This is a genomic window from Geminocystis herdmanii PCC 6308 (assembly GCF_000332235.1).
GTDB classification, from domain to species: domain Bacteria; phylum Cyanobacteriota; class Cyanobacteriia; order Cyanobacteriales; family Cyanobacteriaceae; genus Geminocystis; species Geminocystis herdmanii.
This window is the reverse complement of sequence record NZ_CM001775.1, coordinates 117658-174097: the sequence shown is the minus strand read 5'-3', so window position 1 is coordinate 174097 and position 56440 is coordinate 117658. Positions and strand designations below refer to the sequence as shown.

At 34.8% G+C, this 56440-nt stretch carries 68 protein-coding genes (2 of these 68 running past the window's edge); 48 read left to right on the top strand and 20 right to left on the bottom strand.

All coding sequences use genetic code 11. The features are described 5' to 3' along the window. Together SYN6308_RS00990 and rsmH are read right to left on the bottom strand one after the other, a co-directional pair. Positions 1–1117 carry the 5' portion of a 5-(carboxyamino)imidazole ribonucleotide synthase gene (locus SYN6308_RS00990; RefSeq protein WP_017292560.1) on the bottom strand. 17 nt of this gene lie to the left of the window's left edge, so 1117 of the gene's 1134 nt are visible here — the first part of the coding sequence; the start codon lies at positions 1115–1117; the stop codon falls past the left edge of the window. 308 nt (positions 1118–1425) lie between these two features. Next, positions 1426–2301, bottom strand: coding sequence for a 16S rRNA (cytosine(1402)-N(4))-methyltransferase RsmH (gene rsmH / locus SYN6308_RS00985; protein WP_017292559.1), 876 nt, complete (start codon positions 2299–2301; stop codon positions 1426–1428). Between the two features lie 434 nt (positions 2302–2735). Between rsmH and SYN6308_RS00975 the strand changes: the two genes are divergently transcribed. Both SYN6308_RS00975 and SYN6308_RS00970 read left to right on the top strand, forming a co-directional pair. After that, positions 2736–4193: a DASH family cryptochrome gene (locus SYN6308_RS00975; RefSeq protein WP_017292557.1), complete on the top strand. Its 1458-nt coding sequence runs from the start codon at positions 2736–2738 to the stop codon at positions 4191–4193. Next, positions 4190–4588 (top strand): response regulator, encoded by a 399-nt coding sequence (locus SYN6308_RS00970; RefSeq protein ID WP_017292556.1) that lies wholly within the window; start codon positions 4190–4192, stop codon positions 4586–4588. The genes SYN6308_RS00975 and SYN6308_RS00970 overlap by 4 nt, the downstream gene beginning before the upstream one ends. Here SYN6308_RS00970 and SYN6308_RS24365 read toward each other — a convergent pair. Then, on the bottom strand, positions 4563–4712 hold the full coding sequence (locus SYN6308_RS24365; RefSeq protein ID WP_237741241.1) for a hypothetical protein: 150 nt from the start codon (positions 4710–4712) through the stop codon (positions 4563–4565). The genes SYN6308_RS00970 and SYN6308_RS24365 overlap by 26 nt on opposite strands. 6 nt (positions 4713–4718) lie before the next feature. Between SYN6308_RS24365 and SYN6308_RS00965 the strand changes: the two genes are divergently transcribed. The 4 genes from SYN6308_RS00965 (at position 4719) to SYN6308_RS00950 (ending at position 7099) form a co-directional block, all read left to right on the top strand. Then, a complete protein-coding gene (locus SYN6308_RS00965) occupies positions 4719–5519 on the top strand; it encodes a YdcF family protein (RefSeq protein WP_026101844.1) in 801 nt (266 codons plus the stop codon). 307 nt (positions 5520–5826) lie between these two features. Then, entirely contained in the window at positions 5827–5994 is a 168-nt protein-coding gene (locus tag SYN6308_RS25070) for a hypothetical protein (RefSeq protein WP_017292554.1), read from the top strand. Positions 5995–6078: 84 nt separating this feature from the next. Then, positions 6079–6666, top strand: a complete 588-nt coding sequence (locus tag SYN6308_RS00955) for a CPBP family intramembrane glutamic endopeptidase (RefSeq protein WP_017292553.1) — start codon at positions 6079–6081, stop codon at positions 6664–6666. A 262-nt stretch (positions 6667–6928) separates the two neighbouring features. After that, positions 6929–7099, top strand: coding sequence for a hypothetical protein (locus SYN6308_RS00950; RefSeq protein WP_237741240.1), 171 nt, complete (start codon positions 6929–6931; stop codon positions 7097–7099). Between the two features lie 71 nt (positions 7100–7170). On the opposite strand, the gene SYN6308_RS00945 is transcribed toward SYN6308_RS00950, so the two are convergent. Beyond that, the gene (locus SYN6308_RS00945) at positions 7171–8262 is read right to left on the bottom strand and encodes an RNA polymerase sigma factor, RpoD/SigA family (protein ID WP_017292551.1); all 1092 of its coding nucleotides are present in this window, start codon (positions 8260–8262) and stop codon (positions 7171–7173) included. Between the two features lie 491 nt (positions 8263–8753). Between SYN6308_RS00945 and SYN6308_RS00940 the strand changes: the two genes are divergently transcribed. Further along, the gene (locus SYN6308_RS00940; RefSeq protein WP_040466923.1) at positions 8754–9125 is read left to right on the top strand and encodes a four helix bundle protein; all 372 of its coding nucleotides are present in this window, start codon (positions 8754–8756) and stop codon (positions 9123–9125) included. A gap of 148 nt (positions 9126–9273) precedes the next feature. On the opposite strand, the gene SYN6308_RS00935 is transcribed toward SYN6308_RS00940, so the two are convergent. Further along, entirely contained in the window at positions 9274–10467 is a 1194-nt protein-coding gene (locus SYN6308_RS00935) for an HhoA/HhoB/HtrA family serine endopeptidase (RefSeq protein WP_017292549.1), read from the bottom strand. Between the two features lie 137 nt (positions 10468–10604). On the opposite strand from SYN6308_RS00935, the gene panB reads away from it, so the two are divergent. The 26 genes from panB to SYN6308_RS00810 all read left to right on the top strand — a co-directional run bounded on the left by panB (position 10605) and on the right by SYN6308_RS00810 (position 32148). After that, on the top strand, positions 10605–11387 hold the full coding sequence (panB, locus tag SYN6308_RS00930) for a 3-methyl-2-oxobutanoate hydroxymethyltransferase (RefSeq protein ID WP_017292548.1): 783 nt from the start codon (positions 10605–10607) through the stop codon (positions 11385–11387). Positions 11388–11518: 131 nt separating this feature from the next. Then, complete coding sequence (locus tag SYN6308_RS00925) at positions 11519–12091, top strand: Uma2 family endonuclease (protein ID WP_017292547.1); 573 nt, start codon at positions 11519–11521, stop codon at positions 12089–12091. 109 nt (positions 12092–12200) lie between these two features. After that, positions 12201–12848 carry a Uma2 family endonuclease gene (locus tag SYN6308_RS00920; RefSeq protein WP_017292546.1) on the top strand — a complete coding sequence of 216 codons (648 nt, stop codon included), beginning with the start codon at positions 12201–12203 and terminating at the stop codon, positions 12846–12848. Positions 12849–13492: 644 nt separating this feature from the next. Further along, positions 13493–14323 carry an ABC transporter permease gene (locus tag SYN6308_RS00915; RefSeq protein WP_017292545.1) on the top strand — a complete coding sequence of 277 codons (831 nt, stop codon included), beginning with the start codon at positions 13493–13495 and terminating at the stop codon, positions 14321–14323. A gap of 281 nt (positions 14324–14604) precedes the next feature. Then, a complete protein-coding gene (locus SYN6308_RS00910) occupies positions 14605–15519 on the top strand; it encodes a DUF2887 domain-containing protein (protein ID WP_017292544.1) in 915 nt (304 codons plus the stop codon). A 156-nt stretch (positions 15520–15675) separates the two neighbouring features. Next, complete coding sequence (locus tag SYN6308_RS00905) at positions 15676–16020, top strand: type II toxin-antitoxin system RelE/ParE family toxin (protein ID WP_017292543.1); 345 nt, start codon at positions 15676–15678, stop codon at positions 16018–16020. Then, positions 15992–16312, top strand: a complete 321-nt coding sequence (locus tag SYN6308_RS00900) for a hypothetical protein (protein WP_017292542.1) — start codon at positions 15992–15994, stop codon at positions 16310–16312. Before SYN6308_RS00905 ends, SYN6308_RS00900 begins: the two co-directional genes overlap by 29 nt. 133 nt (positions 16313–16445) lie before the next feature. Further along, the gene (locus tag SYN6308_RS25370) at positions 16446–17699 is read left to right on the top strand and encodes an ABC transporter ATP-binding protein (protein ID WP_017292541.1); all 1254 of its coding nucleotides are present in this window, start codon (positions 16446–16448) and stop codon (positions 17697–17699) included. Continuing rightward, entirely contained in the window at positions 17696–18538 is an 843-nt protein-coding gene (locus tag SYN6308_RS00890) for an FkbM family methyltransferase (RefSeq protein WP_017292540.1), read from the top strand. The genes SYN6308_RS25370 and SYN6308_RS00890 overlap by 4 nt, the downstream gene beginning before the upstream one ends. A 67-nt stretch (positions 18539–18605) precedes the next feature. Further along, a complete protein-coding gene (locus SYN6308_RS25245) occupies positions 18606–18890 on the top strand; it encodes an AlbA family DNA-binding domain-containing protein (RefSeq protein ID WP_202803873.1) in 285 nt (94 codons plus the stop codon). Beyond that, complete coding sequence (locus SYN6308_RS25240; RefSeq protein ID WP_390091406.1) at positions 18871–19158, top strand: AlbA family DNA-binding domain-containing protein; 288 nt, start codon at positions 18871–18873, stop codon at positions 19156–19158. Before SYN6308_RS25245 ends, SYN6308_RS25240 begins: the two co-directional genes overlap by 20 nt. A 304-nt stretch (positions 19159–19462) precedes the next feature. Next, positions 19463–19711, top strand: coding sequence for a type II toxin-antitoxin system HicB family antitoxin (locus SYN6308_RS00875; RefSeq protein WP_202803872.1), 249 nt, complete (start codon positions 19463–19465; stop codon positions 19709–19711). Positions 19712–19713: 2 nt separating this feature from the next. Next, the gene (locus tag SYN6308_RS00870; protein ID WP_017292536.1) at positions 19714–20130 is read left to right on the top strand and encodes a type II toxin-antitoxin system VapC family toxin; all 417 of its coding nucleotides are present in this window, start codon (positions 19714–19716) and stop codon (positions 20128–20130) included. Positions 20131–20316: 186 nt separating this feature from the next. Beyond that, complete coding sequence (locus SYN6308_RS00865) at positions 20317–20523, top strand: hypothetical protein (protein WP_017292535.1); 207 nt, start codon at positions 20317–20319, stop codon at positions 20521–20523. Between the two features lie 31 nt (positions 20524–20554). Further along, positions 20555–21169, top strand: a complete 615-nt coding sequence (locus tag SYN6308_RS00860; RefSeq protein WP_017292534.1) for a Uma2 family endonuclease — start codon at positions 20555–20557, stop codon at positions 21167–21169. Positions 21170–21672: 503 nt separating this feature from the next. Next, on the top strand, positions 21673–22725 hold the full coding sequence (locus tag SYN6308_RS00855; RefSeq protein WP_017292533.1) for an NAD-dependent epimerase/dehydratase family protein: 1053 nt from the start codon (positions 21673–21675) through the stop codon (positions 22723–22725). A gap of 32 nt (positions 22726–22757) precedes the next feature. After that, positions 22758–23957, top strand: a complete 1200-nt coding sequence (locus SYN6308_RS00850) for a glycosyltransferase (protein ID WP_017292532.1) — start codon at positions 22758–22760, stop codon at positions 23955–23957. A gap of 760 nt (positions 23958–24717) precedes the next feature. Beyond that, positions 24718–25137 carry a reverse transcriptase N-terminal domain-containing protein gene (locus SYN6308_RS25945; RefSeq protein ID WP_017292531.1) on the top strand — a complete coding sequence of 140 codons (420 nt, stop codon included), beginning with the start codon at positions 24718–24720 and terminating at the stop codon, positions 25135–25137. 78 nt (positions 25138–25215) lie between these two features. Next, positions 25216–26142: a glycosyltransferase family 2 protein gene (locus tag SYN6308_RS00840; protein ID WP_017292530.1), complete on the top strand. Its 927-nt coding sequence runs from the start codon at positions 25216–25218 to the stop codon at positions 26140–26142. 28 nt (positions 26143–26170) lie between these two features. Continuing rightward, positions 26171–27052 carry a glycosyltransferase family 2 protein gene (locus SYN6308_RS00835; protein WP_017292529.1) on the top strand — a complete coding sequence of 294 codons (882 nt, stop codon included), beginning with the start codon at positions 26171–26173 and terminating at the stop codon, positions 27050–27052. Positions 27053–27084: 32 nt separating this feature from the next. Then, positions 27085–27972: a glycosyltransferase family 2 protein gene (locus tag SYN6308_RS00830; protein ID WP_071590969.1), complete on the top strand. Its 888-nt coding sequence runs from the start codon at positions 27085–27087 to the stop codon at positions 27970–27972. Next, on the top strand, positions 27953–29227 hold the full coding sequence (locus SYN6308_RS00825) for a glycosyltransferase family 4 protein (protein ID WP_017292527.1): 1275 nt from the start codon (positions 27953–27955) through the stop codon (positions 29225–29227). The genes SYN6308_RS00830 and SYN6308_RS00825 overlap by 20 nt, the downstream gene beginning before the upstream one ends. A gap of 39 nt (positions 29228–29266) precedes the next feature. Continuing rightward, positions 29267–29395 carry a hypothetical protein gene (locus SYN6308_RS25710; RefSeq protein WP_272943049.1) on the top strand — a complete coding sequence of 43 codons (129 nt, stop codon included), beginning with the start codon at positions 29267–29269 and terminating at the stop codon, positions 29393–29395. Positions 29396–29411: 16 nt separating this feature from the next. Continuing rightward, positions 29412–29639, top strand: a complete 228-nt coding sequence (locus SYN6308_RS25065; RefSeq protein WP_017292526.1) for a hypothetical protein — start codon at positions 29412–29414, stop codon at positions 29637–29639. Between the two features lie 74 nt (positions 29640–29713). After that, entirely contained in the window at positions 29714–30991 is a 1278-nt protein-coding gene (locus SYN6308_RS21335; RefSeq protein WP_052312579.1) for a hypothetical protein, read from the top strand. Continuing rightward, positions 30988–32148, top strand: a complete 1161-nt coding sequence (locus SYN6308_RS00810) for a glycosyltransferase family 4 protein (RefSeq protein WP_017292524.1) — start codon at positions 30988–30990, stop codon at positions 32146–32148. Before SYN6308_RS21335 ends, SYN6308_RS00810 begins: the two co-directional genes overlap by 4 nt. A 30-nt stretch (positions 32149–32178) precedes the next feature. Here SYN6308_RS00810 and SYN6308_RS00805 read toward each other — a convergent pair whose 3' ends face one another. Further along, positions 32179–32511: a XisI protein gene (locus SYN6308_RS00805; protein WP_017292523.1), complete on the bottom strand. Its 333-nt coding sequence runs from the start codon at positions 32509–32511 to the stop codon at positions 32179–32181. After that, on the bottom strand, positions 32499–32915 hold the full coding sequence (locus SYN6308_RS00800) for an element excision factor XisH family protein (protein WP_017292522.1): 417 nt from the start codon (positions 32913–32915) through the stop codon (positions 32499–32501). Before SYN6308_RS00800 ends, SYN6308_RS00805 begins: the two co-directional genes overlap by 13 nt. A 239-nt stretch (positions 32916–33154) precedes the next feature. Between SYN6308_RS00800 and SYN6308_RS00795 the strand changes: the two genes are divergently transcribed. From SYN6308_RS00795 to SYN6308_RS00785, 3 genes are all read left to right on the top strand, one after another. Then, positions 33155–33808: a PD-(D/E)XK nuclease family protein gene (locus SYN6308_RS00795; protein ID WP_017292521.1), complete on the top strand. Its 654-nt coding sequence runs from the start codon at positions 33155–33157 to the stop codon at positions 33806–33808. A gap of 149 nt (positions 33809–33957) precedes the next feature. After that, entirely contained in the window at positions 33958–34716 is a 759-nt protein-coding gene (locus tag SYN6308_RS00790; protein WP_017292520.1) for a PD-(D/E)XK nuclease family protein, read from the top strand. 42 nt (positions 34717–34758) lie between these two features. Next, complete coding sequence (locus SYN6308_RS00785; protein ID WP_017292519.1) at positions 34759–35925, top strand: glycosyltransferase; 1167 nt, start codon at positions 34759–34761, stop codon at positions 35923–35925. 34 nt (positions 35926–35959) lie between these two features. On the opposite strand, the gene SYN6308_RS21330 is transcribed toward SYN6308_RS00785, so the two are convergent. Further along, positions 35960–36517, bottom strand: coding sequence for a PadR family transcriptional regulator (locus SYN6308_RS21330; RefSeq protein WP_017292518.1), 558 nt, complete (start codon positions 36515–36517; stop codon positions 35960–35962). 258 nt (positions 36518–36775) lie between these two features. Here SYN6308_RS21330 and SYN6308_RS00775 point away from each other — a divergent pair, with 258 nt between their 5' ends. The 4 genes from SYN6308_RS00775 to SYN6308_RS00760 all read left to right on the top strand — a co-directional run bounded on the left by SYN6308_RS00775 (position 36776) and on the right by SYN6308_RS00760 (position 42092). Then, positions 36776–38314 (top strand): efflux RND transporter periplasmic adaptor subunit, encoded by a 1539-nt coding sequence (locus tag SYN6308_RS00775; RefSeq protein WP_017292517.1) that lies wholly within the window; start codon positions 36776–36778, stop codon positions 38312–38314. Between the two features lie 70 nt (positions 38315–38384). Continuing rightward, the gene (locus SYN6308_RS21325) at positions 38385–38603 is read left to right on the top strand and encodes a hypothetical protein (RefSeq protein ID WP_017292516.1); all 219 of its coding nucleotides are present in this window, start codon (positions 38385–38387) and stop codon (positions 38601–38603) included. A 48-nt stretch (positions 38604–38651) separates the two neighbouring features. Next, on the top strand, positions 38652–38864 hold the full coding sequence (locus SYN6308_RS00765) for a hypothetical protein (RefSeq protein WP_017292515.1): 213 nt from the start codon (positions 38652–38654) through the stop codon (positions 38862–38864). A gap of 108 nt (positions 38865–38972) precedes the next feature. Then, complete coding sequence (locus SYN6308_RS00760; protein ID WP_017292514.1) at positions 38973–42092, top strand: efflux RND transporter permease subunit; 3120 nt, start codon at positions 38973–38975, stop codon at positions 42090–42092. 155 nt (positions 42093–42247) lie between these two features. Here the strand turns inward: SYN6308_RS00760 and SYN6308_RS00755 are convergent, their stop codons facing one another. The 9 genes from SYN6308_RS00755 to SYN6308_RS00720 form a co-directional block, all read right to left on the bottom strand. Continuing rightward, the gene (locus tag SYN6308_RS00755) at positions 42248–42427 is read right to left on the bottom strand and encodes a hypothetical protein (protein WP_017292513.1); all 180 of its coding nucleotides are present in this window, start codon (positions 42425–42427) and stop codon (positions 42248–42250) included. Between the two features lie 6 nt (positions 42428–42433). Further along, the gene (locus tag SYN6308_RS00750) at positions 42434–42628 is read right to left on the bottom strand and encodes a DUF6887 family protein (protein WP_192816144.1); all 195 of its coding nucleotides are present in this window, start codon (positions 42626–42628) and stop codon (positions 42434–42436) included. A gap of 42 nt (positions 42629–42670) precedes the next feature. Continuing rightward, a complete protein-coding gene (locus SYN6308_RS00745) occupies positions 42671–43948 on the bottom strand; it encodes a vWA domain-containing protein (RefSeq protein ID WP_017292511.1) in 1278 nt (425 codons plus the stop codon). Positions 43949–44107: 159 nt separating this feature from the next. After that, positions 44108–44239, bottom strand: a complete 132-nt coding sequence (locus SYN6308_RS25705; protein ID WP_272943048.1) for a hypothetical protein — start codon at positions 44237–44239, stop codon at positions 44108–44110. A 39-nt stretch (positions 44240–44278) separates the two neighbouring features. Beyond that, positions 44279–44605, bottom strand: a complete 327-nt coding sequence (locus tag SYN6308_RS00740; RefSeq protein WP_017292510.1) for a helix-turn-helix domain-containing transcriptional regulator — start codon at positions 44603–44605, stop codon at positions 44279–44281. Further along, positions 44577–44909: a type II toxin-antitoxin system RelE/ParE family toxin gene (locus SYN6308_RS00735; RefSeq protein ID WP_017292509.1), complete on the bottom strand. Its 333-nt coding sequence runs from the start codon at positions 44907–44909 to the stop codon at positions 44577–44579. The genes SYN6308_RS00740 and SYN6308_RS00735 overlap by 29 nt, the downstream gene beginning before the upstream one ends. Before the next feature lie 57 nt (positions 44910–44966). After that, the gene (acs, locus tag SYN6308_RS00730; protein ID WP_017292508.1) at positions 44967–46940 is read right to left on the bottom strand and encodes an acetate--CoA ligase; all 1974 of its coding nucleotides are present in this window, start codon (positions 46938–46940) and stop codon (positions 44967–44969) included. Between the two features lie 154 nt (positions 46941–47094). Beyond that, the gene (locus SYN6308_RS00725; RefSeq protein WP_017292507.1) at positions 47095–47595 is read right to left on the bottom strand and encodes an REP-associated tyrosine transposase; all 501 of its coding nucleotides are present in this window, start codon (positions 47593–47595) and stop codon (positions 47095–47097) included. Between the two features lie 92 nt (positions 47596–47687). Then, on the bottom strand, positions 47688–47990 hold the full coding sequence (locus tag SYN6308_RS00720) for a hypothetical protein (protein ID WP_017292506.1): 303 nt from the start codon (positions 47988–47990) through the stop codon (positions 47688–47690). A 146-nt stretch (positions 47991–48136) separates the two neighbouring features. Here SYN6308_RS00720 and ileS point away from each other — a divergent pair, with 146 nt between their 5' ends. The 7 genes from ileS to SYN6308_RS00685 all read left to right on the top strand — a co-directional run bounded on the left by ileS (position 48137) and on the right by SYN6308_RS00685 (position 53473). Next, on the top strand, positions 48137–51061 hold the full coding sequence (ileS, locus tag SYN6308_RS00715) for an isoleucine--tRNA ligase (RefSeq protein ID WP_017292505.1): 2925 nt from the start codon (positions 48137–48139) through the stop codon (positions 51059–51061). Positions 51062–51107: 46 nt separating this feature from the next. Beyond that, positions 51108–51467: a DUF6972 family protein gene (locus tag SYN6308_RS00710; protein WP_017292504.1), complete on the top strand. Its 360-nt coding sequence runs from the start codon at positions 51108–51110 to the stop codon at positions 51465–51467. Next, complete coding sequence (locus SYN6308_RS00705; protein ID WP_017292503.1) at positions 51430–51687, top strand: hypothetical protein; 258 nt, start codon at positions 51430–51432, stop codon at positions 51685–51687. Before SYN6308_RS00710 ends, SYN6308_RS00705 begins: the two co-directional genes overlap by 38 nt. A gap of 6 nt (positions 51688–51693) precedes the next feature. Next, entirely contained in the window at positions 51694–51972 is a 279-nt protein-coding gene (locus SYN6308_RS00700; RefSeq protein WP_017292502.1) for a tetratricopeptide repeat protein, read from the top strand. A 29-nt stretch (positions 51973–52001) separates the two neighbouring features. Beyond that, a complete protein-coding gene (locus tag SYN6308_RS00695) occupies positions 52002–52220 on the top strand; it encodes a DUF2283 domain-containing protein (protein ID WP_017292501.1) in 219 nt (72 codons plus the stop codon). A 17-nt stretch (positions 52221–52237) separates the two neighbouring features. Then, complete coding sequence (locus SYN6308_RS00690; protein ID WP_017292500.1) at positions 52238–52468, top strand: type II toxin-antitoxin system MqsA family antitoxin; 231 nt, start codon at positions 52238–52240, stop codon at positions 52466–52468. A 231-nt stretch (positions 52469–52699) separates the two neighbouring features. Continuing rightward, on the top strand, positions 52700–53473 hold the full coding sequence (locus SYN6308_RS00685; protein ID WP_017292499.1) for a hypothetical protein: 774 nt from the start codon (positions 52700–52702) through the stop codon (positions 53471–53473). Here SYN6308_RS00685 and SYN6308_RS00680 read toward each other — a convergent pair. Beyond that, positions 53470–54753: a DNA cytosine methyltransferase gene (locus SYN6308_RS00680; RefSeq protein ID WP_017292498.1), complete on the bottom strand. Its 1284-nt coding sequence runs from the start codon at positions 54751–54753 to the stop codon at positions 53470–53472. The genes SYN6308_RS00685 and SYN6308_RS00680 overlap by 4 nt on opposite strands. Before the next feature lie 69 nt (positions 54754–54822). Between SYN6308_RS00680 and SYN6308_RS00675 the strand changes: the two genes are divergently transcribed. Next, positions 54823–55023, top strand: coding sequence for a helix-turn-helix transcriptional regulator (locus tag SYN6308_RS00675; protein WP_017292497.1), 201 nt, complete (start codon positions 54823–54825; stop codon positions 55021–55023). A 183-nt stretch (positions 55024–55206) separates the two neighbouring features. On the opposite strand, the gene SYN6308_RS00670 is transcribed toward SYN6308_RS00675, so the two are convergent. Continuing rightward, positions 55207–56154, bottom strand: coding sequence for a UPF0104 family protein (locus SYN6308_RS00670; RefSeq protein WP_017292496.1), 948 nt, complete (start codon positions 56152–56154; stop codon positions 55207–55209). A gap of 188 nt (positions 56155–56342) precedes the next feature. Continuing rightward, positions 56343–56440 carry the end of a class II fumarate hydratase gene (gene fumC, locus SYN6308_RS00665; RefSeq protein ID WP_017292495.1) on the bottom strand. 1309 nt of this gene lie beyond the right edge of the window, so 98 of the gene's 1407 nt are visible here — the last part of the coding sequence; its start codon lies beyond the right edge, outside the window — the gene reads right to left on this strand; the stop codon is at positions 56343–56345.

Sequence of the window (56440 nt, the reverse complement as noted above, 5' to 3'; positions counted from 1 at the left end):
ACTCTATTTGTTGAGCGATTAATTTACCTTTTTCCTGATTTTTTTCGGGGGTATCTTCATCTAATAACATGGTAACATGACCTAGTTTTCTTCCTAACCGAGATTCATTTTTGCCGTACCAGTGAACAAATGTACCAAGTCTCATTATTTCCTCTCGTTTTTCTTCATAGTCACTATCAGCATTCTCGAAGCCTAATAAGTTTACCATTACAGCACCAGATGACTTTAAGTCAACACTACCTAACTTTTTCCCCGTCACTGCTTGTAACTGCATAGCAAATTGAGAGGTAACACAAGCATCTAAAGTGTAATGTCCTGAATTATGGGTGCGAGGTGCGGTTTCATTGACTAAGATGTCACCCTTTTTAGTTAAAAATAGTTCTATCCCTAATACTCCTACATAGTCTAAACTAATTAATAGCGTTTGTACGATGGAGTTTATGGTTTCCTGTTGAGAAGTTGTTAACATAGTGGGGGCAATTACCCAACGACATACCTGATTTTTTTGATAGGTTGTCACTACGGGATATATCTTAATTTCGCCCAATGGGTTACGCACTCCAATAACGGCTAATTCTCGATCGAAAGGCACAAATTCCTCGATTAACAAGGGAATATTGTCAAATTTTGGCAAAATACTGGTTAATTCTGATGGTGACTTAATGATAATCGTTCCTTGTCCATCGTAACCATGACGACGAGTTTTTAACACCAAAGGAAAAGAAAAATTGTCAAAATCCGAAGAAGATTCATAAGCCTTAAAATGAGGAGTCGGCAAACCTTGTTGTTGCAAAAAACATCTTTGCTCATACTTATCCAGTAACGGTGATAAGCTAGAAAGACGAGGATAAAAAGTTACTCCCTTATCCGCTAGTGTTTGCAACTCCTCCAAATTGACAAATTCATTCTCAAAAGTGATAACATCACAAAATTCTGCTAACTCTGCTGTAATCTTAGCATCATCGATCGAACCAAAAATAGTTTTACTAGCCAAAGACACCGCCGAATCAGTCGGGGAAGGAGTTTGTATCACTAAATTGATATTTTCTTGGGAGGCAACTTGTGCCATCATCCATGCTAATTGCCCTCCTCCTATAACCCCAACTGTCTTTTTCATCTTTCACTTTAATACTTTTCTCATCTATTTTACCAAATTACGGGCTTCAATCCTGAAGAATTTTTAGTTGTATTTTAAAAAATAAGGTTAAAAGTGTTGAATTTTTGAATAAAAATCCTTAAAACTGCACACTTTTTGGTTAATGTATTATGCCTAAACTGTTGATTTTAATAGCTTTCTGATTTATTCAGCAAACCCTAAGTAGGCAAAATTAATTGTATGTTTAGTTTATGAAAGGCAAAAGGCAAAAGAAAACATAAATTTATTAACTCCTTACTTCTTACTTCTTACTCCTTACTTTTTACTCATTACTCTTTTACTCGATAGGCAACCCTTAATTTAGCCGATCGAGACCTTGCATTTGTCCTTTGTTCCTCTATACTAGGTATGATGGGTTTTTTCGTGATAATTTTTAAAAGCTCATGATCTCGAAACTGATTTTTTACGATACGATCCTCTAAACTATGGAAACTAATAACCGCCATTCTTCCCTCTGGTTTTAGCCAACTTGGCGCGACTTGCAAAAACTTCTCTAAAGAAGCTAACTCTTCATTTACCTTAATCCTCAAAGCCTGAAAAGTACGAGTCGCAGGGTGTATTTTACCATGACGATACTTACTTGGCACACAAGAAGCGATGACATTTGCTAACTCCACCGTTGTCGAAAAAGGGCGCTTTTCTACGATAGCCTTCGCAATACGGCGAGATAGCCTTTCTTCACCATAAACATAAATCAAATCCGCTAACTGCTTTTCCTGCCAACGGTTAACAATATCCTTTGCCATCAGGTGTTGACTGTTATCCATGCGCATATCCAAATCCCCGTCATGACGAAAACTGAAACCCCTTTCCCCTTGATCTAATTGCGGTGAACTTACCCCCAGATCGGCTATAATACCATCAAACTTAATATTTATCGGTAAATAATCGGCAAAATTGCCCCGCCAAAAACTGATTCTTTCTCCATAGTCTTTTAACTTTTCTTGGGCAAAATTTAAGGCTTGAATATCTCGATCGATCGCTGTCACTTTTACGGTATCATTATAAGATAAGATCAGATTAGTATGCCCTCCTCCTCCTAAAGTCGCATCTAAATAATGACCATTTTTTACAATGTTTAAATATTCGATAATTTCTTGGGGTAAAACTGATTCATGAACAAAATTTGTTGCTTTTTCTGACATAATTATCTGTTTCTTTTTTTTCACGCAAAGGCGCAAAGACGCAAAGGAATAAAGTAAAAAAAATAAAGTGGGATTAAGGTACAAAGGTACAAATACTTTATTTTTATGACTATAGCAATCCTCAATAATTTATCAATAATCTTCCTTGTCTTCTCCCTTTTCAGAAGAAAAGTTAGGGGGTGATAAAATTTTACAAATCCTTGAGGATACTCTCCCAAGATTATACCATTCTCTCGACATTATTTCTTTTTTTGAAAACTTATTTTATCTCATCCCTTATCATTAAACATCTGATAAAAAAGATATTCTATTATTTCGTAGGGGTTGAATAATATTCAATCCTGATAGAGTTTAAATCTTTCTTTTCTCAATGATAGTTGATCTTTATTTATGATATGCTAAATAACATCTTCCTTTCAGTTTTTTAGTAAGCAATGACAACAATTTTACTCTGGTTTCGTAATGATTTAAGGATTCATGATCAAGCAATTTTAACCGAAGCTCTTGCCCATCATCCTGATATAATTATACCTGTTTATTGTTTTGACGATCGACATTTTCAAACCACCAGCTTCGGCTTTCCTAAAACGGGCAAATTTCGAGCCAAATTCTTAATCGAATCTGTCACAGATTTACGCAACTCTTTACAAAAAATTGGTAATAATTTAATTATTAGACAAGGCATCCCCGAAAATATTATTTCTGATATTGCTATTCAATATAAAGTTGACTTAGTTTGTTTTTCTCAAGAAGCTACCGCCGAAGAAATTAACGTAGAAAAACAATTAACAAAAAAATTAACCCAAGCCAATATAAAAGTAAAATCTATCTGGCAATCAACCTTATATCATCCCTCAGAGTTGCCCTATAAAATAACAGAAATACCTGATTTATTTACTAACTTTCGCAAACAAATTGAACAAAAAAGTATTGTTTCTAATTGTCTAAAAACTATAAAAAAATTACCACCAATTCTTGATATAAAAATAGGAGAAATTCCCCGTTTACAAGAATTAGGTTTAGAAGACTATAAACCTTCATCAAAATCTGTCTTAAATCTTCAAGGAGGCGAAACCGAAGGTATTAAAAGACTAACAGATTATTTTTGGCAAAAAGACTGTTTAAAAGATTATAAAAAAACCCGTAACGGAATGTTAGGCAGTGACTATTCTTCTAAATTTTCTCCTTGGTTAGCCTTGGGTTGTCTTTCCCCTCGTTATATCTATGAAGAAGTCAAAAAATATGAAGCAGAAAGAGTTAAAAATGACTCAACTTACTGGCTAATTTTTGAATTACTCTGGCGGGATTTTTTCCGTTTTACTGCGGTTAAATATGGCAACAAAATTTTTCATATCTCAGGGTTACAAAATCTCTCCCTCCCTTGGCAAGAAAATTGGTCAATATTTGAAACATGGTGCGAGGGACAAACAGGCTACCCTTTAATTGATGCCAACATGAGAGAATTAAAGTCAACGGGTTTTATGTCTAATCGAGGAAGGCAAAATGTAGCCAGTTTTTTAACTAAAAATTTGGGCATAAATTGGCAAATGGGCGCCCAATGGTTCGAGTCTCTTTTAATCGATTATGATGTTTGTAGCAACTGGGGAAATTGGAATTATACCGCTGGAATTGGTAATGATGCTAGAGGTTTTCGCTACTTTAATATCCCCAAGCAATCGAAAGATTATGACTATCACGGGGATTATTTGCGTCACTGGTTGCCTGAAATTTCCGCTATTCGAGGAGAAAAAATCCATGAACCTTGGAAATTATCCTCACAGGAACAAAAAGAGCTTAATATATCATTAGGGGTTACTTATCCTCGCCCTATAGTCGATTTTTTTAAGTCTATTAAACACCAAGAAAAAGTTTATCTTACTCATATTTCATGAATACTGTCTTAATTGTAGAAGATGATCCGATCAATATGAAAGTTTTTTCCAAAATCCTGACTAAAAGAGGAGGATTTGAGGTGAAAGGTACAGAAAATGTCGATGAAGTTATTTCGATCGCCCAGTCTGGATATGCTAAAGTAATCTTAATGGATGTATCTTTAGGTAATAGTTACTATGAGGGAAAACCTGTCGATGGTATCAAAATCACTCAACTTTTAAAAGCTGACGACAAAACTAAACATATTCCGATTATTCTTGTCACTGCCCATGCTATGGAAGGGGATAAAGAAAATTTTTTAGCAGAAAGTGGTGCAAATGGTTACATTTCAAAACCAGTAGTTGATCATCAAAATTTTGTTGACACCGTTAAGGGAATAATGAGTAATAAGTAATAAGTAATAGGTAATAGATAATAGGTAATAGGTAATAGGTAATAGGTAAGGATGGCAACATTCTCCATTCTCCATTCTCCATTCTCCATTCTCCATTCTCCATTCTCCATTCTCCATTCTCCATTATTCTATGGATTTTTTATTTTTCTCAAAATTATTGCCCCTTTTTTTCTATCCTTTAGGATTAATTTTTTTATTGTTAATTATTAGCTTGATTTTGTGGTGGAAATATCCCCGTTGGCTTCCTATTCCAGTAATTATTGCTTGTTTTATCTTATTTATCGCTGGAAATACTTGGATAAGTAATTTATTGGTTAAATCCTTAGAATGGCAATATATCTCAACGGCGGAGGAGTTACCCCAAGTGGAGGCTATGGTGGTTTTAGGAGGTGGCATTAAACCTCATATTTTTCCTCGCCCAACTATTGAAGTAGCCGAGGGGGGCGATCGAGTCATTTATTCTGCTAAACTCTATAATATGGGTAAATCTCCTTTAGTTATTCCCACAGGAGGAAGAATCCCTTGGCGTGGTGGAGAAAATTTGCCATCGGAAGCTGATGATATGGCAGAATTACTTCTACTGCTTGGTGTCCCTGAATCTGCTATTATCAAAGAGGGTAATTCTTTTAATACCTATGATAATGCTGTCAATACTCGCAAAATCTTAGCTGAATTAAAGATCGATCGAATCCTGTTAGTTACTTCTGCGTTACATATGCCTCGATCGATCAAAATTTTTGAGAAACAAAACCTAACAGTAATTCCAGCACCCACAGATTATATCGTTACAGAAAAAGATTTTTCAGAAGATGCTAACTGGCAAAACTTTTTAATTAACCTTTTCCCTGACTCTGGTGCGTTAAATAATACCACTTTAGCCCTCAAAGAATATATTGGCATGATAGTTTATCGCTTGAAAGGATGGATATAACCCACATTTCGCACTTCATTTTTACCTCAGTTCGATACAAGAATGTCTGATTTAGGTAGGTTGCAGGTTGCAGGTTTCAGGTTTCAGGTGTAGTTTTCAGAAGATGATATAATTCTATCAAAAAATTGAACATAAACAAATCAATTAAGATATTTTTTTGTCAATTCTTTAACTTAATACCTAAAACCTAACACCTAATACCTAACACCTATCCTCAACTTGAGATTTTTCGACGATCGTAGGATAAAATTTAGTTATTACTTTTTTCAATCAATTATTATATAACCAGATAAGATATTTTTTTACCATGACTACTGCTATTATCGATCGAATTAATTCTATAGCCCAAAAAAGACAACTATTAGTAAAACTTTTAGAAAAACCAGATTTAGGAGGTTTACGTTTAGACGTAAATCAAGCTATTGAGGAATTAGACGAATTAATTGAAGAATTAAACAAAACTTTTTCTAATTAAAAAATCAAGTTTTTTTGTCGGATTTCCCCTAACACTGTTTGTTGAGGGGGAATTTTTTTATTGAAGAATATATCTTATTTGATCATGACTAATAGCAATCAACCACCATTAGAATCATTTACCCGCATTCAAATTTTAGTATTTATGGGAGTTACCGCCCTCATATTGTTGATGATTTCTCAATTATGGCGTTATTTTGGTGCTATTAAAATTATCCCTGTTATATTTACTTTTCAAGCTGTAGGGCTAGGTATTCTCATCGGAGCTGGTATTATTAGCGTGAGTTTAATCATTACTCAATTATGGGAAAAATATCGTATCAGTGCCGAGCAATATTTAGATTTAATTATTACTCCTTTAGTCTTTCCTGATTTAATTTGGGTAGGATTATTACCCGGATTAAGTGAAGAATTGTTATTTAGAGGTGTGATGATCCCCGCTTTTGGTTATGATTTATTAGCTATAGTTATTTCTAGTGTGATTTTTGGTATTTTACACTTGAGTGATCGACAAAACTGGCCCTATGCAGTATGGGCTAGTATTATCGGTTTTATCCTAGGTTATAGTGTTTATCTCACAGGAAATTTATTAATTCCTATTGTCGCTCACACCTTGACGAATACTTTATCTGGTTTCATCTGGAAAATAAAAAAAATACCACAAAAAAAATAAATTGATCGATAATGTTTTTATAACTACTCTATTCGATCGAAAATATTTATCTATATAAAAATTTGACTAACTCCTAATATTCCCCTTCTCAAAAAACTTTTTAATTATTATTTATTATGTTTAAAGATTGGAACTTTGACGACTGGATGAATCATCTATTATTCGTTTTTACCATATTATTACTACTGTATTCATTTATTTTTGTTTAATAGGTGGAGGAAATTTTATTATGAATGTTAAATCCGCAATTTTTTCAGGAATTATGACATCACTAATTGTGGCAATGATTGCCTTAGCCGTAAATCATATTTCTGAAAGACATCACAGAAGAAAAATTGTCGTGACAGGGGGTGCTATTCTCGGATTTGTTATTGGTGTTGCTTTTCAAGGAATAAAGGATCAAAAAGATACCCGTTATGAGGATGAATCATAATCAAACCACTATTAAAAACTATTCCCTATTCCCTATTCCCTACTCTCATCCAAAGATTTTGTAAGCACCTTTTAATTTAACCAGCCTTTTAAACGTCTTGCGACTTGTGGTCTTCTGAGTTTACGCATGGCTTTAGTTTGAATTTGTCGCACTCTTTCTCTGGATAATTCAAAAATTTTCCCTACTTCTTCAAGGGTATGAGCTTTTGAACTAGCTAAACCGTAGCGCAACACAATTACTTCTTTTTCCCGTTCACTCAAGACATCACTTAACACCGAGACAATTTCTTGGTGCATCATTGTCTCATTCATTTTTTCTTCGGGTAGAAGTAAGCTACTGTCTTCTAGTAATTCCATTAATTCAGTGTCTTCTCCTTTACCCACACGATGATTAAGGGAAAGAGATTGACGTTTTAATTGTAAGAGTTGGCTTAAGGCTTGATGGGTAATGCCCATTTCGTCGGCTAACTCCATTTCTGTCGGTTGTCTTTGTAAATCCTGTTTTAAAATCCGTTGGGCTTTTTTCAGTTTATTCAGTTTTTCGACAATATGAATGGGAAGGCGAATGGTGCGAGAATCATTGGCAATGGTGCGAGTAATTGCCTGTCGAATCCACCAATAGGCGTAAGTAGAAAATTTATAGCCTTTATCGGGATCAAATTTTTCGGCGGCACGATTTAAGCCAATAGCGCCTTCTTGAATTAAATCTAAAAATGGCACTCCACGATTCAGGTAACGTTTGGCGATCGATACTACTAACCGTAAGTTCGATCGAATCATTTTTCTTTTAGCGACTCTGCCTTTATAAAGACGATTATCTAATTGTCGCTCATTTTCTAATCCCATAGCCTTAGCTAATTCGATTTTACTAGGAGTTCGTTCTAAGGTACGGTGTAGCTCTTGTTGTTTCTCGTCACAAATACTTACAAATTTAACCGCATAGGCTAAATCCATCTCTTCTTCGGGAGTAAGTAAAGGATACCGTGCCATTTCTTTAAAAAAAGCACCGACAGAATCATCTACTTTAGACTTATTACCTCTGGATTTTTTCCCCTTGTCTTCTTCGCTGACAGAAAATTGTGCCACGACTTGATTTAATTCTTCGTCAATGTCTGCCTCCATTAAGCCATGACTATAATCGAGTTGACTGTTTAACTGATTCATTTGATAACTCCTCTTTTTTCCACATTTTCAACTTGTTATAAGTATGGTGTTTAATAAATCACTTTTTCTTTAGATGTTTTGTGATATTGAATACCAAAATATCTTTAAAGTAACTATAACAAATCTCTAATTTATAATGTAGCTAATAATAAGGCTTTTTGACGATAGATTCGGGGTGATTTATATATTTTCTTAATGTTTGACTCCAAATAAATCTGATTTAATGGGGATCAGTGAGCTTTTCTTTAACTAATATCCTGTGAGAAAAAAACTAAAAAATCTCTGATTTCTTAACAACAATTAATGATTTTTCAGAGATTATTAAAAGCTAAAAAAACGGGGATCACACTGCTATAATGGGATTGACATGATCCCCTGATAAAAAGACAGGAAGACAGGAAGACAGGAAGACAGGAAGACAGGAAGATAAGTGATGTGGTTGAACAAAAGGAGAAATTAAAGTGGACAAGGAGTTTAAAAGTCAAAAATTGATGAGTCATGAAGATTTAATTGTTTATCAGAAAGCTTTTGAAACTGCAATGACTATTTTTTATCTTTCAAAAAAATTTCCCGTGGAAGAAAAATATTCTCTTACTGATCAAATTAGACGATCGTCTCGCTCTGTGTGTGCCAATTTAGCAGAAGCATGGAGAAAAAGACGATACAAAGCCGCATTTATTGCAAAATTAAATGATTGTGAAGGGGAAGCGGCTGAAACTCAAGTCTGGCTTAATTTTTGCCTTAAGTGTAGTTATATAACAGAATCTCAAAGAAATGAACTTTATGATAATTACAATAAAATACTTAGTGGTATAGTCAAAATGATTAATAACCCTGAACATTGGCTTATCAACAAAACGTGAAATACTTTGTCCACCTGTCCACCTGTCCACTTGTCCACCTGTCCACCTGTCCACTTGTCCACCTGTCCACTTGTCTCCCTGTCCACCTGTCCACCTGTCCACCTGTCCACTTGTCTCCCTGTCCACCTGTCCACCTGTCGATCGAACTTTAGGGATTTTTGGGAAATTCTTGGGGGCGTACTTTGATGATTAGGGGTTTTCCTTGTCGATCGATCTCTACCTCTAAAATTTCATCAATATTACTTAAATCAACTTGTTCTTGAACATCTAAAGAAGTTAACACGGGTTGCCCTCCCACTTTGAGAATGACATCTCCAGCCATAAAATTAGCTTCTTCGGCGGGAGAATTAGCCACGACTTTCACCACTAAGACTCCCTGAGATTGAGTAATGGGAAAGCCTAAATTTTGGGGAATATTGCCGTTTTTGATCACATCTTCATTAAGAGTAATCATTTGAATCCCTAGATAGGGATGACTTGCTTTTCCCGTTTTTTGTAATTGTTCTGCAATTCTTGAAGCGGTTTCGATGGGGATAGCAAAACCTAAACCTTGAGCATTGGCACGAATTGCGGTATTGATGCCGATAACTTCTCCTTGGGCATTCAAAAGTGGGCCTCCTGAGTTACCCGGATTGATAGCCGCATCGGTTTGAATAAATTTGACTCGTTTATCTCCTACCCCTACTTCCGCACTCGATCGACCCAAAGCACTGATAATGCCTAAGGTAACGGTGTTATCTAACCCTAAAGGATTGCCAATGGCGATCGCCCATTGTCCGGGGGTTAAATCAGTGGTTTTACCGAGAGGAATGGTGGGTAAATTTTGCCCTGTAATTTTTACTACTGCCACATCTGTCATGGTATCGATGCCTAACACTTCACCTTCAACGGATTGACCATTTTTCATCACCACCGACACCAGTTTTGCCCCTTCTACGACATGGGCATTGGTCATAATTACACCATCAGGAGATACAATAAAACCCGAACCTGTACCCTCTTCAATACGATCGGACGGTATTTGATCAGCGAAAAAATGACGAAAAACAGGATGATCTAAATTGGGAGGAAGATTTAATGTCACTTCTCGACTAGCATCTATCCTGACTACTGCTACCCCTACTTTTTCCACTGCTGAGGCGACAAAATTAATATTTTTTTCTGTGGGAATAGTCTTTTTAAGGGCAAAATTATCGGTAATAGGGACGATCGTGGTATTATCAGAAGAAGATTTTAGGGAAGATTGAGAAGCCGTAAATTCTCGACTGCCCCAAATGCCAAGGGCAATACCAATGATAAAAAAGCCTGTGGAGAAAATAATTTTTGGTACTAATTTATTCATTTAATTTATTTCGTTAACTCAACAGCGTTTCATTTAGAATCAAGGTGTTTAGGATCACAATCTACCTTTTTAATCTAACATAACTAAGGGGTTGGGATGTTCACAAGGGCAAAATAATTCACTATAAATTATAAATTATGCGGGTTTCGATCGAAAAATTACAACAATGGAAACAAGAAAAACGTGCCATCGTCAGTTTAACAGCGTGGGATTATGCCATCGCCCAAATTTTAGATCAAGCAGGAATTGACATAATTTTAGTGGGTGACTCTTTAGCAATGGTAGCATTAGGACATCCTAACACTTTACCCGTGACTCTCGATGAAATGATCCATCACACAAAAGCCGTTTGTCGAGGAGTGCATCGAGGTTTAGTTGTCTGTGACTTACCCTTTTTAACTTATCAAAGTAATATCATTCAAGCCATTGAATCCGCAGGAAGAATCATCAAAGAAACAGGGGCAGGAGCAGTAAAATTAGAAGGTGGTTATCCCACAATGATTGAAACCGTGAGCCGTTTAACGGAAATTGGTATCCCTGTCATGGCACATATCGGATTAACCCCTCAATCGGTGAAGATGTTGGGTTATAAAAAACAAGGCATTACTTTAGAAGCTCAAGAGAAAATATTTAATGAAGCCGTAGCCTTAGAAAAAGCAGGAGCATTCTCGATCGTGCTAGAACATATTACCGAAGAATTAGCCACTCGTATCACCAAAACCTTATCAATTCCCACCATTGGCATCGGTGCTGGAAATCATTGTGATGGACAAGTATTAGTTACCGCCGACTTGTTAGGATTATCCGCCAAATTACCACCCTTTGCTCGATCGTACACTAATTTAAGAGAGATTATTTTCGACTCTGTCACCCATTTTGCAGAAGATGTAAAATCCGAAAATTTTCCTGATAAAAATTAGGTCGAATTTCCCCTCTCCTGTGGGCAAGGGGCTAGGGGAGAGGGTTTAGAATATTGTAAATTTCACGATCGTTATTTCGATAAAAACTAAATTACTTATAAAATAGAAAATATTTGCTCAGGAGGCTCAATATGGTAACACTAACCCCAGTAAAACCCCAAATTACCCTAGAAGAATTTTTAAAACAACCAGAAACAAAACCCTATACAGAATACATTGACGGAAAAATAGAGCAAAAACCCATGTCTCAAGGACAACATAGTCTATTGCAAGTATGTTTAGGGACAACCATTAATGAATTTGTGTTACCTAAAAAGTTAGCTCATGCTTTCACTGAATTAAGATGTAACTTCCTCGATCGATCCATCGTGCCAGATATTAGTATTTTTCTCTGGAATCGTATTCCCAAAGATGAAAAAGGAAGAATTGCTAATCGTTTTAATCTTCATCCTGATTGGGTAATTGAAATCTTGTCTCCCGAACAATCTGCCAATAAAATCATCAAAAAAATTATGTTTTGTGTGAATCAGGGTACACAATTAGCATGGTTAATCGATCCTGAAGATGAATCAGTAATGATTTTTAAACCGAATCAGTTTCCCGAAATTAAATCTGACGATGAAATTTTACCCGTTTTAGACGAGCTTAAAGAAATGCAATTATCCGTTAAAGAAATGTTTAGTTGGTTAAACCTATCTGATTAGACATGGATCACATTTTAGGTAGAGACGTAAAATTTTACATCTTTACAATAGTTTTAACAAAAATGTAAGCTAAAATAATTGATTAAACAGATTGAAGGAAGTAGCAAGTATGTTTGTCCAAGAAAAAATCGACGATGATTTGAGACAAAAACAAAAGTTGGTAACTTTAGAAGAATTTTGGAATTGGTACCCCGATGGTTATGAAGGTCGATTTGAATTACATAATGGAGTTATTGTCAAAATCCAACCTACTGGTACTCATGAACAAGTGGCTGGTTTCCTCGCTATGGAAATAGGTTTTGAAATTAAGCGTTTCAATTTACCCTTATTTATCCCTCGTCAAGGATTAATTAAAGCCATAGATACAGATAAATCAGCTTATATTCCTGATGTGATGGTATTAGACAATAATTCTATCAAAAATAATGAACCAATGTGGAAAAAACGATCGACTATTACTCAGGGAAAAACAGTTAAATTAGCCATCGAAGTAGTGAGTACCAATTGGCAAGATGACTATTTGATGAAATTAGGAGATTACGAAAAATTAGGTATAGAAGAATACTGGATTATTGATTATTTGGGGTTAGGGGGAAGACGATATATTGGTACACCAAAACAACCAACTATATCTATTTATCATTTAGTGGAAGGAGAATATACCCTAGATTTATTTCAATCTCAAGATGTTCTGAAATCTTCCTTATTTCCCGAACTTAGTTTAACCGCAGAACAAATTTTTCAAGTAGGGCAGTAATGGGAAGGTTTAAAAGTAAAAATGTGATCGCCCTTCGTCGTGAACCCTTTAGGATAAAAATCATTAAAATATATTAGAATCAAAAAATTTTAAAAAGTTGTTAGGAAGGTGCGATCAAATATACTCAGGAAATGATTAAATTTTTATAGTGAACTAAGTACTTATGCAAAATAGATTGTGAATTTTAAAATTAATTAAAATAACTTATATCTTTGTTGCCTCTTGCCTTTTGCCTTTTGCCTTTCATAAAGTAAATATACAATTAATTTTGCCTACTCACTTACCATACACCAAATCAAAGATGATGGTACCTGAGTTCGACATAAAATTTTAGATTAGGGTAGGAGATAGGAGATAGGATACAGGAGATAGTAGTAAGAATTGATTTAAACTTATGTAAAATTAATTTTTGGCAATTACTTACCTTTATTCAATTATTTTCTTTGACTAAAGTTTCAACAGTTATTACTCAATAACCCTTATTTTAAAAGGTTTTTAATCTCGAACTCAGGTGATGGTGTAGGCTTCCTACCCAGAAACTAAAAATCTTGATCGAAAAACTTAAAATATAACAAAATAGCCCCTCAATATTCATCATCTGTTAACATTTTAGAAGCTCATAAATAACATAATTAACAACAACCATGACAGAAGTTACCCAAGAAATCATCATCGAATCAGGTAGGACAGAAAAACAATATTGGAAAGATATATGGAAATATCGTGAATTGTTTTATTTCTTGGCATGGAGAGATATTCTGGTTCGCTATAAACAAACTGCCATCGGTATTGCTTGGGCTTTAATCCGTCCTTTTCTAACAATGCTAGTATTTACCGTGATTTTTGGTAAGTTAGCCAAACTACCTTCCGAAGGTGTACCCTACCCCATCTTAGTATTTGCAGGAATGCTTCCTTGGCAATTTTTCGCCAACTCTTTATCGGAATGTAGTAATAGTTTAATTGGTAACGCCAATCTCATTTCTAAAGTTTATTTTCCCCGTTTAATTGTACCCACCAGTGCAGTGGTAGTAAGTTTTGTGGACTTTATGATTTCAGGAATGATTTTACTCGGTTTGATGGCTTGGTATAACTTTGTACCCACTTGGAGAATTATTACCCTACCTATTTTTATTCTCATTGCCTTTGCTCTTTCCATGGGTGCTGGTTTATGGTTTGCTTCCTTGAATGTTCAATACCGAGATTTTCGTTTCATTGTGCCGTTTGTGGTGCAATTTGGTCTTTATGCTTCTCCTGTCGGTTTTAGTAGTTCCATTGTCCCTGAAAAATGGCGTTTACTTTATTCTTTAAATCCTATGGTGGGAGTTATCGATGGTTTTCGGTGGGCAATTCTAGGGGGAGAATATAAATTACATTTATTAGGCTTTACTGTTTCATTAATTTTGGTTGGTTTATTTTTAGTATCAGGAATTTGGTTTTTTCGTAAAATGGAGAGAACTTTCGCAGATGTAATTTAGTTTCATGATATAAAATCGACAAAAAAACATCAAGTAATACCTGAGTGAACTATAAAAATAGATGATGAATGACTTGGAAGACAGGAAGATTGTACTTTGCATAAATCAATAAAATTATTTTAAAGGGCATTGAAATATTAAGAATTTTTCTACCTGTCCACTTGTCCACTTGTCCACCTGTCTCGTTTTCACCACTTTTCTTATATCGAACTGAGGTAAGTAATAGTCTTCTGATTCCCATGAGCAAACCCTAATTAAAAACTACAATCTAAATAACTGCCATGAAAACCGATAAACTATTCTACACAATATTTCTCTCCCAACCCTCCCTGATTCATGAACTAATCCCCAGTATTCCTCCAGATAGTGAATATAATTACGATGCTCCCGTCATTAAAGACACAGAATTTCGTCTTGATGGTTTATTAACTCCTGTGAGAGAAGATTTGCCTTTAATCTTTTTAGAGGCACAAATGCAAAAAGACTCAGACTTTTATGGTAGATATTTTACTGAAATATCTTTGTATCTCTATCAATATAAGGTAAAAAGATCATGGTATGGATTGCTAATTCTGAAAAATCGTAACTATGATTTAGGTTCCGAAAAATCCTATGAATTATTGCTCAACCATCAAGTCAAAAGACTATACTTAGAAGATTTACTACCATTAAAGGATTTACCACCGAATTTATCCTTATTAAAACTAATCGTCACCCCAGAAACAGAAGCAGTTGATTTGGCTAAAAAGATTTTAGATGAATCAGACAATGAGAGGGAATTTCAACGACGATTAAATATAATCGAAGCTATACTAAATAGTAAATTCAATCAATTAAATAATGAGGAAATATTAGCTATGTTAGACCTAAAAACAGCGAAAATGCCCAGTGAACCTGTGTTATATAAACAAGTAGTTAGTTACTGGAAACAACTGGCAAGAGAAGAAGGTTTACAAGAAGGACGACAAGAAGGTTTACAAGAAGGACGACAAGAAGGTTTACAAGAAGGTAAGCAGGATGGTGAAGCAGAGTTATTAGTTCGTCAATTAACTCGCCGTTGTGGTGCTTTATCCGATGAATTACAAAGTAAAATTAAAACTCTTTCTATTCCTGAGTTAGAGTCGTTGGGAGAAGCGTTATTAGATTTTCAAGGCATGGATGATTTAGATAATTGGTTCACAGAAAATCAAGATTAATTCTTCGCAAATTCTATTATCATTAAATTTGTTGGTAATATTTACCTAAACTAAGTTACAATTCGGAAAATTGTGATCATTGACCTAAAATATGTCGGATACCATTATCCCCGTTGAAAATCTGGGTAATTGAATTGTTAGTCTTTAAAAAATTTTATGGAAGTTCAGCCAAAAGAACTAAAGATTTATTTAACATCAGAGGGGAAAAGTCCTTTTGAAGAATGGTTAAATTCCATTAAGGATCAAAAAACTCAGGCGATTATTGATAATCGTTTAAGACGAATTAGATTAGGCAATTTAGGAGATTGTAAATCTTTAGGGTATGGAATTTTTGAATTAATAATTGATTATGGTAGTGGTTATCGAATTTATTTTGGACAAATAAAAAATACTGTTATCTTATTATTATGTGGTGGTGATAAAAGCACTCAAAAAAAAGACATTATTAAAGCACAGGAGTATTGGCAAGATTATGCAAATCGTGAAAACACCAACCAGTAAAAATTATCAAGATTATTTATTATCAGCTTTAAATGATCCTGAACGAATTGCCAAAACCATCGAAGTAGTTTTACAGGAATCTGAAGATTTATCTGCATTGTTAAGATTAACTTTAATGGATATTATGGAGGCAAAAATTCACAATAATACTCTCAGTAATGAAACCAAATTAGCGTTTGATCAATTAGATCAAATATTAGTCAAAAGCAATGGAACAGAAATTTATGCTTTAGTTGCTTTATTGTCAACTTTGGATTTACAAATAAAAATTGACTCCGTTTTCAAAGCTTAATCTCAAGAGTCATTTAGATAATTGCTTCACGGAAAATCAAGATTAATTCTTCGCAAATTCGATTATTATCAAGATTGTTGGTAATATTTACTTAACTAAGATAAGATTCTTAAATTGTCATCATTGACCTAATATGTCAGATACCATTATCACCGTTGAAAATCTAGGTAAAAAATATGTCATCGCCCACGAAAAACCTGAACGTTATACAGCCCTACGGGATGTCATCGCCAATGGTGCTAAATCCTTTGGGCAAAAACTGTTCAAAGGTCAAAAAACCCTCGATACTTCCGAAAAAGAGGAATTTTGGGCATTAAAAGACGTTTCCTTTGAGATAAAAAGGGGAGACAGAGTCGGCATCATTGGACGAAATGGAGCAGGAAAATCCACCCTCTTAAAAATCCTCAGTCGCATCACCGAACCCACTACCGGTAAAATATCCATTAAAGGGCGAGTAGCCAGTTTATTGGAAGTAGGTACTGGTTTTCACCCTGAATTGACAGGGCGGGAAAATATCTTTCTCAATGGAGCAATTTTGGGCATGAGTCGGGTGGAAATTAAGAAAAAGTTTGATGAGATTGTCGCTTTTGCGGAGGTAGAAAAGTTTTTGGATACTCCCGTCAAGCGTTACTCATCAGGGATGTATGTGCGGTTGGCTTTTGCTGTAGCAGCCCATTTAGAGCCAGAGATTTTGATTGTGGACGAGGTTTTGGCTGTGGGGGATGCCCAGTTTCAAAAGAAGTGTTTAGGGAAGATGGAGGATGTAGCCAATAATGAAGGAAGGACTGTCTTATTTGTGAGTCACAATATGAGTGCAATACAAAGTTTATGCAATCAGATTATTTATATGAAATTTGGGCAGATAGAAAGTCTAGGTGATGTAAATGAGACTATAAATCTTTATCTTTCCGATTCAAGAGATAATCCTAATTATTTATCATCTGTGTTTCCTTTAAAAATAAGTAAATCTCTGAAAATCAATCTATTTTCAATATCTCCAAATCCTATCGAGACTGGTCAATCACTAGATTTTTGTGTAGAATTTTCTTCGGAAAACAAAATTAAGATAGCTGAGGTTGCGATACTCGTTTATTCTATCTTAGGTACTAGAGTCTCGATTATCGATCTAAGAAATCATCACTTGCTGAGTAAAGTAGAATCTGAAAACAGCTTGAAGATATCTGGATCAATCAAAGAGTTGCCTTTAGTGGAAGGGGAGTACAACATTGGGTTATATATAGTGTCCCATGATGTCTCGGAAAATTTTTTGGATTTATTGACTTTAATTATTAATAGCAAACCAAAAACAGATAACATAATTCCTTATTCCCCCTTACACAGGGGATTTGTTGAACTTAAATTACTTAAAACTTCTTGCAAATCATGATACACGAAAACATCAAACGTCAAATAAAAAAAATTCTTTATGGAAAAATTCCGCCATTCGCAGGTTCATTTCCCTACTACGGAACAAAAGTCTTTTTTCCTAAAGATTCTTTGATTTTTCAAATGGCTTGTGAACAGGGTATATATGAATATGAAAATATTAAAGTTGTATCTAGCTTAATAGATTCCAATAGTTTTTATTTTGATATAGGGACTAATATTGGCTTAATGTCTATCCCTATTTTATCTGAACATTCATCTTGCCAAGTGGTCTCTTTCGAGCCTTCTCCTAATGCACTACCATTTTTAGAACGTACCATAAAAGAAAGTAAATATAAAGAGCGTTGGCATCTTGTAGATAAGGCAACAAGTAATATAGTTGGAAATTCTGATTTTTACATTGCAAAACCTAGTTTTGGAGCGTTAGATTCTTTTTCTGACACAAAAAGAACCGATTTTATTGATAAAGTATCTATTCCTACAACAACCATTGATACGGTTTGGGAAAATTTAGGTTGTCCGAAAGTCTCATTGATAAAAATAGATGTTGAAGGAGGAGAATATCAGACAATACAAGGCGGATTGCGTTGTATTGCTCAAGAAAATCCATATTTTCTGATTGAGTGGAATAAGTTTAATATTAAACCCTATGGCTACAGCTTTGATGCTTTAATAGATTTGGCAAACCAAATAGGCTACTCTATATTTAGTGTACCCGGTTTAATGGCAATTAATAATTCAGCAATACTGAAATTAAAAATGATTGAAACTGAAAGTTTTTTGTTGATAAGTAATAAAAGAATTCGACAATCCAAAACATTAAATCTCTCTTCTAGTTAAGCAAATGTAATAAAGGTTCGATGCCATTATTATTAACTGAAAAAGTGCGATCGAGCAACTCCACTCTGTGATCATAACTTTTCTTATTTTGTCAAACTTGGTAAGTTCGATCGATTTTGAGGAAGTGGGAAGTTCGATCGAACCAATTTTAGATTTAATTAAATCAGGAGAAAATTCACGGGTTGAGTTTAAATCAGCAGAATTTCGTAATGAAAGTTTAGCCAAAGAAATCGTTGCTTTTGCCAATATGAAAGGTGGCACAATTTTAATCGGCGTAGAAGATAACAGAGAAATCTCAAGAGTTCAAAATGTTGCGTTATTGATGGAAAAAAATTATTTCCATTTGTCGTAATAATATTCAATCATCTCCCATTCCTGAATTAATCTCTATTTCCTATGAAGATAAATTTATTCTTAAGATTGAAGTGGAAAAGGGCATTTCCAAGCCTTATAAAGTCAAATCCCTTAATCGTTACTATATCAGAGTAGGTAGTGTATCGATCGAATCGACTCAAGAAGAATTAATTAGACTCTTGCAGGAAGGAGGGCAATATCACTTTGAAGTATCTTCTAGGGCTCGATCGGGAATAATGGACTTAGCCCCTTTAAAATTAAACTAAGTACTTATGCAAAATAGATTGTGAATTTTAAAATTAATTAAAATAACTTACATCTTTGTTGTCTCTTGCCTTGTGCCTTTTGCCTTTCATAAAGTAAACATACAATTAATTTTGCCTACTCACTTAAACAAACCTTTTATTATCCCCTTAATTTATCTTTACAAAAAGGAGCAAAAGCATCATCAAGAGATAAACTAATGATTGATTATTCCCAAAAAACAGAAACTTATTTATCTAAATAACAACCTTGAATAACTATATGCAATATCAAATTTTTATTCACAGTAAATCAGAACAAAGCTTTATGGCTGAAGTCGTTGGTATGTCTAATTTAGTATCCGAGGGTGCAACAGAAGAAGAAGCTTTACAAAAAATCAAAGCAACCTTAGAAAAAACTCTCTCTAGTGGTAAATTTATTAACATAGAAATTCAGGAAAAAGAGAAAATTCCTCAAATGAAATATGCAGGAATATTTGCTGATGATCAAACCTTTGACGATTTTATGGAAAAATTAAAGTTAATTCGTCAAGAAGCAAATGAAGCAACTGATTAATTATGAATCTGTATATTTTAGATACTGATTATCTCAGTTTGTATGGGCGAAACCATCCTCCATTAATAACTCGTTTATTGAAATCTCAAGTTCAACTAACCACAACAGCTATTAATGTAGAAGAACAATTAAGAGGACGTTTAGCACAAGTCACTCAAGCAAAAGAGGGATTAACTTATTCTGTTGCTTATCAGCGACTAATCGAAACAGTTATGCTTTTATCAGAATCTACAATTTTACCCTATGAGACAAAATCAGATGAAATTTACCAAAACCTCAAATCACAGCGTATTCGAGTTGGTACTCAGGATTTAAGAATAGCATCAATAGCGATCGCTCACAATGCTATTTTATTAACGAGAAATCTACAAGATTTTGAGAAAATTCCGGGGTTAGTTACTGAAAAACTGGGTTTATAATCGTTCTAATATTACCGTTGTTAGTCCTAGTCAGTGGTTAACGGATCAGGCAACTAAAAGTATGCTTAACCAGTTTACCATTAAAACTATTCCGCATGGTATTGATACGATACTAACGCCTACTTACCTTTAGATCAAGAAAAATGTCGTTATCTGTTGGGCATTGAGAGTCAGAAAAAAGTGTTGATGTTTGGTGCTGAAAGTTTAAAAGTCACAAGAAAGGGAGGGGATTTATTATTATCGGCTTTACAAAAATTACCCTCCAGCCTGAAACAAGAAATCACCCTTTTAACTATCGGTACTCGATCGATTTTAAAGAAATGGGAAGTTCGATCGCAGAGCTCCACCTTTGGTGATCGAACTTTAATTCTGAATAAATTACACTATCATTAAAATAGTTTATTCTATCCGGCAAAGGGAAATTATGACAGCGACAATCCTTCAAAACCCTAGTGAAAATTTAACTCCAAAAAGCTACTATACTCCTGAAGAATATCTGGCTTTTGAGGAAAATTCTAAATTTAAACATGAATATAGGAATGGAGAAATAGTACCCATGACAGGAGAGACTACTAATCATAACGAAATTGCAGGGAATTTTTACGCTAATTTAAAAACTGCTCTCAAAGGACAAAATTATCGAGTTTTTTTTGCTGATGTGCGTCTTTGGATACCTCGTTATCGTCAATATACCTATCCTGATGTTATTGTAATTCAAGGGAAACCTGTCTATGACGGAAAAGGAAAAACAACGGTAACAAATCCCTTCTTAATTATGGAAGTTCTTTCAAAATCCACTCAAGATTATGATAAGGGAACTAAGTTTGACTATTATCGATCGATTTCTGAGTTACAAGAATATATTTTAATTGATCAATATCATATTCAAAAATTTACTAAAAATACTGATAATAATTGGGTTTTACGGGACATTGAGAACCCAGAAAATATAGTAAATTTAGAGTCATTAAAATTGCAAATTTCCTTAAAAGATTTATACGATAATGTTGATTTTAATGATTCAGAAGATAAAGATTAAAATTAGTTCTACCGAGAGTGTTATGAACTTGTCTCAAATAATACCTCGAAGTATTATCCAATTATTGGAAGATGATAATTTAAGGGAAACTATGGCGAAAAATTGTCGATACATAGCTTTGACTGAATAACCTTTAGAGTTACAAGTTAAAATATATATCACACTATATCAGGAGATTTTAAAGAATGCTTAGGTTCGATCGAATCCACTAAAAAAAATTATTAAATTTTTATCATTAAAGTTAAACTTAATAAAGAACTTTCGTTGGTCTTAATTAATGTCTATATTTACCACAGAAAAACTCGATCGAACCTTGCTCGATCATTGGCTAATACTAGAACCACAGAGATCAAAGAATGTAGTACCAGAAAATTTGCTTTAAGTTATGTTCCTGTCTATTTCCAATTCATAAATTATGCTTTAATCTAAATATCATTCCTGAAAATTTCACAATAGGATTGATTGAATTATGAATAAAATAAATTATAAAGACATAAAATAATATGAAAAAACTTTTAGTGACTGGCTCTTCCGGATTAATTGGTTCGGAAGTGGTTGAATATTTTTGCCATCAACATTGGCAAGTTTTCGGTATTGACAATAACATGAGAGAGGACTTTTTTGGTTCTGCGGGTAACACTATTTGGAATCAAAAACGTCTTTGTGAAACTTACAGTAACTTTACTCATTATGATTTGGATATTCGAGATCGTGCAAATGTACTTAAATGTTTAGAATCTCTCAAGCCTGATCTCATAGTCCATACTGCCGCTCAACCAAGTCATGATTTGGCAGCATCTCGCCCATTCGATGATTTTGATGTGAACGCAGTGGGAACTCTTAACCTGTTAGAGGCAACCCGTAAATATGCCAGTGATAGTGTATTTATCCACATGAGTACCAATAAAGTTTATGGAGACAAACCCAACTCTATCGCCTTAAAAGAATTAGAAACTCGTTGGGATTATAATGATCCTATCTATGAAAATGGTATTAATGAGAATTTCTCGATCGATCAAAGTAAGCACAGTCTTTTTGGTGCTTCAAAAGTAGCCGCCGATATTATGGTACAGGAATATGGACGTTACTTTAATTTAAAAACCTGTTGTTTGAGAGGGGGATGTTTAACGGGTCCGAATCATAGCGGAGTTGAATTACATGGTTTTTTGAGTTATCTAATTAAGTGCAATCTTGAGGGCAAACTTTATAAAATTTTTGGGTATAAAGGAAAACAAGTTAGAGATAACATTCATTCCTTAGATGTCACTAGATTTATCGAAGCCTTTTGGGTAAATCCTCGTTGTGCAGAGGTTTATAACCTAGGAGGGGGGAGAAATAATAGCTGTTCCATCTTAGAAGCATTTGATCTAATTTCTAATATTAGTGGTAAAACGATGGAATATGAATACGTCGATAAAAATAGAGAAGGGGATCACATCTGTTATATTAGTGACTTGACAAAAATGAAAACAGACTATCCCAACTGGAATATTACAAAATCCCTAGATAATATTTTTGAAGAAATATACCTTAGTTGGCAAAAGCGAATAGGATAAATTTAAAGTCATGATCTAGGAATATATGAACAATGATATTTAATCCAGAAACATTACCCCGTTTACTATATATAGCCGATGTTCCAGTGGAATCTTCTTATCATGGTTCTGCGTTGGTTTATCGGTTGTTAGAAGAATATCCCCCCAACAAACTACTGATTATAGAGACAAACTTACTTGTTTCTCAAGGACAACGGCGTTTATCCAATGTTGAATATAAACAATTAAGGATAGGAAATCAACGTTGGCTTAATACTAGATTCCAAAAATATCTGCGTTCATTTTATTTGTTAACAGTAAAAAATAAAATTTCTCAAATACCCACATTATTGGGCGATTTTCAACCCGAAGCGGTTTTAACCGTCACTCACGGTTATTCTTGGCTGATAGCGGCTCAATGGGCAGAACAAAATAATTTGCCATTACACCTAATTCTCCATGATGATTGGATTCCCATTGCTCCTATTTTAGAACCAGTCAGGAAATGGCTCGATCGACAATTCAAAAACATCTATCATCAAGCTAAATCACGTTTTTGTGTTTCTCCGTTTATGGTAGAAGAATATCAACGTCGTTATGGTATATCGGGGACTGTTCTTTATCCTTCCCGTGCTAAAAATGTTGTCTCGGCAACAGAACCAGTAATCAAAATTAACGATAAAAATAAACCATTTACTGTTGCTTATGGGGGAACTATTAATAGTCGTGGTTATGTTCGTGCTTTGCAAAATTTAGCGGAAGCCCTAGAAAAAGTCAACGGTCAATTAATTATCTATGGAACTTTAACTAAAGAAACAGCTAACGCCCAAGGGCTCGATCGTCAAAATATCGTTATAGGAGGTTTAATACCAGCCCATCAGTTTATCGAACGAATACGCCAAGAAGCCGATGTTTTATTTTTGCCCATGTCTTTTGAAGAAAAAGATAAAGTAAATATGCAAGTTAGTTTCCCTAGTAAATTAACTGATTATACAGCAACGGGTTTACCACTCTTAATATATGGACCATCCTACTGTTCGTCGGTTCGTTGGGCAACGGAAAATCAGGGGGTTGCTGAAGTGGTGGAAACAGAAAAACAAGATTTACTAACACAAGCTATAAACAAAATGATTAACAACTCAGAATATTGTTCCTCTCTAGCTATAAAATCGTTGAAAAAAGGAAGTGAATATTTTGACTATGCCAACACAACCAAAAATTTTCATCAAGTTTTATTAAACAAATTTAATTAGTGCCAAATCGTCAAATATGAGTACAACCCTTCGTCAAGCAACCTTAAAGTTATGGGAAAATACCTTGTCATTAGCACAAAGAATGTTAGGTATTTAAATAAAAATTAGATAGATACTACTTACTACTCTCTATTACTAATTTAGATTAATCAGTGCGACTCGTTCTAGCCAAAGTCTAGGGTAACACCGAAACGTAAGCTAGGCAAGGTTAACAGAAATGTACCTTGACAACTCTATATCCTTGTAGGTGAGAACCCTACCCATGATTGTCCATGTGAAAGCATAACCCTTACTGACTCGGCTTTGGTAAACCATTCGGTAAAGCAGGGTTAAAAAGTGGTAACTGGAAGCCTAATCTGGAATCCCACTGAGCAATTTAACTAAGACTAAGCAATGAATCCCCGACAGAATCATCGTTACTAAAAACTGGCTAAATAAGGCTGATAAGCCAGAACCAAAAGGTAAAGTTCTAATGTACCAGTAGATTTTGTTGTCTGAACTGGAGACAAATACAAAGAATCGGTGAATAGAGGAAGTCTAAGGTTGAGTAATACCGCAATCAATAAGATTGACGGAAGGATATAGGGAACGAGATAACCTCCCATAATCTCTCAAAGAGGTCGAATACTTTGAGCAGTAACCAGCGTAAGGTTATGGGAGACAGGATTGTGTAAGAAGCCAACGCTTTTATGTAATGTAAAAAGATATGCCGACGTACACACTTTGATAAACAATGTAAAGTCAATGAAGTAATAAAATTATGACAATGGCAAAACCGATTGATAAAGCAAATAACTGGAACACATGGCAATCCGTTAATTGGAAAGTTGTGGAAAAACAGGTATTTCGATTACAGAAGCGAATTTACAGAGCGAGTCAAAATGGTAATGTCAAGTTGGTTCACAGCTTACAACGATTACTCATAAAATCCTATTGTGGACTCAACTTTAATAGCGAGGACTTGTTAGAAATCGACCACATTATCCCGAAATCGAAAGGTGGAAAGGATATATATAATAATTTACAGGTTTTACATAGACATTGCCACGATGATAAAACTGCCAAAGATGATAGTTTGAATCGTACCCATGACAAGGGGTTTATCAGAGAGGAGCGGAATGAAGCGAAAGTTTCACGTTCCGTTCTGAAGACGAGTCAAGTTCGTGAGGACTTGGCTTAGTTTAACACTACTTTCCTAAATAATGTTCTCAATTTATTCAATGGAAGTCTCATATCTAAAATTTAAGTCAAAAAATATATGGTCTTTTTTTCCGTTATTATTCCAACCTATAACCGAGCTAATCTAATTGAGAAAACAGTAGATTCTGTTTTGAATCAAGATTACAGAGATCGAGAGATTATTATTGTTGATGATGGTTCTAAGGATAATACTCTGGATGTGTTAAAAAAATATAAAAATCAAGTCCGAGTACTGAGGCAAAACAATCAAGGAGCAGGGGCGGCTCGTAACTTAGGTTTGAAATTTGCCAATGGTCAATATATAACTTTTTTAGATAGTGATGATTTGTGGTTTCCTTGGACATTAAATACATACAAAAAAGTCATTTTAGATACTAATTTCCCAGCATTTGTTGCGGGAAAAGAGTTGAATTTTTTTAATGAACAGGAAATTTTATCAGTCAGTCAGTCACAGTTAGAGGTGACATTATATAATGATTACTATGCTTCCGCTTATGAGGATATTTGGATAGGAACTTGCTCAACGGCGATCAAAAAAGATACTTTAGATCAAGTAGGAGGTTATTGTAATCAAAATATCAATGCAGAAGATTCTGATCTTTGGTTAAGGTTAGGTAATGCAAAGGGCTTTGTTTATATCAATTCTCCTTATTTATTTGCTTATCGTCGTCATGAACAAAGTGAGGTGTCTAATTTAGATAAATCCTATCAAGGCAAGTTGTATATTATTAATAAAGAAAAAACTCAACAATATTCTGGAGGAAAGGAGAGAAAAAGAGAAAGACTATACATTATTACACGTCACACTAGATCTATGAGTTTTGCCTGTCTTAAACAGGGAGAAATTCAAAAAGGGTGGCGAATATATCAAAATACTTTTTTTTGGAATCTGAGACTCATTCGTGTACGTTATTTATTGGGTTTTCTTCTTATCACAACCAAAAAAATATTAGAATTACTAATAAAGAAAATATCATTAAAATAAAATCAATAATAAAAAAAGGAGGTTGGTTATGAGATTTCACGCAATTTTATTTGTTCGAGATGAAGGAGATATTATCGAGGAATCTCTCAAACACATTTTATCTTGGTGTGATGCACTTTATATCTATGATACTGGCAGTACAGACGAAACATGGCAAATAATCCAAAAATATTCTCAACAAGATTCAAGAATTATCCTTTTTAAAAAACAGCCAACTGTTTTTCATGATGGATTAAGAGCTTATGTATTCGATCATTATCGTAAGAACATGGAAGATGGCGATTGGGTTTTGAGGGTAGATGCTGATGAGTTTTATCATATTAGCCCTCCAGAGTTTGTTAAAACTAAACTCGAAAAGTTTGAAACTTGTGTTTATAACCAAAGTTATGATTTTCGCTTGACACAACAAGAGGTTTTATCCTATGGCAAAGGGGAAGATAATCGTAAGTTAACTATTTCTGAACGAAGACGATACTATTTTCCCTTGTCTCAGTCTGAACCAAGAATGTTTCGATACAGAAGCACTATTAAGTGGCCACTCCGTTGTTCTTTTCCCTATAATGCAGGTTTTTTAGCAAAGGAACGTATTCCCATTCGTCATTATCCCCATCGTGATCCAGAACAGTTACAACGTAGATGTAATTTGCGATCAATGATGACTTCTCTTTCCAATGATTTAGGAAGACATTGGACAGTTGATGACTGGAAAGATTTAATAGTTGAAAATGATGCAGAAAACTTATGTTATTGGCAACCAAACACCCCTTTGCCTGAATATCATTTTTATAACCATCTTGCTAAATTTCCTAAGCGTTTCCTTCAGCGCATTGTTCATAGCTCGATGTTACTCATTATCGATCGTTTAAGACCAGAGTTTCCTAAAGATTATCAACCAGATTTTATCAATTAATTATTTTTTTTGTAAAAGATTTCAAAAACTTAATGAACAGCAATAATAACTTATATAAAGTATCCATAGTTTGTGTAACATACAAAAGGTGTGACTTGGTACTAAAATGTTTACAATCCTGCCTAGAACAAGATTATCCTCAATTGGAAATAGTTGTGATTGTTAACCCTAGTAATGATGGAACCGAAGAAGCTATTCAACAAAAATATCCTACAGTACGGCTAATTAAAACACACTCTAATTTAGGTTTTTTCCCCGCTTTAAATTTAGCCATAGCTAATACAACAGGAGAATATATTATGACTGTAGATGATGATTCCTATTTCTTAACAGAAAATGCCATTGCACAAATGATTCAGGCTTTTTGTTCTGAATCTGAATTAGCTGTTGTAACCGCTAGTATTATTGGACCAAAAGAATCTCCACTTAATAACACTGATCGTTATATTCACGTTTTTAAAACAGGATTCACCATGATCAGAAAAGAAGTTTTTTTTGATTGGATAGGCTTTTATCCTGATCTATTTTTTCGATCAGCAGGGGAAACTTATCTTAGTACTAAACTTTGGGACTTAAATAAACGTATAAAATGTCTTTGTAATGTTACAATGTATCATGAACAATCTATACAAGGACGTTCTGATAGAGACTGGAAATTTTATGGTTTAAGAAGTCAAGTTTTGTGTTCTATAATGCGAGAACCTTATTTTTATTTAGTATTTTCTTTAATATCTAAAGGTGTTAAAAGTTTATTTTTGTTTATAAAATGGGGACATTTGACTACTTGGATAGAAGTATGGGTGAGTGTAATGATCAATATATCTTATGCCTTTAAATTGAGAAACCCAATTAGTTGGAAAACCCGTAAATTATTATGGAAGTTAGAAAAAGAAGTTATTGATGATTATAATAATTTATGAAACATTTTTTACAACCTTAACTATTCAGAAAATGATGAAATATGTGTGTTGCCAAATTGGGGCTAGAGAACATTATGCTATCCCCAGAGCTTTAAACAATATGAATCAGTTAAACTGTCTAATTACAGACAGTTGGGTTTCAAATCGATCGATTCTCAATAAACTACCAGAGAATGTCTTGAGAAATCTCAGGGAAAGATTCCACCCTGATTTGAGTCAAGCTCAGGTATTTAGTTTTACCGAATCTATCATTGCTTTTGAACTACAACAAAAATGGCTAAAAACGAAGGGATGGGAAAAAATCATTGCTAGAAATGATTGGTTTCAAAGAAAAACCGTTGATTTACTCAAAAAACAATCTTTTGTTGTAGATAAGGAGTCGCCAATCTGTGTTTTCGCTTATAGTTACGCCGCTTTAGAGATATTTCGTTATGCTAAATCGCAAGGTTGGAAAACCATTTTAGGTCAAATCGACCCAGGTATTGCTCATGAAAAGAGAGTTTTACAAGAATATAGTAAATATTCCGAATATGAATCTTCTACAAAAAAATCACCATCTTGTTATTGGGATAAATGGTATCAAGAATGTGCTTCAGCAGATCAGATCATCGTTAATTCTAAATGGTCAAGTGTAGCTTTACAGGAAGCGGGAATTGATCAAAATAAAGTTAAAATAGTTCCCCTTGCCTATGAAAAATCAAACAAATCAATATTATCCCAAAGACAATATCCCCCTAGTTTTTCTGATCATCGTCCTTTGAAAGTTCTCTTCTTGGGAAATGTAGTGTTAAATAAGGGTATTCTTTATTTACTTCAAGCAGTAAAATTATTAACAAATCTGCCCATAGAAGTTACTATCGTCGGTTCTTTAGGCATTAATAAGCCATCCCTTCAAGAATATCCTAATGTAAAATGGATTGGAGCAGTGTCTCGTAGTATGACTGCCCATTATTACCAAGAAGCTGATGTATTTATTTTTCCTACCTTATCGGATGGTTTTGGTTTAACCCAACTAGAAGCCCAATCATGGCAACTACCAGTAATCACATCTTTATTGTGTGGAGATGTAGTGCAAGATAGGGTTAATGGTTTAATTTTGTCGGAGGTGACAGGGGAAACTATTGCTCAAGCATTAAAATTTTGCCTTGAAAATCCCCCAGAATTACAAAAATTTTCTGACAACGCACAGAATCACCTTGAGAATTTTAGTATCTTAAATTTACAACAAGAATTATCAAAAATAACTTTAAAATAAGACTACTTGTTAACATTAAACTGAGTAAAAAAGTAATCAATGGCTGATCTTTATCTTTTTCTTTTTATCACTATCTGCATTGCCATCGTCGGTTGGTCGATCGTACGCCTAGAAAGGATTTATCAATTTCCTTTTTTCATGGCTTCAGTATTTTTTTCCTTATCGTAGAAACTTAACAAAATTAATGAGTTTTTCTAGCCACTCAGCAGTAATTTCTGCTTTCGGAAAAGAATTTGCAAAAAAAGGAATTGTTCCTTTAGAGTTTCATCGTTATTTAATTGATGCTCAAGATAAAAGAACTCAAGGAGATTATAGTATAGAGGATCAAAGGCAATTAAGTTATGATGATGTAAATATTTTAATCAAACAAAGTAAATTATTTATTCAATGGGCGGAAAATACTATTCTATAACTTGACTTTGAACAAAATAAAATTAGTATTTATTTATGGGATAAGACCACATTAATCTGATAATTAAATAAAATATGGCTGATCTTTATCTTTTTCTTTTTATTACTATCTGTATAGCGATCGTCGGTTGGTCAATCATTCGCCTAGAAAGGATTTACCAATTTCCTTTCTTCATGGCTTCCGTGTTTTTATCGTTTATCTTGCCCCAGGCGATCGCCATTGTGGATAACCCGGGGATAGCAGTTACGAACACCGCATTAGAGAGAATGTTAATTTATAGCTGTTTATGTGTCGCCATGTGTTGGCTTGGTTATCAATTTTCCCCTAATGAAAACAGGTTAAATAGCTTAAATATTGAGATTGATGAACATAAATTATTTAAAGCAGGTCTTGTTTTATTAACAATTGGTCTGGGCTGTAGCTTTGCTTTATCTCGCATTGAGATACAAATAGCAGCAAACAACCAATGGACTGGTATTGCAACTATATTATCTTTTTTTCAGGGAACTCTTAATATTGCCTTACCGTTGTTTCTGTTGCGAGCCCTTAAAAATCCGTCTGTCCTGAATATAGCTTTAACGGCGATTACGGCATTCCCCACTCTTCAAGCAATTATTTTAGCAGGTCGTCGTCAGCCTACTGTCGCTTTTTTAATCACGATTGGTTTATGTATATTTATTGGAAAACGTTATATTCCCCCACGATTTGCATTGGTAGTTCTTATTCCGATCGCCACTTACGTTATTCCTCTCCTCGGAAGATTAAGGGGGAAATTTTGGGAGTTAGTGTTTACCGCAAATTGGGAAGCTATTCAATCTAATTCTCAAGAAGGATTAGAAGCAGTAATCGAAGGAGAAATACTAGAACTACGCAATGCAACTCTGGTTATGGATTATGCTGTTCAACTCGATCAATATGGTTATGGAAGAGAGTTATGGAATAATTTTATCTTTGGTTATGTACCGGGTCAATTAGTTGGCTGGCAGTTCAAGGAATCCCTTCAATTTAATAATAACTATGACTTAGCTGGTTTTTATGGCTATCAGCCTCATTCTGGGACAACCTTAACGGGTATGGGAGATTCTTTTATGGATTTTGGCTTTTTTGGATGTCTATTTTTTGCTTTAATGGCTTATGTTTATAAAACCCTATGGGTGTCCACTATTAAAGGAAAAAGTATGATCAGTACTTTGCTTTACATTAGTTTGATTGATTCAGCTATGGTTAGTGTAACCCATGGTATCGGTAGATTTCTGAATGAATTTATTTTTAAAGTGGGTATTCTATTTTTAATCGCTTATTATGGTAAGGCTTCCAAAAGTAAAGAAACAAAGCTATATCCTATTCCATGAATAAACCTGTTTTTCTTAATTTAAAATCAAAAAAGATCATCGCTATTTTATTTACTAATTATGGACCTTATCATTTAGCTAGAGTAAAAGCATTTCAATCATTTATTGCGAACGAATGGAATGTAATCGGCTTAGAAATATCCAGAGATGGAATTGATTATCAATGGAAAACTAATCTTGAAAATAGCGAATTAGAAATATATACCATCTTAGATCATTTAAAACCTACGGAAGTTGACACAAAGACTAATATCAAAAAAACCTTTGATAGCATATCAAAAATTAATCCTGATATTGTCGTCATCGCAGGTTATGCTCGTTTATCTATGCTATCGGCTTTATGCTGGAGTCTTTGGCATCGTAAACCAGCTATTGTTTTATCTGAATCCAAAGAGGATGATGAACCTCGTATTTGGTGGAAAGAAATAATTAAAAGTTGGTTAGTGAAAAAATATTCTAGTGCTTTAGTGGGGGGACATCCTCACAAAAGATATTTAGTTAAACTAGGATTTCCTGAAAATGGTATTTTTAACGGCTATGATGTAGTTGATAACAGTGTTTTTCATCCTGATCAGATAACACCTTTAAACTCACCGTTAAATCAACCTTTCTTTTTAGCGATTAATCGCTTTGTGGAGAAAAAGAATTTACCTTTACTCATCTCGGCTTATGCTTCCTATCAGCAACAACTGGGTGAAAACGCTTGGCATTTGGTTTTATGTGGAGATGGTGAACTTCGATCGAGCTTAGAGAGTTTAATTGATGAATATAATTTATCAGATTTTGTTCACTTACCCGGCTTTTTACAGCAGGATGAATTATTACCTTATTTTGCCCATGGTAAGTGTTTTATTCATGCTAGTACCACCGAACAATGGGGATTAGTAGTTAATGAAGCTATGGCGGCAGGTTTACCTGTGATTGTCTCGAATCGTTGTGGTTGTTTTGAAGATTTAGTCATGGAGGGAGTTAATGGTTTTGGCTTTAATCCAGAAAATCAAACCGAATTAACTAATTTAATGATCAAAATGTCTTCAGGAGAAGTGGATTTAGAGTTTATGGGGAAGGCATCTTTAAAACATATTGAGAAATATTCCCCCGATTATTTTGCTCAAGGGTTAAAAAGTGCGATCGAGTTTGCGACTAGAAAAAAGTAAGCTCAAAGACTGTACAGAGTTTTTGTAGTTTCAACCCATAGCAAAACCGTCATATTGACGCATTAAAGGGGGATGAAAACCCAAAACAATATCTTCTTTTGGTACATCTAATTCCATTAACTGATTAGCGACACCTGTTTGCGTACCATCATGTTGAATCCAAATTTTATCATCAATTAAATCAATGTGAATTAAAGGACCAAAAACACGGCGATAGTTAATCCATCCTCGATGAAATACTTGATAATGATTATTTTCTTGATCGAAAAAAGTCTCTACTTCAATATCTCCCAGAGGTTTAACTTGGGCATATTTTTCTAAAATCCTGATCACCAATTCTCGGTAATAAGTTAATTTGTCCATTGTATTATTACCTCCTCAAAGGGATGATAAACAATTAGGTTAATTTGAGCGGATTTGATGGTTTGTTGGGCAAAAGGACGAGAAAAAAACTCTTGATATACGAAAATAGGTACAGCTAAATAAAGTTTTCGATCGGGTTCTTGTTCTTGTAAAGCTATATGATAACTAAAACATTGTCCTACAGCTAGATGAAATTCATATATAGTCGAATTACCTAGAAAACTTTTGACTTCAACGGCAATTTTGCGAGAATATTTCTCGGCGGCAATTAAAGACTCTGCTCCTAAATCTATTTGAAGACGGGCATTATCAAAGTCAATAAATAAAGGATCATGGGTAATATTCCATTCTTCTTTGATTAAAGCATTTTTAACGGCTTGGTGAAACTTATCTTTTGCCGACATATAACAATTATCTTTTCAATCCTTCTTACTAATGGTATCACAATCAGAGATAAACTTATTCTGTCCGTTTAAATATTTGTTGTATTTTGAGGAAATTTTGAATTATAATAGGTGATCGCACTTCAAAATTTAACAAACAGGGGGAATTGCCTTTAAAACTACCTCTGTGAACATCAAAATAGACTTTTTTAGCACAGTCTATATAATGAGAATAGACTGGAAAAATTAAGCCTAAAATTATGAACTCGACAGAAATAAAAGCCATTATCAAAGAACAATTACCAACTATTATCGCTGAAGATTCTTCTATTAGAGATTTTGTCTTGCACACAGTTTCAGAATACTATCACCCCAAAACAGAAGTTGATAGTAAGTTCGATCGAATCTTAGCAGAATTACAGCGCGATCGAGAAGAACAAGCTCATAAGTGGGAAGAACAACATCGATATAACCGAGATATTTTAGATGAAATCAAAAAGCTAAACAAACGTTATGATAGCACCATTGGAGCTTTAGGTTCTCGTTGGGGTTTATATTCAGAAGCTAGTTTCCGTAATGCCCTTAAGGGTATCTTAGAAAATTCTTTTGGGGTACAAGTATTAAATCTCAATGATTTTGATGACGAGGGAGACGTTTTTGGCAGACCTGATCAAGTAGAAATTGATGTGATAATTAAAAATGGAGAAGTGATAGTCTGTGAAATTAAATCTTCTATCAGTAAAGCTGAAATGTATATTTTCGATCGCAAAGTGCAATTCTATCAAAAACGGCATCAACGTCTTGTTACCAGAAAATTAGTCATTTCTCCTATGGTGGATAATCGAGCCTTACCTGTAGCGGAAAATTTAGGCATTGAAGTTTATAGTTATGGTGAAGATATCTCTGGTTTATAATTTTAGACTGTTAACACGATAACAATACATTATTAAAAACTCAATAAGTAATCTGCTATTTAAGTATTTCCCCAAAAATTGGGGGTTAGGGGGCAACAATTCTCACAAATTATTTAGGATTGCTATAGGTAAAAAATCATCTAAAAATTATGAACTCGACAGAAATAAAAGCCATTATCAAAGAACAATTACCGACTATTATTGCAGAAGATTCGTCTATTAGAGATTTTGTCTTGCACACAGTTTCAGAATACTATCACCCCAAAACAGAAGTTGATAGTAAGTTCGATCGAATCTTAGCAGAATTACAGCGCGATCGAGAAGAAGAAACCCGTAAATGGGAAGAAAATAAACGGCAATGGGAAGAAAATAATCGTAGATGGGAAGAAAATAATCGTAGATGGGAAGAAAATAATCGTAGATGGGAAGAAAATACTCAAAGACTAGATCGTCATCAAGATCAAATTGATCAAACTTTAGATGAAATTAAAAAGCTAAACAAACGTTATGATAGCACCATTGGAGCTTTAGGTTCTCGTTGGGGTTTATATTCAGAAGCTAGTTTCCGTAATGCCCTTAAAGGTATCTTAGAAAATTCTTTTAATGTACAGGTATTAAATCTCAATGATTTTGATGATGAGGGAGACGTTTTTGGCAGACCTGATCAAGTAGAAATTGATGTGATAATTAAAAATGGGGAGGTGATAGTCTGTGAAATTAAATCTTCTATCAGTAAAGCTGAAATGTACATATTCGATCGTAAAGTGCAATTCTATCAAAAACGTCATCAGCGACAAGTAACAAGAAAATTAGTTATTTCTCCGATGGTAGATAATCGAGCTTTACCCGTAGCGGAAAATTTAGGCATTGAAGTTTATAGTTATGGTGAAGATGTCTCTGGTTTATAATTAATGATATTTTAATTTTATCCTCACTCAACATATTCCCCTATGAAAATTTTAATTGTTATCCCCGCTATTGGTTCTGTATATGGTGGCACATCTAAAATTGTAATTGAATTGGCAAAAAGTATTGCGAAACAGAGAGTTAATGTTGATTTAGTGACTACTACAGCCAATGGTGATAAGGAGTTAGATGTACCCAAATTTACTTGGCTTGAAGAAGATAGTTTACGAATTCAATATTTTCCTTATGTTAGTTGGGGCGACTATAAATTTAGTTTTACTCTCACTCAATGGTTATTTGATCATATAAAAGACTATGATTTAGTTCATACAAACGCTGTTTTTTCCTTACCAAATCTTCCTGCTTATTGGGCTTGTCAACGAGAAAAAGTACCTTATATCATAACTCCTCATGGAATGCTTGAACCTTGGGTTTTAGCTTATAAAGCATTCAAGAAAAAGATATTTTATAATTTATTAGAAAAACCTGCTATAAATCAAGCTAGTGGTATTCAAGTAACAGGTACTTCTGAAAAAGATAATATTAAAACCCTTAATCTCAATACCCCATTATTTTTGATTCCTAACGGTATTTTTGCCAAAGACTTTGAATCATTACCTTCAGCTTCTCTATTTTTAGATAAATTTCCCGAAACAAAAGATCGCCAATTAATTTTATTCTTAGGTAGAATCGATCCCAAAAAAGGCTTAGATTTACTTGCCCCCGCTTTTGCAAAAATTCATCAACAATTCCCCAATAGTCATTTAATTATCGCAGGTCCTGACAATGTGGGTTATTTACCCACCGTCAAAAGTTATTTTGAAGACTTAGGATGTTTAAATGCCGTCACATTTACTGGAATGTTAACAGGAGAGATGAAATATTCCGCTTTATCAGCGGCGAGTATTTATGTTGCCCCTTCCTATTCTGAGGGTTTTAGTATGTCAATACTTGAGGGTATGGCTTCTGGATTGCCTTGTATTTTTACCACCACTTGTAATTTTCCAGAAGCAAAAGAGGCTCAAGTTGCCAAAGTTGTGGAGGTAAATCGAGAAGAAATTATGGAGGCTTTATTATGGTGTTTATCTAACTCAGAAGAAGCAAAGGAAATGGGCGATCGAGCTAAAAAATTTATCTTAGAAAATTATACATGGGATCGTATTGCTAAACAATTAATTGAAGTTTATCAACAGATAATTGACCATGAATAGATAAAAAATTAAAATATCTGAAAGCTCACTCAATCTACGATAGAGTTGGTCGATCGATTTCTATGGCTGAGTTATAATCTTTAGCTATTAACAGTTGGTGATTTAACCATTGTATTTCATCTTCGATCGTCCATTTATATCTTTCCCATGCTTCTACTTGAAACGCATCATCATCATTAAGCATAGATTCTTGATCTTTTTCTTTACTTTCTAATTGTATTGTACAGGTCATTAAACGATGTTCTAATAATTTTACTCTTTCCGAAGGCTCTAAATAACGAAAGAAGAAATATTTAATCATAAAACGAGAACGAGAATTAATCCAACTCTCGTGAGGATGTTCTAACATTTTTTCTTTCCATTTTTTTCTTCCCTCTGGGGTTATACTGTACATTTTACGAGGATTATTCGTTTCTTCTTCTTGGGTAAATACTGTTATTAATCCTTTTTCTTCCAAGCGTTTTAAGAGAGGATAAATTGCACCATAGTTAACGCTTATACATCCACTCATGAATAATTCCATTTGCTGTTTGAGACGATAACCATGTAATGCTTCTTTTTGTAATAATCCTAGCGTTGCTAATTCTAACATCAGATTTTTTATCAAAAACTATATCAATTTGATATATTATTCTGATATAATAAATCATTAACATATCTTAATCAATATTAAAATTAAAATTTTACAGTTAGGCACAAAAATAATACGAGGAATAAAGATTAAATAAAATCCAAAACTGTTAGAGATTGCTTCGTGCCTCGCAATGGCTATCTATCTATTTAAGTAGGTTATTTAATTCCCATTCCTGAAGAAAAAATTATTCTTATATCTTTTTAATGGTAGACTATTATGACTAATCCTAACTCCTCTCCTCCCCGTGAGCAATCAAATACGATCGAAGAATTACCAGTAGTTTCTGTTGATTCTGAAAATAATAAAAAATCTTCTTCCCCTTGGAAATTAATTACAGGTATCGTTATGGTGATTTTAGTAGCTGGTGGAGGAGGTATATTCTGGTTTACCAACAATAAAGAAAATAATACTCCAGCTACTGCTATGGCAGGAAAACCCCAAGCCTTGCCTGTGAAGTTAGAAACATTGAATCTTCAATCTTTAACTAATACTAGCACTGTCATTGGTACTTTGGATGCTCCAAAAGCGATTACGGTTAAGTCGGAAGTAGAGGGGAGAATAAGTCAAATTTTAGTAACAGAAGGGGCTACAGTTCAACGGGGGGAGGTGATTTTTGTCATTGAAAGTGATGAACTTCAAAGCGAATTATCTCAAGCTCAAGCTCAATTACAAAATGCTCTAGCTCGTTTAGCACAGTTGAAAGCTGGAAGTCGATCGGAAGATATAGCGGAAGCTAAAGCTCAGTTAAATCAGGCGATCGCACGGTTAGAAAATGCCAAAGTAGGCGCACTTCCCGAAGAAATTGATCAGGCAAAGGCACAAATAGAGTCGGCGGAAGCGGAGTTAGATTTGGCACGGGATAGGGTAAAACGATATAAGAAATTAGAGGAAGAAGGCGCTATTTCTGAAGATCAATTTGCCTCTTTATTAAAAACTGAGCGTCAGGCGATGGCATCTTTAACGGAAGCTCAAAAACGTCTATCCGCTTTAACTAAGGGAAGAACTGCGGATGTAAGCGATTTACAAGCACAAGTAGAACAGGCAAGACAAAACTTGAGACGCTTAGAAAATGGGGCGAGAGTTGAAGAAATTGCTCAAGCAGAAGCAACTGTCGCTCAAATGAAAGGAAACATAGGTTCGATCGAGGTTAAAATCAGGAAAACGGAAGTATTAGCACCTTTTACGGGAGTTATTGGGGATATTCCCATCAAAATGGGGGATTATGTGGATTCAGGGGAAGAATTAACCACTCTCACGGAAAATAATGTGTTAGAAGTGAATCTTTCTGTACCTGTAGAACAGGCTAAAGACTTACGTTTAGGTTTACCTGTAATGATTTTAAATGCCCAAGGGGAGACGGTGACATCAGCAAAAATCAGTTTTATCTCTCCTAACGTCACAACTAATAGTCAATTAGTGTTAGCTAAAGCTACCCTCGATCGAGCAGTAGAAAACCTTTTAAATCGTGGTTCAGTACAAGCTCAAATCATTTGGAGTGAGAAACAAGGGCTTTTAGTACCTGCTACGGCGGTATCTCGTTTAGGCAATAAAACCTTTGTGTTTGTAGCTCAATCCGCCGAAAATGCTCAACCTGATAAGCCTTCATTGATAGCAAAACAAAAGTTAATCGAGTTAGGCAGTCTGCAAGGCAATGATTATCAAGTATTGGAAGGGTTAGAAGCTGGACAACAAATTGTCACCGCAGGGATTATGAATTTAAGGGATGATACCCCGATAATGCCTCTCCCTCAATAGTTTGTAGTGATGACTTTAGTCATTAACCAAAAACCTATAATAAAACTAAATTAGATAATGGGGAAAAATTATGACGATCGCAAAAGACTTAAAAGAAAAATCAATCCCTGATAATATTCCAGAGTGTGAAAAATGGTTATGGGAAAATCCAGAGGCTTTAAATTTAGTTTTGACAGGATTAAAAGAGGCTAAACAAGAAAAGGGAGAATATCTTGGGGATTTTAGTCAATATGCGGAGATAGAAATTTTGGAAACCATTAATTACAAAAAGTATAGTTGTTCTGCGTAAGCTCTAATATTTTATTTACTCAATCATCAGCAATTTATCATCAAAACCATGTTTAATGATCCTAATATCGAACAACGTTTAACTCACCTAGAAAAGCAAGTTTCCGAATTACAAACTAAACTTGAACAAAAATCAAATTGCCCTAATTGGTTAGAACAAATGATCGGCTCAATTTCCGATGAGGAGTTTTTTCTGAAAGCCTTAGAATACGGAAGACAATACCGAAAATCTGATCAACTAATAAATGTTGATATGCAATAAACATCTAATTCTTTAAATAAGGGTTAAAAGTTGATACGGGTTGAATGATATTCAACCCCTACGAGTATTTTATCCTATGACAATTTTAATTCTATTCCCCTTAATACCATGTTCGTTGATTTTTTCATTAAACGCCCGGTTTTTTCCTCCGTTTGCGCCCTGATCATCCTCTTAGTGGGTATGATTAGTATTGTTACTTTACCGCTCGATCGATTTCCTGATATTAGCCCCACTCAAATTCAAGTTACCGCTAATTATAATGGTGCTGATGCCATCGTGGTAGAAAATACCGTTACCAACGTTTTAGAGCGACAAATTAACGGTTTAGAAGGCTTAAAATATATCTCCTCTAGTAGTAGTAATGATGGCACAAGTTCCATTACTGCCACTTTTGACTCCTCACGGGATAAAGATTTAGCCGCCGTGGATGTGCAAAATCAAGTATCCATTGTGGAATCACAACTACCCGAAGCAGTACAACGCACTGGGGTTACGGTGAGTAAGCAATCCAATAATATTTTAATGGGCTTTGGCTTATTTAGCGAAAATGAAGAGTTCGACAACGCATTTCTAAGTAACTACGCCGATCGATACTTGGTGGATGCTTTAAGAAGAATTGACGGGGTGGGCAATGTAAGGATTTTCGGTGAAAGACGTTATGCTATGAGGTTATGGCTTGATCCAAATCGGTTAGCTAGTCGAGGTTTAACCACTGCGGATGTTTCTAGGGCGTTATCAGAACAAAATATTCAAGTAGGTGCAGGTAAGATAGGGGCAGAACCAGCCGAAAAAGGGCAAGAATTTCAGTTAGACTTAAGAGCAATCAGTCAATTAACTTATCCCGAAGAATTTGAGAATATTATCCTCAAAACGGACGAAAATGGCGGAATTATCCGTTTTAAAGATGTGGGCAGGGTAGAATTAGGCTCTCAGGATTATAGCTCTTTTCTGCGCTTTCGGGCGATCGATGCGGTAGGATTAGGTATTTATCAGTTACCCGGTTCAAATGCGTTACAAGTGGCGGATAAGGTAAAAGCGGAAATGGAAAAACTATCAAAGGATTTTCCTACGGGTATCGAGGCAAGGTTAGCTTTTGATACCACTGCTTTTATTAAGGAATCCATGAAAGAAGTGGTTATCACTTTGTTAATTTCTGTGGGGTTGGTGGTGTTAATCATTCTCGCTTTTTTGCAAGATTGGCGCACCACTTTAATTCCTTCTCTCACCATTCCCCTCTCCTTAATCGGTACTTTTGCCTTTATTAAAATCTTTGGTTTTTCCATCAATACCTTGACTTTATTCGGTTTAACCCTTGCGACGGGTATCGTAGTTGATGATGCGATCGTAGTGGTTGAGCAAATACATCGTTATATACAAGATAATGATATTGAAGCTCACGAGGCGGCAAGTCTCTCCATGAAACAGTTATTTGGGGCAGTTATTGCCACTTCTTTAGTGTTAATGGCGGTGTTTATTCCCGTTGCCTTCTTCCCCGGCACAACTGGGGCGTTATATCGTCAATTTGCCTTAACTATCGCCTTTTCGATCGCAATTTCTACGTTTTTAGCCCTTACCCTCACTCCCTCTCTTTGTGGCTTAATCTTACGGAAAGGACAACACGCACCCGATTGGATACAACCAGCATTCGATAAATTTAACGTGTTTCTCGATTGGGTAACGAATACCTACGAACGATCGTTATTTTTCCTGACACGGTTTAAACTGTTTATTATCGGGGTGTTTATTGTCTTAATTGGCTTTACGGGATGGTTATATGTGAAAGTGCCTAACTCTTTTTTACCTGAAGAAGATCAAGGATACTTTATTACGATCGTACAAGCTCCCGAAGGAGTATCATTACAATATACTAGCGATGTCATGGCAAAAGTCGAAGCGGAAATGCTCCAGATGCCCGAAGTTTTGGCAACTTTTGCTATCGGTGGTTTTGCCTTTGGAGGTAGTACGCCAAATCAGGGAATTATTTTTACTCCCCTCAAGCGTTGGAATGAACGGAGCAACCCAGATCAGACTGTTCAAGCTATCACAGGGAAACTTTTTGGCAAATTTGCCATGATTCCTGAAGCCCGAATTATCCCCATAAATCCTCCCGCTATTCAAGGTTTAGGATCGTTTGGCGGTTTTACACTTCAGTTACAAGATCGCCGTATCAATCCCGACTTAGATTCTATGGTGGAAGCCATGGGGCAATTTTTAGGTATGGCAAATCAAACTCAAGGTTTGCAAAGGGTTTTTACTCAATTTGCAGCGAATAGTCCACAATTACTGGTTGAAGTTAATCGAGAACGAGCTAAATTATTAGGAGTGGATTTAGAAGATGTTTTCCGTACGATGGAAACGGCATTAGGGGGAGAATATATCAACGATTTTATTATGCAACAGCGCACCTATCGAGTTTATTTACAAGCTGATAAGCAGTTTCGATCGAACCCTGATGATATAAGTAAACTATATGTTAGGTCAACCAACAATGAAATGATACCCCTATCTAATCTTGTGACGGTGACATCCACTACAGGCGCTCAAAGTATAGATCATTTTAACCTATTCCGCTCGATCGAAATTAACGGTTCAACTGCCCCCGGTTTTAGTTCAGGACAAGCTATTACAACGGTAGAGAATTTAGCCCAACAAGTGTTACCTCAAGGCTTCGGTTATGAATGGACAGGTATTTCCCTAGAGGAAATTAGTGCAGGAAACTTAGCTATTATCATTTTTGGGTTAGGATTATTATTTGTCTTCCTCGTTTTAGCCGCCCAATACGAGAATTATATTGATCCTTTTATCATTATGTTAGCCGTACCCCTTGCTATTATGGGCGCATTATTAGCGCAAATGTTGAGAGGATTTCCTAACGATGTTTACTGTCAAATTGGGTTAGTTATGTTAATCGGATTAGCTAGTAAAAACTCCATTTTAATTGTGGAATTTGCCAACCAATTAAGAGATGAAGGTTTACCCGTTGTTAAAGCTGTAGTTGAAGCCTCAAAACAGCGTTTAAGACCAATTTTAATGACAGCAATTTCTACTTTAATCGGGATTTTTCCCCTTGTAATTGCCACAGGTGCAGGGGCTGGAAGCCGTCAATCATTAGGTACAGCTGTTTTTGGCGGAATGTTTGTGGCTACTTTTTTAAGTTTATTTGTTGTGCCTATTTTATATATAGTAATTAAAATTGGAACTGAGAAATTAATGTTTAAAAAAATGTAGAATACAGTAAACATTCAGGGGCTTTCGATGCTTTTACATTCTGATTCGAGATATAATTCTCAATGATTAAGTAAGTAGGTAAAATTAATTGTATATTTACTTTATGAAAGGCAAAAGGCAACAGGCAACAAATATTGTAAGTTATTTTAATTGATTTACGCCCCTTCTCTCAATTTATCTAAGACAGTTCGATCGACCAAAGTAGAAGTATCTCCCGTAATTTCCTGCCCAGAAGCAAGGCTACGCAACAATCGACGCATGATTTTGCCCGATCGAGTTTTGGGCATTCCTTCCGTAAATCTGATGTCATGGGGACGTGCGATCGCACAACTCATTTTATCTCAAATTTGACCTTGAATTTTCTTCTGCAAAATCTCTTGAATTTGAGCTTGAGATAAAGAAGTATCATACCAAATAGCTTCAGAATCAGGACTACGCCGACTCATCAACAAGTCCACGGCTTCTTGATCATCACGATGGGCTAAAACATAATCTTTAAGCTGTTTTCGAGTCATTGTTTCAAAATTAGGTTTCATCAATAAACCTCCATGTTCCATTAGATGCAATTAAATTTTATCTTAAGGTTTTAGTTGTGGAAATTTTTTTAACCACTTGGGAAATTCATTCAGTAATCTTTTATATAATTCTTCGTCAGTAACTTTTTTAAAGTCATCAATAGCAAAAAAATCAGCATTATCAGTAGTTCTGCCTTTGAGGCTATCTAATTTTTCTAAAACTCCATAGTTTGAACCACCTAAACCTACAAATTGCCAAAATATAGGATATTTAGACGCATTAATGAGAATCTTTGCAATGTCCTTTTCCCGATAAATTCCACCATCAGAAATAAAAATAATAAATGCGGGAATATCTGTATTTTTATAATAGTCAACAACATCTTGCATCACAGGGGGCTCATTATTACCTATTCCTAAATCTTGGATAATTCCTGAAAAAAGTATTTCCCAAAAACCTCCCTTTTTTTCTTTTAAACGATTGATATATCCTGTAATATTATCAATATTAACATTATCTAATTGACGATATTTATCTGCGTAAGCCCATGATTCTAATTCTTCATTATCATCAAAACGAATAGCTAATGCCATGATTCTTTCTAATACTGCTTGTACATTACCACTACTATATTGAAAACTCATCGAGCCTGAAGCATCTAAAACAAAAGCGACTCTTGCCATAATATTACTTAGATTACTTTTTTGTAGCTGAATATCTACTTTTTTAACTAAATTTATTAATTGAGGAGCTTTCTTTTCTAATCTTTTTTCTAAGGATATTTTCGGCTCTGATTTGATAATTATAATGTCATCTAGTTTAGTTCCATACTGCTCTAATAATGAATTTAAGCCATTTTTGAATCCTTGACTGATAATACCTAAACGCCATACTTGTTTTAAATAAATTTCGGCAATGATTAGAGCTTTTTCTTCCTGAAACTCTCGACCATAAAAATTATATTCGGCTAGAGTTTTTCCTTGATTATTAATAATTTTAAAAGAACTATGCTCTAGTTCAGAAATTGAATTATGTTGCTCAATAGTTAAACTAAATACAAGTTTAATAATACTAGAAGGTAAAGTAGATAAATTAATCTTAAAAGTTCTATTTCCTTTAATATTATTGTTTATATTTTCAATAGATTTACAAGGTGAAGATAGCTGATTATCAGAAATAAAATATTCCTTATTAAACAGTTTATTTTCAGGATTAACCCCAAAGCAATTTATGTCAACCTTGATATTTTTGCGAATATTTGTCTCAACAATAATAACAAATTCATCAGTTAATGATAACTGGGATAATTGAATTTTTTGCCCTTTAATTAAAAATGTCATATTTTTGATTCAGTACAAGTTATAATTAGTTAAAATAACACTGAGACTGTTTGCCAAGCTCAAATATTTTCATCAAACAATTTGATAATAGCATGAATTTTCCTCCAACTCCTTGTTGTAACCAAAAGGTGAGCTAAAAAAGTCCACCACTAGCAGAATTTATGCCCCTTCTCTCAATTTATCTAAGACAGTTCGATCGACTAAAGTAGAAGTATTGCCTGTTGCTTCCTGCTCAGAAGCAAGACTACACAAGAACCATCGCATGATTTTGCTCGATCGAGTTTTCGGCATTCCCTCAGTAAATCGGATCTCTCATGGACGAGCGTGCAGCTACGCTGTGCCTTCGGCATCGCACTCAACTTTTAAACAAAATCCTAATGTTTTAAGCAACCGTAAAAAAGTATAAATTTCTTCTCCCCCATTGTGTTCAAATAGTTCTTCTATTTTGTTATACTCTCTGATTGCTTCTTCAGATAAATCATTAGCTTGTCTTTTTGCTGTTATAATATCCTTTAATGTGTGACGCAAAATTTGATCTGTTTTTGGATCATCTTCTAGTACAACTGTTAGATAATCTGCCGCCTCTTGTGAATCTTTAAGGGATTCAATCAAAGCGTATAACCAGTTATCACTGGGGGAAACTTGTACGGTTTTCATAGTCTTTTAGGTACTCCACTGCTTTTTCAATATCTTGATTTTGAGTGTCTTTATCGCCACCACATAATAGTAAAATTATCGTTTGTTCAATCTTACTAAAATATATTCTATAGCCTGAACCAAAATCGAGTGTTAGCTCAAATATTCCTTCTCTTACAAATTTATAGTCTCCTAAGTTTCCTAAACTCACTCTACGAAGTCTTTGCTGAATTCTCAGTCTTATTTTATTATCTCGTAATTTCTTTAGCCAATCATCAACAGGCACTTTGCCATTGCTTTTAGCATAACGACGAATTTCTATCACAGTCAATCTCCTTATTATAATCAAAAGGTGAGCTAAAAAGCCCACCAGTAGAAGAATTTATGCTCCTTCTCTTAATTTATCTAAGACAGTTCGATCGTCCAAAGTAGAAGTATCTCCCGTAATTTCCTGCCCAGACGCAAGGCTACGCAACAATCGGCGCATGATTTTGCCCGATCGAGTTTTGGGCATTCCTTCTGTAAATCTGATGTCCGCAGGACGCGCGATCGCACCGATTTCTTGAACTACATGGGCTTTAAGTTCATTTGCCAACTCATCGCTAGGAATAAAATCACCTTCGAGGGTGACAAAGGCACAAATATCTTCCCCCTTCACCTCGTCTGGTTTACCCACAACCGCCGCTTCCGCAACCGCAGGATGAGAGACAAGAGCAGATTCTACTTCCATTGTGCCTAAACGGTGTCCAGAAACGTTGATCACATCGTCAACGCGCCCCATTACCCAAAAATAGCCGTCTTCATCCCGTCTCGCACCATCTCCTGCAAAATACAAATACTGTCCATCTTTCGGTGAAATATGTTCCCAATAGGTGTTACGGAATCGATCGGGATCACCATATACTGTACGCATCATACCAGGCCAAGGATGTTTAATGACAAGATAACCCCCCTCATTATCCGCTACGGGATTGCCGTCTAAGTCCACAATATCAGCCATAATACCGGGGAAAGGATGAGTAGCCGAACCGGGTTTTGTGGGAGTTGCACCGGGTAAAGGCGTAATCATCACCCCTCCTGTTTCTGTTTGCCACCATGTATCGACGATCGGACATTTTTCCTTGCCTATCACCTTATGATACCACATCCAAGCCTCTGGGTTAATGGGTTCGCCCACTGTGCCTAAAAGTCTTAAAGATGATAAATCACGGGCGTTGGGATGATGTTCGCCCATTTTGATAAACGCACGAATGGCGGTAGGCGCAGTATAAAAAATATTTACGCCGTATTTCTCGATCACATCCCAAAAACAACCGAGATTAGAAGGACGGGGTACTCCCTCATACATAACAGTTGTCGCACCATTGGAAAGAGGGCCATAAACGATGTAACTATGGCCTGTAATCCAACCAACATCGGCAGTACACCAATAAACATCATCCTCACGAAGATCAAAAATCCATTTTGTCGTCATATGGGAGTAAAGATTATAACCCCCCGTAGTGTGGACTACTCCTTTCGGTTTACCAGTACTTCCACTGGTGTAGAGAATAAACAACATATCTTCGCTATCCATTGCTTCAGCTTCACAATGGGCGGATACTCCAGCTTGTAAGTCGTGCCACCAATGATCTCTACCTGCTTCCATCTGTATTTTTTCTTTAGTGCGTTGTACCACTAACACGTTTTCGACAGAAGGGGCTTGATTATCAGCAATGGCTAAGTCAACTTGTTCTTTTAAGGCTACTACCTTATCTTTACGGAAACCTCCATCCGCAGTGATAACTAATGTGGCTTCCGCTGCGTTAATTCTATCTCTCAGGGCTTCGGCACTAAAACCACCGAATACGACACTATGAACAGATCCAATTCTAGCACAGGCTAACATGGCGATGGCACTTTCGGGAATCATAGGCATATAGATTGCCACAACATCGCCTTTTTTCACCCCTAATTGCTTCATGACGTTAGCAAATTGACACACTTCTCGATGGAGTTGAGCATAGGTTAAAGTACGACTGTCACCGGGTTCGCCTTCCCAGATGATAGCGGCTTTGTTACGTCTCCAAGTCTTGAGATGTCGATCGAGACAGTTATAAGAAATATTTATCTTTCCGTTAGTAAACCATTTAGCAAAGGGAGGGTTACTCCAGTCTAAAACTTGCTCCCATTTTTGAAACCAGTGTAACTCTTTCTCTGCTAACTCTTCCCAGAAAGTGACGGGATTTTCGATCGAGCGTTGATAGAGTGCTTGATATTCTTGCCAACTTGTAATCTGTGCTTGTTGTGAGAAATGCTTAGGGGGGCTAAAAGTACGTTTTTCTTTTAAAATAGATTCGATCGTTGGTTGTGTCATAAATAAAATTTACTTATCATAAAAGGTGATCAAATTTACAACATAACCTATTTTGTCTCCCTAAACTATTAATTTTTGTAGCGTTTTTGAGACGGAATTTTCCTGAAGACTCCTATAGTCAATTCCTTTTTCATACCTAAGGTAAAACAGGCTTCTAGCCTGTGTAAGTTTCCTGCCAAAAAAAAGGATATTCTTCAGGGATATTAGCTAAATTTTCCTTCACGGGATTTTCTCGAATATATTGCCAAGTATTCAAAAATTCTTCTTCGTTTCTCATAATTCGATCGTACCTTTCTTCATGCCATACTATACCAGAATGATTCATCACTTTTGGGATTTGTTTAGCACTATAACTTTTAACGCTATGAAGAATACTACCAATAGACCAATATTCACCATTAGACTTAGGAAAAGGTTGCATTAACCAGTGAACATGATCAGGCATAATTACTATAGCAAAGGTATGGTATCTTCGATCGTGTTGATGACGACTTTCATCAAAAAATAAACAACAATTTAAAACAATTTGCCTAGCAGAAGGATTTAATTCTAAACGTTTATAAGTATTAAAAGTGATGAAATAAATTGAACCATCTAACTCCCAATGAGGTAACTTTCTTCTTGTAATTTTGAGAGAAGAATCACTAAAATTCATAAACTATAACCTCCGTAAAACAGCCTAGAAGGCTGTCTCTATCATCTTCTTTCACGGGCAAGATGCCCGTTTTACGTTACAGTTTTTGTGCTTTAATGTACCACAACTGCTTTTAGGGTTTCTCCACCTACCGCACCACCTGCTATTACTCCTGCATAAGGACAAACGGTTGCTAAATAGGCTGCTACAGGAGGAGCTACAGGTGCGATCGCAACATCTACGACATAACAAGTCGCAACTGCCCCAACACTTCCACCTACAAATGCTCCAAATCCATACCAAAAACCATCTGTCCAACTTTTTACGCTTGAGCCGACATCTGCAGATACGGGATTGATAAAAAGCCCAAAACTAATAAGTAAAGCGAGAAAGATTGATTTAAGGGAACGAACCATAATAATCTCCTAAAATTAATAATTTGTTTAATATTCTATCATATCAATCATACAGTAATAGTTACATAGACAACAATCGATCAGAAACCCTGTTCACGATACAATCACATAAAGAGAAATATTATATTAATTTTAAGGATCGATCGATGACTGAACAGAAAAACTATAAAGATACCGTAAATTTACCAAAAACAGGCTTTGACATGAGAGCCAATGCCGTTAAAAAAGAGCCAGAATTACAGGAATTTTGGGCAAAAGAGCAGGTTTACGAGAAATTAGGTCAAAACAATCCTAAAGACCTTTTTATCCTCCATGATGGACCTCCCTACGCCAATGGTAGCTTACACATGGGACACGCATTAAACAAAGTCCTCAAAGATATTATTAATAAATATAAATTATTACAAGGTCATAAAGTTCGCTATGTACCCGGTTGGGATTGTCACGGACTGCCGATCGAGCTTAAAGTATTACAAAGTTTAAAACAGAAAGAAAGAGAAGCCTTAACCCCCATTACCCTCCGTCATAAAGCCCGTGATTTCGCCCTCAAAGCCCAACAAGAACAAGCAGAAGGGTTTAAACGATATGGGATATGGGGAGACTGGGAAAACCCCTATTTAACCCTATTACCAGAATATGAAGCCGTCCAAATTGAAGTATTCGGCAAAATGGCATTAAACGGTTATATCTATCGTGGCTTAAAACCCGTGCATTGGAGTCCTAGCTCACAAACCGCCCTAGCCGAAGCTGAATTAGAATATCCTGAAGGGCATACCTCTCGCAGTATCTACGCTAGTTTTACTCTAAATAAGTTAGGGGAAAAGGCTCAATCTTTAGCGGAATTTATGCCTAATCTCTCTGTAGCAATCTGGACGACAACCCCTTGGACAATTCCCGGTAATCTCGCCGTTGCTGTCAATGGGCATTTAGATTATGCAGTAGTAGAAGTTACTTCTCCTGATGATAACTCCCCCCTTAGTAAGGGGGGTTGGGGGGGATCAAAATTCCTCATTGTTGCCAAAGATTTAGTAGAAAGTTTAAGCAATACTTTAGGTTGTCAGTTAACTATCAAAACCGTTGTCAAAGGTGCAGACTTAGAATTATCCACCTATAAGCATCCCTTGTTCGATCGAGAAAGTCCAGTGGTTATCGGCGGTGATTATATTACTACCGAATCTGGTACGGGATTAGTACATACTGCCCCCGGTCATGGTCAAGAAGACTATATTACTGGACAAAAATACCACTTGCCTATTTTATCACCAGTGGACGATCGAGGTAACTTTACCGAAGAAGCAGGAGAATTTCAGGGGTTAAACGTTTTAAAAGACGCAAATCAGGCAATTATTGACGCTTTAACCGTTAAGGGAAGTTTATTGAAGGAGGAAGCCTACGCTCATAAATACCCCTACGATTGGCGCACTAAAAAACCGACTATCTTCCGTGCTACAGAGCAATGGTTCGCCTCCGTTGACGGTTTCCGTGACTTGGCATTGAAGGCGATTAAAGATGTAACTTGGATTCCCTCTCAGGGTGAAAATCGTATTACTCCCATGGTGGGCGATCGAAGTGACTGGTGTATTTCTCGTCAACGCAGTTGGGGTTTACCGATTCCTGTGTTTTATGATGAAGCAACCAACGAACCTTTATTGAATGAGGAGACGATTAACCACGTTAAAGATATTATCAGGGAAAAAGGCTCAGATGCTTGGTGGGAATTATCTGTAGAGGAATTGTTGCCCGAAAGTTATCGCAACAACGGCAAAACCTACCGTAAAGGTATGGATACTATGGATGTATGGTTCGATTCTGGTTCATCTTGGGCGGCGGTTGCCAATCAACGGGAGGAGTTGAAATACCCTGTGGACTTGTATTTGGAAGGTTCAGATCAACATCGAGGATGGTTTCAGTCTAGCCTTTTAACCAGTGTAGCAGTAAACGGCATCGCTCCCTATAAAACTGTGTTAACTCATGGTTTCGTCTTGGATGAAAAGGGCATGAAAATGAGTAAATCGGTGGGAAATGTAGTTGATCCGAATCTCATCATCAACGGTGGCAAAAACCAGAAACAACAACCCCCCTACGGTGCAGATGTACTGCGTTTATGGGTGGCATCAACGGACTATTCTGGGGATGTGCGTATCGGTGATAATATCATCAAACAACTTGCTGACGTTTACCGTAAAATTCGCAATACGGCTCGATTTTTGTTAGGTAATTTAGATGATTTTGATCCGCAAAAAGATGCCGTTAGTTATGAAAATTTACCTGAATTAGATAAGTATATTCTCCACGAAACTCACTTAGTTTTTAGTGAAATTACCGAAGCCTTTGAGAGTTATCAATTTTTTAAATTCTTCCAAAAAGTACAAAATTTCTGCGTAGTTGATTTATCTAATTTTTACCTAGATATTGCTAAGGATAGACTCTATATTTCTGATCCTAATTCCCCTCGTCGTCGCAGTTGTCAAACTGTCATGGCAATCATTCTCGAAAATTTAGCCCGTTCGATCGCACCTGTCTTATGTCACATGGCGGAGGATATTTGGCAGAATTTACCCTATGAAAAGCCTTATAATTCGGTATTTGAAGCAGGTTGGGTTAAATTAGAACCTGAGTGGGTACAAAACCCTGATTTACTATCAAAATGGGGGCAATTACGCAACATTCGTACAGGGGTGAATAAGGTTTTAGATGATGCTCGTAATCAGAAGTCGATCGGTTCGTCTTTAGAAGCGAAAGTATTAATTTATGATACTGAAGGTAAGCTATCGGAAACTCTGACTAATTTTAATCCGACTAATGCTTTAAATGAAGGTAACAGAGTTGATGAGTTACGTTATCTATTGCTAGTCTCTCAAGTGGAGTTAGTTAGTGAGGAATCTAGGTTGAATGATGGTCAATATCAAGGAGAAATTCAGCTTAATGATACCACTTTGAAGGTAGCAGTTTTAAACGCCGATGGGCATAAGTGCGATCGATGCTGGAATTACTCTACCACAGTGGGTACTTTTAGCGATGAACCTTTGATCTGTGACAGGTGTAAAGAAGCCTTAACGGGTAATTTCTAAGTCAATAGGGTGGGAATTTCTCACCCTTTATAATCCAAAATTTAATATGACTGGTATTCAGAAAAAAATAGTAAAAGATTCTCGTGAAAATCTATTCGCAAAACATATTGATGGTACTTCACAAGTAAAAAGATTACTCAAAAAAGAAGGTAAAGCCCATGTTTTTAATGATTTAGAAACAATGGAGAGAGTGATAGAAGCTATCATAGAAAAAGGTGAAAAAACAGGCATTGAGGATCATAATGATTATTATGAAAGATATGGACTTTATTTTTCTCAACCCATAGGCTATCAAATTAGAAATGATGGTACAAAAATTCCTCTTTATTATGCTGAAATAAAAATTATTAAAGGAACAAATATTTATCATGTTATCCCAAGAACAAAACCCCGCAATATTAAATAATAATTGGCAATTTGTGGAATTATGGATTGATACAATTATTTTTCCTCCTCGAATTTTAATGTTGATAGGAGATAATGAGGGAATATATCAAGTTTATGATCCTGCACAACAGTATAAATCAATATTTTCTAGTAATAATTATGATGATGTTAATTCATGGTTATTAGAGGATGAATATGAAAGAGTTGATGGTAAAATTGTAGCTAATGAGTTTATGTAATTAAAAATGTCAAATTTAGAAAAAGGCTTATTTGCTTTTGAAGAAAAAAACTATCAAGAAACTCTTACTTTATTAAAACCATTGGCAGAAGAAGGAAATCCAGAAGCACAATGTATTTTAGGTAATATTTATCATTTAGGTTTAGGAGTAAATCATAATATTCAAGAAGCAATTAAATGGTATCAAAAATCTGCAAAACAAGGTTATTTAATAGCTGAAAATAATTTGAAAACAATTTACTTAATGGAGGAAATAGACACAGAAGTTTTAGTAAGTAATTTCTAATTTAATTGGTGAGGATGGAGATTTAAACTATGAAAATTAACTATTATTCTGATACCGATTCTTTATATATTCATTTATCGGATAAACCAAGTATTGACAGTCAGGAAATTTCGGAAAGAGTTGTACTTGACTATGATGAGAAGGGCAACTTAGTAGGTATTGACATTGATAATGCTAGTAAAAAAGTTCAACTGAATGAATTAATTTTAAATCAATTACCTTCTAATATTATGAAAGTTCCTGCTTAAATAAAAAAATAGAATTTATGAAATGTGATTTTTGTGGTTCAGAAAAGGCTAAAATTCGCTATATTTCTCGAAGTTATGGAAATGATGAAGAACTTTTTATCGTTGAAAATATACCTTTAATAAGTTGTCCAGATTGTGGTGAAAGCTATTTTACTGCTGAAACTATGAGAAAAATTGAAGCTATTAAACAACAGAAAAACTCGATCGCAATTACTAGAAATATACCAGTAGCTAAATTTGCATCCTAATTAACACGTTATTTAAAGAGAGAAATATGAATAAAATCAGTGTCAACAGTTGGAAATTTTTACTCATATTAGTTAAGACAGAGGACTTTAACAGTTACGATAGTAAGTCATGCGTGTGGTCGTGCAGCACCACTTTGCGATCGATGTAAGGAAGCCTTAACGAGTAATTTCTAAGTCAATGGGGTGGGATTTTCTCACCCTTTATCATCAAAAAATTAATAAAAATTAAGCATGAATAAAAAAGATTACGAAGATTTCATTGATAACGTATTAATGCCTCAATTAACAAGAGAAACTGCTAAAAAATTACAAGAATCTCAATTAGATTTACGACAATGTAAATGGGCAGAAGGAGAATCAAATATCGATACAGATTTTTCTAAATTAGCAGGAGAAAAAGCAAAAGAGTCTTTTCAGAAAATGATTAAGTTAAATCCCATATTTAATCAAAAAATAAATATTGAAATTAGTAATCCTGATATAAAAATCAACTTTAAATTATCTGAATATCAAACTTCTATAAAAAGAAAAATCGAGCTAAAAAGTGGTTATACGGTGAAAGAAAATGATGTGATTATACTAGGTTCAACTATTGGGAAATTAGATATAAATATATGGTTAATTTTTGTTTTAAGAAAAAATAATAATGAAGATTTTGAAGTTAGATATGGAAGATATTATAAAGGAATAAAAGTAACAGAAAATGAGCTATTTCAAGATAGAACACCTAGACCAAAAATATCATTTAATGAATATCAAACCGTTGAGGAGTTACCAGATACTCAACTGATGGAAAAAGATGAAGCATGGATTAATAAATATGCAGAATCTGCTGTTTATAGAATCATAAATGAAAGTAAATCATCAAAAAATTATTCTTGGCAAGATGATTTAGTAATTGAAATTTTGAGAATTGTTCTAAAAAACGATGATATTTTGCGAAAAGTTCTTCTTAGTTTAAATATAGATAAAAATACCCTAATAGAAAGAATTAAACATCTTTAAAAAATACTAGATATTTTTTGTGTTAAATGAACTGATTGATCATAATTAAACAAATTATCCCAAATAGATTCTAATTTCATAGCAATATGATAACTCAATAAAGGAGGTACTGCATTGCCAATTAATTTATAAGCCTTACTAGCAGAAATTGGAGAATTAGTCGGGGAAATTTTACTATCTCTTACAAACTCATAATCATCAGGAAAAGTTTGAATTCTTGCACATTCTCTCACTGTTAAACGTCTCATTTTTTTTCCACAATTTAACTCATCCTGATAACGTCCTCCTAATTCCAAAGATAGTCTCCTAAATTCTATATTACCATGATGTTCAGCTCTAATTGTCGGGCTTAATCCATCTAAATTTACCTCTATTTGTCCTTGAGTTTTACCGTAAAATTTAGCTTTAGAATATCTTATTTGAGCTTGATCTTTTTTTTCTTCTTCTGGTTCTAAAAGTCCATATAAAGCCGATCTTACTGTAGAATAAGTTTTTAATAAATTATTATGTATAATACTATTTGGTGCATTAAAATGAGTTATTTCTGGAAAAGGATTAATTAAATATTTTATATTAGGAAATTGTAACCATTTTTGATTTAAATATCGTTTATTAATACCGATAAAAAATAATCTTTCTCTAGTTTGGGGGATACCATAATCGGGAGCGTAAAGTAGTTGTGAAAAAACTAAATAACCATGATTGTTAATAGATTTAAAATCTGATTCTATTTTATCTTTAACTGTGGATAAAGAATTTAAACCCTTAACGTTTTCTGCAATAAAGATTTTAGGTTGAGTAATTTCAATAACTTTTTTCATCCAATAATAAAGCATTCCTCTATTTTTAAGATTATCTTGAGTTTTTTCCTCTAAATAATTACCATCATGATTTTTATGAGAATTTAAGCCTTTTCTTTTTCCTGAAACACTAAAATCTTGACAAGGAAAACCACCTGTTAATATATCTATATTTTTCGGAAATTCAAATTCTTCTCTTTCATATTGCTCCACTAAATTAACAATACTTTCTAAGTGAAAAATATCTTTTTTAAAGTAAGATAACCAAGCATTTTTTGCACTAATTTCAATATCATTAGCAAATACTGTTTGAAAAGAAGTTTTAGCTAATTTGACTAAGTTTTTATTTCGATCGACAATCCAATTAGGGTGTATTTTTTCATTAATAAAGTCTTGATGAATCCAAAAATTTCCTTCCATACCTAAATCCATTCCACCGCAACCAGAAAATAAAGATAAAATTCTTTTTTTGGAACTCATATTCAATTTGACTAAATAAACTTTGCTAATTATAATAGCTAACTGGTTAGCAAAAGTCAATCAGACAGAATGAATATAAGAGAGTTAAGGAAAAAACAAGGATTAAAAACTGTGGAAGTAGCTAGTGTTGTCGGTGTTGCAGAGTCCACTGTTAGAAATTGGGAATATGGCAAAACTATACCAAAATTACGCCTTGATCAAATCAAGAAATTACTTGACTTATATAAGTGTGATTTCAATGATTTATATTCTGCTATTTTTAAGCAATAAATGCTGGAACTATTTTACCACAGTGGGTACTTTTAACGATGAACCTTTGATCTGCGATCGATGTAAAAAAGTTTTAACAGGTAATTATTAATTGATAAATTTCTTGGAGATTTATAACTCTATTTCTTCTTTAAAATTAACAATTTACCCAAAATTAATTTATGAAAGATGATAAAAGTCACGTCATAACTTATTTTTTGTCTTCCATGCTTGAATACCAATTAAAACTAACGCAACAATCAGGGGAATGAAAAAATAAACGATGCGATAGGCGATTAATCCTCCTAACATATCGGAAGGGGAAACAGATTGAGGACGCAGATATAACATTACAGTTTCAAATACTCCCAACCCACCGGGTACATTGCTGATTAAACCTGCGGTTAAGGCTATGATATAAATACCGAAAAAGCCGATATAAGTCATGGAATTACTTACAGGTAATAATAAATAGAGTACTCCTGCGGCTAATCCCCAATCTAAACCTGCGACTACAATTGTACCGATCGAAATAATAGGTTTTGGGAAAGTAATTTCTTCTTCTTTCAACTTAATGGAATGTTTAAGGGTGACACTGAGGATAAAATAGATTAAGACGAGGGAAAGAAAAATATACCCTAGGGGATGGATAGAGTCAAAAGGTAGTTTAAGAGTACTAGGTAAAGTTAAAGGATCAACTAATGATACTACGCCACTGATACTTAATAATCCTAACCAGAAAGTAAGATGAGTGAAGATAATTAATTCAGCGATTTTGACTTGAGAAACTCCTGCTAAACCGTAATAATGATAACGGATTGCTGTACCAGAAAGGACACTAAAACCAACGGTATTACCAATGGCATAACTGATAAAAGCAGTAAAAGCGACTTTGAGGGGGGAGAGTTTTTGTCGAATATGGGCAAATCCCAGTAAATCATACCCTGTCATTAATCCATAGCCTAAAATTGTCATGGCGAGGGCGGTTAGTTTGTGCCAATGGGGAATACTTTTAAGATATAGCCACACTGACTCTATACTATCTTTTTTCAGTTCCGATACGATCGCCATGATGGAGAAAGAAAATAAGATGAGAATGAATAAAATGGGTATCCCTTGACGAATATATTTGATAAGTGACTTAGTTTGCATTGGCAATATTTTTATCTTTAGTTTGAAGTGGCTGTTGGGAAGTTGGGAAGTTAGGCAGTTAGGGAGTTAGGCAGTTAGGGTGTTAGGGTGTTAATCAACAATCCACCAAGAAATAAATTTTATGGCTTATAGTCTGCTAAAGTGACTAAAATTTTTTCAATTCTCCATTTTCAATTCTCCATTCTCCATTACTTGTGTGGGTAAGCCATTTGTCGTAAATCGATAGCTCGATCGAACTCCTCAGAGGTAAGATAACCTAACTCAAGGGTAGCTTGTTTAAGAGTCA

Excerpts from the sequence above, each read along its gene's own strand:
- rsmH (WP_017292559.1), bottom strand. The coding sequence starts at position 2,301 with ATGTCAGAAAAAGCAACAAATTTTGTTCATGAATCAGTTTTACCCCAA.
- SYN6308_RS00975 (WP_017292557.1), top strand. The coding sequence starts at position 2,736 with ATGACAACAATTTTACTCTGGTTTCGTAATGATTTAAGGATTCATGAT.
- SYN6308_RS00970 (WP_017292556.1), top strand. The coding sequence starts at position 4,190 with ATGAATACTGTCTTAATTGTAGAAGATGATCCGATCAATATGAAAGTT.
- SYN6308_RS24365 (WP_237741241.1), bottom strand. The coding sequence starts at position 4,712 with ATGGAGAATGGAGAATGGAGAATGGAGAATGGAGAATGGAGAATGGAG.
- SYN6308_RS00965 (WP_026101844.1), top strand. The coding sequence starts at position 4,719 with ATGGATTTTTTATTTTTCTCAAAATTATTGCCCCTTTTTTTCTATCCT.
- SYN6308_RS25070 (WP_017292554.1), top strand. The coding sequence starts at position 5,827 with ATGACTACTGCTATTATCGATCGAATTAATTCTATAGCCCAAAAAAGA.
- SYN6308_RS00955 (WP_017292553.1), top strand. The coding sequence starts at position 6,079 with ATGACTAATAGCAATCAACCACCATTAGAATCATTTACCCGCATTCAA.
- SYN6308_RS00950 (WP_237741240.1), top strand. The coding sequence starts at position 6,929 with ATGACATCACTAATTGTGGCAATGATTGCCTTAGCCGTAAATCATATT.
- SYN6308_RS00945 (WP_017292551.1), bottom strand. The coding sequence starts at position 8,262 with ATGAATCAGTTAAACAGTCAACTCGATTATAGTCATGGCTTAATGGAG.
- SYN6308_RS00940 (WP_040466923.1), top strand. The coding sequence starts at position 8,754 with ATGAGTCATGAAGATTTAATTGTTTATCAGAAAGCTTTTGAAACTGCA.
- SYN6308_RS00935 (WP_017292549.1), bottom strand. The coding sequence starts at position 10,467 with ATGAATAAATTAGTACCAAAAATTATTTTCTCCACAGGCTTTTTTATC.
- panB (WP_017292548.1), top strand. The coding sequence starts at position 10,605 with ATGCGGGTTTCGATCGAAAAATTACAACAATGGAAACAAGAAAAACGT.
- SYN6308_RS00925 (WP_017292547.1), top strand. The coding sequence starts at position 11,519 with ATGGTAACACTAACCCCAGTAAAACCCCAAATTACCCTAGAAGAATTT.
- SYN6308_RS00920 (WP_017292546.1), top strand. The coding sequence starts at position 12,201 with ATGTTTGTCCAAGAAAAAATCGACGATGATTTGAGACAAAAACAAAAG.
- SYN6308_RS00915 (WP_017292545.1), top strand. The coding sequence starts at position 13,493 with ATGACAGAAGTTACCCAAGAAATCATCATCGAATCAGGTAGGACAGAA.
- SYN6308_RS00910 (WP_017292544.1), top strand. The coding sequence starts at position 14,605 with ATGAAAACCGATAAACTATTCTACACAATATTTCTCTCCCAACCCTCC.
- SYN6308_RS00905 (WP_017292543.1), top strand. The coding sequence starts at position 15,676 with ATGGAAGTTCAGCCAAAAGAACTAAAGATTTATTTAACATCAGAGGGG.
- SYN6308_RS00900 (WP_017292542.1), top strand. The coding sequence starts at position 15,992 with ATGCAAATCGTGAAAACACCAACCAGTAAAAATTATCAAGATTATTTA.
- SYN6308_RS25370 (WP_017292541.1), top strand. The coding sequence starts at position 16,446 with ATGTCAGATACCATTATCACCGTTGAAAATCTAGGTAAAAAATATGTC.
- SYN6308_RS00890 (WP_017292540.1), top strand. The coding sequence starts at position 17,696 with ATGATACACGAAAACATCAAACGTCAAATAAAAAAAATTCTTTATGGA.
- SYN6308_RS00875 (WP_202803872.1), top strand. The coding sequence starts at position 19,463 with ATGGCTGAAGTCGTTGGTATGTCTAATTTAGTATCCGAGGGTGCAACA.
- SYN6308_RS00870 (WP_017292536.1), top strand. The coding sequence starts at position 19,714 with ATGAATCTGTATATTTTAGATACTGATTATCTCAGTTTGTATGGGCGA.
- SYN6308_RS00865 (WP_017292535.1), top strand. The coding sequence starts at position 20,317 with ATGTTTGGTGCTGAAAGTTTAAAAGTCACAAGAAAGGGAGGGGATTTA.
- SYN6308_RS00860 (WP_017292534.1), top strand. The coding sequence starts at position 20,555 with ATGACAGCGACAATCCTTCAAAACCCTAGTGAAAATTTAACTCCAAAA.
- SYN6308_RS00855 (WP_017292533.1), top strand. The coding sequence starts at position 21,673 with ATGAAAAAACTTTTAGTGACTGGCTCTTCCGGATTAATTGGTTCGGAA.
- SYN6308_RS00850 (WP_017292532.1), top strand. The coding sequence starts at position 22,758 with ATGATATTTAATCCAGAAACATTACCCCGTTTACTATATATAGCCGAT.
- SYN6308_RS25945 (WP_017292531.1), top strand. The coding sequence starts at position 24,718 with ATGACAATGGCAAAACCGATTGATAAAGCAAATAACTGGAACACATGG.
- SYN6308_RS00840 (WP_017292530.1), top strand. The coding sequence starts at position 25,216 with ATGGTCTTTTTTTCCGTTATTATTCCAACCTATAACCGAGCTAATCTA.
- SYN6308_RS00835 (WP_017292529.1), top strand. The coding sequence starts at position 26,171 with ATGAGATTTCACGCAATTTTATTTGTTCGAGATGAAGGAGATATTATC.
- SYN6308_RS00830 (WP_071590969.1), top strand. The coding sequence starts at position 27,085 with ATGAACAGCAATAATAACTTATATAAAGTATCCATAGTTTGTGTAACA.
- SYN6308_RS00825 (WP_017292527.1), top strand. The coding sequence starts at position 27,953 with ATGATTATAATAATTTATGAAACATTTTTTACAACCTTAACTATTCAG.
- SYN6308_RS25710 (WP_272943049.1), top strand. The coding sequence starts at position 29,267 with ATGGCTGATCTTTATCTTTTTCTTTTTATCACTATCTGCATTGCCATC.
- SYN6308_RS25065 (WP_017292526.1), top strand. The coding sequence starts at position 29,412 with ATGAGTTTTTCTAGCCACTCAGCAGTAATTTCTGCTTTCGGAAAAGAA.
- SYN6308_RS21335 (WP_052312579.1), top strand. The coding sequence starts at position 29,714 with ATGGCTGATCTTTATCTTTTTCTTTTTATTACTATCTGTATAGCGATC.
- SYN6308_RS00810 (WP_017292524.1), top strand. The coding sequence starts at position 30,988 with ATGAATAAACCTGTTTTTCTTAATTTAAAATCAAAAAAGATCATCGCT.
- SYN6308_RS00805 (WP_017292523.1), bottom strand. The coding sequence starts at position 32,511 with ATGGACAAATTAACTTATTACCGAGAATTGGTGATCAGGATTTTAGAA.
- SYN6308_RS00800 (WP_017292522.1), bottom strand. The coding sequence starts at position 32,915 with ATGTCGGCAAAAGATAAGTTTCACCAAGCCGTTAAAAATGCTTTAATC.
- SYN6308_RS00795 (WP_017292521.1), top strand. The coding sequence starts at position 33,155 with ATGAACTCGACAGAAATAAAAGCCATTATCAAAGAACAATTACCAACT.
- SYN6308_RS00790 (WP_017292520.1), top strand. The coding sequence starts at position 33,958 with ATGAACTCGACAGAAATAAAAGCCATTATCAAAGAACAATTACCGACT.
- SYN6308_RS00785 (WP_017292519.1), top strand. The coding sequence starts at position 34,759 with ATGAAAATTTTAATTGTTATCCCCGCTATTGGTTCTGTATATGGTGGC.
- SYN6308_RS21330 (WP_017292518.1), bottom strand. The coding sequence starts at position 36,517 with ATGTTAGAATTAGCAACGCTAGGATTATTACAAAAAGAAGCATTACAT.
- SYN6308_RS00775 (WP_017292517.1), top strand. The coding sequence starts at position 36,776 with ATGACTAATCCTAACTCCTCTCCTCCCCGTGAGCAATCAAATACGATC.
- SYN6308_RS21325 (WP_017292516.1), top strand. The coding sequence starts at position 38,385 with ATGACGATCGCAAAAGACTTAAAAGAAAAATCAATCCCTGATAATATT.
- SYN6308_RS00765 (WP_017292515.1), top strand. The coding sequence starts at position 38,652 with ATGTTTAATGATCCTAATATCGAACAACGTTTAACTCACCTAGAAAAG.
- SYN6308_RS00760 (WP_017292514.1), top strand. The coding sequence starts at position 38,973 with ATGTTCGTTGATTTTTTCATTAAACGCCCGGTTTTTTCCTCCGTTTGC.
- SYN6308_RS00755 (WP_017292513.1), bottom strand. The coding sequence starts at position 42,427 with ATGAGTTGTGCGATCGCACGTCCCCATGACATCAGATTTACGGAAGGA.
- SYN6308_RS00750 (WP_192816144.1), bottom strand. The coding sequence starts at position 42,628 with ATGAAACCTAATTTTGAAACAATGACTCGAAAACAGCTTAAAGATTAT.
- SYN6308_RS00745 (WP_017292511.1), bottom strand. The coding sequence starts at position 43,948 with ATGACATTTTTAATTAAAGGGCAAAAAATTCAATTATCCCAGTTATCA.
- SYN6308_RS25705 (WP_272943048.1), bottom strand. The coding sequence starts at position 44,239 with ATGCCGAAAACTCGATCGAGCAAAATCATGCGATGGTTCTTGTGTAGT.
- SYN6308_RS00740 (WP_017292510.1), bottom strand. The coding sequence starts at position 44,605 with ATGAAAACCGTACAAGTTTCCCCCAGTGATAACTGGTTATACGCTTTG.
- acs (WP_017292508.1), bottom strand. The coding sequence starts at position 46,940 with ATGACACAACCAACGATCGAATCTATTTTAAAAGAAAAACGTACTTTT.
- SYN6308_RS00725 (WP_017292507.1), bottom strand. The coding sequence starts at position 47,595 with ATGAATTTTAGTGATTCTTCTCTCAAAATTACAAGAAGAAAGTTACCT.
- SYN6308_RS00720 (WP_017292506.1), bottom strand. The coding sequence starts at position 47,990 with ATGGTTCGTTCCCTTAAATCAATCTTTCTCGCTTTACTTATTAGTTTT.
- ileS (WP_017292505.1), top strand. The coding sequence starts at position 48,137 with ATGACTGAACAGAAAAACTATAAAGATACCGTAAATTTACCAAAAACA.
- SYN6308_RS00710 (WP_017292504.1), top strand. The coding sequence starts at position 51,108 with ATGACTGGTATTCAGAAAAAAATAGTAAAAGATTCTCGTGAAAATCTA.
- SYN6308_RS00705 (WP_017292503.1), top strand. The coding sequence starts at position 51,430 with ATGTTATCCCAAGAACAAAACCCCGCAATATTAAATAATAATTGGCAA.
- SYN6308_RS00700 (WP_017292502.1), top strand. The coding sequence starts at position 51,694 with ATGTCAAATTTAGAAAAAGGCTTATTTGCTTTTGAAGAAAAAAACTAT.
- SYN6308_RS00695 (WP_017292501.1), top strand. The coding sequence starts at position 52,002 with ATGAAAATTAACTATTATTCTGATACCGATTCTTTATATATTCATTTA.
- SYN6308_RS00690 (WP_017292500.1), top strand. The coding sequence starts at position 52,238 with ATGAAATGTGATTTTTGTGGTTCAGAAAAGGCTAAAATTCGCTATATT.
- SYN6308_RS00685 (WP_017292499.1), top strand. The coding sequence starts at position 52,700 with ATGAATAAAAAAGATTACGAAGATTTCATTGATAACGTATTAATGCCT.
- SYN6308_RS00680 (WP_017292498.1), bottom strand. The coding sequence starts at position 54,753 with ATGAGTTCCAAAAAAAGAATTTTATCTTTATTTTCTGGTTGCGGTGGA.
- SYN6308_RS00675 (WP_017292497.1), top strand. The coding sequence starts at position 54,823 with ATGAATATAAGAGAGTTAAGGAAAAAACAAGGATTAAAAACTGTGGAA.
- SYN6308_RS00670 (WP_017292496.1), bottom strand. The coding sequence starts at position 56,154 with ATGCAAACTAAGTCACTTATCAAATATATTCGTCAAGGGATACCCATT.